This window comes from Streptomyces sp. ALB3 (assembly GCF_044385685.1).
Classification (GTDB): domain Bacteria; phylum Actinomycetota; class Actinomycetes; order Streptomycetales; family Streptomycetaceae; genus Streptomyces.
Genome location: NZ_JBISCE010000001.1, coordinates 111,091 through 166,457, shown reverse-complemented (window position 1 = coordinate 166,457; position 55,367 = coordinate 111,091). Strand labels below are relative to the sequence as shown.

Genomic DNA, 55,367 nt, shown 5'->3' with positions numbered 1-55,367 from the left:
CACATGGCCGGGGCGCAGCCGGTCAGTTTCTCCGCCGCCACCGGGTCACCGGAGGCGGTCGCGGTCAGGTTGGGCCCGCCGGCGACCGAACCCGGAGCCGGGTGCGGCAGGGTGGAGTCGTTCTGGTGCGCCCAGAAGCGGTGGTGCTGGTTCTGCGAGTCCCGCTCGCCGTAGCCGGTGACGTAGGACTGGTTGAGGGGGTTGCGGCCGAACAGGTAGTCGGCTCCCCGCAGCACGGCCTCCTCGTAGGCGGCCTCGCCCGTCAGGTCGTGGGCCGTCGCCAGGACCACCATGTTGTTGAGCACCTGGCTGTTGGAACCCCAGACGTAGTCCTCGCCGTTCGGCGCGTACGGCAGCCCGTACGCCTGCTCGCGGGACTGGGCCGCGTAGCGGTCGGCGCCCGTGGTCACCACGGTGCGCACCCCGGTCAGCTGTTCGGGGGTCAGGGAGTTGGGCACGGTGGCCAGGGTGAGCACACCGAGTCCGGCGGTCGAGCCCCAGGAGATACCGCCGCCCGCCGGGAAGACCTTGTCCGCGTCACCGTGCAGGTCCGAGGAGAGAACCGCCTGTCGGTAGGCGTCCTTGCCCGTCGTGGTGAAGAGCTCCGCCGCCGCCCAGTAGAACTCGTCCGAGACGTCGTTGTCGCTGTACGCGCCGCCGCCGGTCCCGTCGTTCGGGTCGGCGAGCACGTCCGGGTGCTGCTTCGCCGCGCCCCACGCGGTCTCGGCGGCCCGCAGGCAGCGGTCCGCGAAGGCCTTGTCGAAGGGGGCGTAGAGCCGGGCGCACTGGGCGGCCGAAGCGGCGAGGTTCAGCGTGGCGGCCGTCGACGGGGGGTGCAGTTCGCGCTGCTGGGGGTCGAGATGCGGCTTCATCGGCAGCCCGGTCCACGCGGCGTCGTGCATCTTGTGATGGGCCATCCCCGCCAGCGGCTCCCCGGCCGGGACCTGCATCTTGATCAGGAAGTCCATCTCCCAGCGCGCCTCGTCCAGGATGTCCGGCACTCCGTTGTCGCGTTCGGGCACGCGCAGCTCACCGTCGCCGAGCTCCGCCGACTCGGCGTCCGGGGCGGTCAGGGTGCGCTCGTACGTGGACATCAGCTGGGCCACCGAGATGCCACCGTTGACCACGTACTTGCCGTGGTCGCCCGCGTCGTACCAGCCGCCCGACACGTCCAGCCGGTAGTCGCAGACCCCCGCCTGGCAGGGGACGTCCGTGTCGCCCTTGTTGGGCGCGACACCGATGTGGCCGGCCGGGCGCGCGTACTCCTCACCGACGAGGTCCGCCTCGATCGGGGTGCCGCTGCGGTTGTGGTAGAAGTACGCCAGCGCGTCGGAGCGCAGCCCGTCGTACAGGTCACCACGGATCGAGAAGGGCTCGCTCACCTCGCCGTCGACCTCGACGGTGTACCCGTCGCCCACTGTGGTGAGGCCGCCGAAGTCGAAGGTGTGGACCCGCTGGCGCGAGCTGGGGTCCTCGCCCTGCGGCACGGTCGACCCGGTGGCCGCCGTCGAGCCGTCCCCGGCCTTCACCGTCCATGTCAGCGGCGCGTCGGCGTCGGTGACCACGGTGCCGCTCTTGGAACCCTTCGGGAGGTATCCGACCTGGTTGACGCGGACCGGTGAACCGGTGTCCGGCACGTACACGGGCGGCTCGGCACCGCCCCGCAGCGACACGTCGTCCAGGCAGAAGGTCGTCGCCCGCTCCCCGCCGCCGATCTGCAACTGCACCGACGCGGCCGGCTGGTCCACCGAAGCCGTGAACGTACGGGTCACGGGTGTGGCCTCCACCCCCACCGGGTCAGCGGTGGCGAGGACCGCGGTGTACGGGTCGACCGCCTCCTGGATCCGGGTCTGCACGGTCAGGGGCACCGTCGAACTGGCCGTGTAGGTCAGCTCGTAGCTCTCGCCGGCGACGATCGGGATGTCGTTCTGGCCCACGATGACGTCCCAGGCGTTCGACGTACCGGCGGGCACCTCGGCACACAGCCGGCCGTCCGACACGGCCGGCGACGTGTTCGCCGTCCACCACCAGGGGGCGGTACCGGCGGCGAAGTCGCCGTTGGTGATCTGCTCGGGGCCGGGTTCGGCGTCCTCGGCCAGAGCCGTGCCGGGAACCGCCAGCGCGGCCGCGCACAGTAAGGCGGCGGCTGACATCCCGAACGCGCGCCGCCCGAGCCGGGGGCGGACGCGCACGGGCCGTGCGGAGAGTGGTGAGGCATTCACCGGGAAGGCCTTTCGTCGACAGCTGCGGTGGGGAACGGGGGCCCTCCGGAAATGGGAGCGCTCCCATCGGCATTGTGGAGGGGGATCGCGCGTTCCGCCAGGGTCATGACAGAGAATCCGGTGAATGCCGGTGAATGGAGTGAATGTCCGGGAGGACCGTCATCCCGGCTCCCGCGAGGCCCCGGCCTCGGGCCGGAAGCGCTCTCGGCCGTGCGCACCCTGGCGTTACGCTGTAGACGACTCGGCGGGGCCCTCGGTCCGTGCCGTCGCCCAGCCACGAGGAGCGCCCGCCTTGCCCGAGCAGCACCCCGGGTCCCGGCCCACCCTCGAAGCCGTCGCGGCGCGGGCGGGCGTGTCACGGGCGACGGTGTCCCGGGTCGTCAACGGGGGTGACGGGGTCCGCAAGCCGCTGGTGGACAAGGTGCGCCAGGCGGTCGAAGAACTCCGGTACGTCCCGAACCAGGCGGCCAGGACGCTCGTCACCCGGCGGACCGGAGCGGTGGCCGTGGTCATCGCCGAGCCGGAGATCCGGATCTTCTCCGACCCGTTCTTCTCCCGGCAGCTCCGGGGCATCAGCAAGGAACTGGCCGCCCACGACACCCAGTTGGTGCTGCTGATCGTGGAGGGCCCGGCGGACTTCGACCGGATCGCGCGCTACCTGTCCGGCGGCCATGTGGACGGGGCCCTCGCCTTCTCCCTGCACACCGACGACCCACTGCCCGCGATCACCCGGCGGGCCGGGGTGCCGACCGTCTACGGAGGCCGGCCGAGCTGGACCGCCGGCCCCGGCGAACAGGCCGTGCAGTACGTCGACGCCGACAACCGGGGCGGGGCGCGGGCCGCCGTGCAGTACCTGCGCGGGCTCGGGCGGGAGCGGATCGCCTTCATCGGCGGTCCGCCGGACCAGACCTCGGCCCTGGACCGGCTCGACGGCTACCGGGACGTCCTGCCGGAGGCGGACCCGGCGCTCGTCGCCGAGGGCGCGTTCACCGTGGAGAGCGGGGCCCGGGCGATGGCGGAACTGCTGGAGCGGCGGCCGGACCTGGACGCGGTGTTCGTGGCCAGTGACCTGATGGCCTCGGGCGCCCTCCGGGTGCTGCGTGAGCGCGGCATCGCGGTGCCCGGGCAGGTCGCCCTGGTCGGATTCGACGACATGGACTCGGTGGCCGAGGCCACCGACCCGCCCCTGACCACCGTCCGGCAGGACATAGAGGGCCAGGGACGGCTGATGGCGCGGCTGCTGCTCCAGGGCCTGGACAGGACCCGTGCGGAAGCCGCCCGGCAGGACTCCGTGATCACCCCGACCACGCTCGTGCGGCGGGCCTCGGCCTGAAGGGCACGGGACCCGCCGCACACCGGGATGCCTAGACGAACGGGATCTTCACGACCGCCGCGTCCGTGCCGGTCTGCACCTGGGAGGTGCCGTTGCCCAGCGCGTTCCAGACCTCCAGCCGGACCGTGCCGCCCTTGAGGTTGCCCAGGCTGCCGGTCACCGCCGCCGTCCCCACGGCCTGGGTGTACTCCTCCCAGCCCGTGACCGGGTCGGTCGCGAAGTAGCGGAAGGTCTCGGTCCGGTCGAAGGAGCCGTCACCGGTGAGGTCGTAACTCACCCTCACCTGCGGGGCGAGACCCACCTTGGTACCGGCGTCGACCCGCAGGCGGAAGGCGGTGGACGCGCCCGCCGCGAGTGTTCCGTCGACCTTCCTGACCTCGTAGACCGTCGGCCTGTACGGCGTGCCGTCCCGGTTGACGCCGTCGGCCGAGGCCAGCGTGTCGGCTCCCGCCGCGCCGTCCGTGGCGGTGGTGAGGGTTCCGCCGGACTTCAGCCGGAAGGTGTTGCCGGTGGACGGGCCCGGCTCCTCGGGCTCCGGGTCGGGGTTCCCGCCGCCGGTACCGGTGCCCGTGGCGGAGGACCGGGCCGGCACCGAGAGGGTCGCGCCGTCGGAGAAGGTGACGGTGCGGGCGGTGGAACCGTGGTTGTGGGCGCTGTACGTACGGACGCCGTTCTTGGTGAAGACCGCCGACGTCGGGATGTTCCCGCTGACGGTCAGGTCGGGCGCGCCCACACTGTCGAGCGTGGTGATCCAGTGGTACGTGTGCGCCTTGGACTCACCCTGCTCCGGGCTGTAACCCGCGTTGCCCGCGTCCCACTTGGCCTTCGCCGCCGCCGGATCGGCCAGTGACTCGAACTCCCACAGGAGGTCGCGCCACTCGACGGCCGGTCCGCCGTTCTCCCGCTGCATCTCGGCGATGTTGCGCTTGATGGCCGCCTTCTCACGGGCCAGGTGCAGGGAGCCACCGGTGACGGGGAGGACGTTGATGCCGTGGATTTCCTCCGGGTTGGCGGTCCACCAGGTGGAGTACGCGCCGCCGCTGCCCCACACCATCCCGACCGTGTCGTGCCCGAAGGAGCCCGGGAAGACCTGCTGGTCGGCGTCGAACCAGTACTGCGTGATCGCTTCCGACTCGGTGGTCAGCAGATAGCTGCCCAGATCGCGCAGCCCGGTGTCACCCGTCGCCGCGCCCCACAGGACCAGCCCGGCGCTCAGGTTGATGGACTCCGACGAGGACTCCTGGTTGTTGCCCGCCGCGAATCCCTGGTGGCCGGAGGCCCAGCTGTGGCCCGCGTACACGTCGAAGCCGCGCAGGAACGGGTACGCGGCGTCCGTGCGGCTGGGGTTCGCGGCGTCCCGGACCAGGGTCTTGACCATGGTGCCCCAGGCGGAGTCGGCGGCCCACGCCTGGTCGTACTGGGCGACGATCGCCGCCGCGTAGACGTAGTAGCTGTAGTGGAAGTGGTGGTCGTTGAGCTCGGTGTCACTGCCGTACGAGGCCGGGTAGCCGGTCAGCGTCTTCCAGTTCTTGTCGTAGCTGAACTCGCTGGCCCCGCCCGCCGTGAACCACTCCTGGAGCCGGCCCTTCATCAGGCCGAGCATCTTGTCCCGGATGCCCGTCTGGCCGATCTGGTCGGCGACGGGCACCAGCTGCGCGAGGCGGCCGAGCGCCTTGCCGGTCCAGTACGTGTCAGCGGCCCCGGAGAACGGGTCGGAGGCGTTCGCCACCTCGTTCAGATATCCGGTCAGCCTGGCCTTGTCGACCCCGCTGGACGCGGGGAGGGCGGGGAGCACGCCCTGGTTCTTCTGGCTGGTGGTGAAGGAGGCGGACTCCCTGACCTTCATGGTGCCGCGCGGGGAGACGTACGTGTACGGCGTGAGCGCGTCGGTGGTGTGCAGCCACTGGTGGCGGTACAGCGCCTGGAGCGTGCCCCGTTCGGTGCCCTCCTTGGCCTCGGTGGTCAGGCTGTAGGTCGCCTTGACCGTGCCGCCGGCGGACTCCCAGGCGACCGTGGATCCGGTGACGAAGCTGAAGGCGTACTTCCGGTAGGTCGCGAGCGCGTCCGTGGACGGCAGCACGGCGAGCGAGAAGTAGTCCTTGCCGCCGAGCCCGGCGGTGATCGCCGTGCCGGAGACGTTCCAGTCGCTGCCGGTCGGGGCGAACAGGGCGTAGTGGTGTCCGGCGACGGTGATGCCGAGGACGTTGCCGTTGTCCGCGAAGACGGTGGGGGTGCCGGCCGTGGTGATGCGGGCGTCACCACCGGAGCCCTTGGCGTACACGAAGGGCATGCCGTGCCCGATGGTCGTACGCAGGGTGCGCGTGCCGTCCGACCAGTAAGGGGTCACCGTCCAGTCGGACCAGGCGTCGGCCTTCGTGTCCGGGGAGTTCAGACCGTTGAGGCCGACGGTGAGGTCGGCCTTGTGCGCGTACTCGTACTGGCGGCCGTCGCCGACGACCGCCGGCGTGGTCGGGTAGCCGACCTCCAGTCCGCCCGACGTGGCCTGGTAGGTGAGCGGGTGGCCGTACATCGGGGTCGAGTACGGATTGTCGCCGTACCGCTGGTAGGCGAGGGAGGACCACCAGTCGTTGGTGGGGACCGGCCGGTCCTTGGCCGCCGCCGTGAGCTTGGGCGTGACGGGGGCGCCGGTGTTGGTGGTGGGGCCGGAGGTACCGGCGGGCCGGCTGTCGGTGTAGCTGCCGGAACCTGCGGGGACGGTGGCGGCTGCCGCCGGGGACGCGGCAGGGCCCAGACCCACGGCGGCCAGAGCGATGGCCAGGACCGTCGCCGCTGCTGGTCTGGAGAGGGAGGCTTGCATGGGCAGCACCTCGTCATGGGGGGTCGGAACGCGGCTGAGAGCGCTCTCAAGTGTCAAGGAACGTAAAACTTCTGAAACCTCAGGTCAATAGAGCTGACACAGAAGGCAGTTGGGCTCACGCAAAGTCGCCATGCGTTCGAGTCTTGACGGGAGAGGGCGTGGGGGGCCGCTCCCCACCCTCACCTTCCGGGAGTGCTCCCGCTCGACGCCCGCCCCTGCCGCCCGGCCGGGGCGGGCACACCGGGGCCGGCACGCACGGGAACGACGCCGGCCCCCGGGAACGAGTCCCGGGGGCCGGCGTCGTACAGGTACTGCGGGTACCGCTGGAGCTGCTGATCCGAGGATCAGAAGTCCATGTCACCGCCCGGCATGCCGCCCGGAGCGGCCGCGGAGGCCTTCTCCGGCTTGTCGGCGATGACGGCCTCGGTGGTCAGGAAGAGCGCGGCGATGGACGCGGCGTTCTGCAGGGCGGAGCGCGTGACCTTCGCCGGGTCGATGATGCCCTCGGCGATCATGTCGACGTACTCGCCGGTCGCGGCGTTCAGGCCGTGACCGATCGGCAGGTTGCGCACCTTCTCGACGATGACGCCACCCTCGAGACCACCGTTGACGGCGATCTGCTTGAGCGGGGCCTCCAGCGCGAGCTTCACGGCGTTGGCGCCCGTGGCCTCGTCACCGGTCAGGTCGAGCTTCTCGAAGACGGCCGAGGCCTGGAGCAGGGCCACGCCACCACCGGCGACGATGCCCTCCTCGACGGCGGCCTTGGCGTTGCGCACCGCGTCCTCGATGCGGTGCTTGCGCTCCTTGAGCTCCACCTCGGTGGCGGCGCCGGCCTTGATGACGGCCACGCCGCCGGCCAGCTTCGCGAGGCGCTCCTGGAGCTTCTCGCGGTCGTAGTCCGAGTCGGAGTTCTCGATCTCGGCACGGATCTGCTTGACGCGACCCTGAACCTGGTCGCTTTCACCGCCACCGTCGACGATCGTCGTCTCGTCCTTGGTGATGACGACCTTGCGGGCGGTGCCGAGCAGGTCCAGGCCGGCGTTCTCCAGCTTGAGACCGACCTCCTCGGAGATGACGGTGCCACCGGTGAGGATGGCGATGTCGCCGAGCATGGCCTTGCGGCGGTCACCGAAGCCCGGAGCCTTGACGGCGACGGACTTGAAGGTGCCACGGATCTTGTTGACGACCAGGGTCGACAGGGCCTCGCCCTCGACGTCCTCCGCGATGATCAGCAGGGGCTTGCCCGACTGCATGACCTTCTCGAGCAGCGGAAGGAGGTCCTTCACGTTGCTGATCTTGGAGTTGACGATCAGGATGTACGGGTCGTCGAACGACGTCTCCATACGCTCCATGTCGGTGGCGAAGTACGCCGAGATGTAGCCCTTGTCGAAGCGCATACCCTCGGTGAGTTCCAGCTCCAGACCGAAGGTCTGGGACTCCTCGACGGTGATGACGCCTTCCTTGCCGACCTTGTCCATCGCCTCGGCGATCTTGGCGCCGATCTCGGTGTCGGCAGCGGAGATGGAGGCCGTCGAAGCGATCTGCTCCTTGGTCTCCACGTCCTTCGCCTGCTCCAGCAGAGCGGCGGAGACGGCCTCGACGGCCTTCTCGATGCCACGCTTCAGAGCCATCGGGTTGGCACCGGCGGCGACGTTGCGCAGGCCCTCGCGGACGAGCGCCTGAGCGAGAACGGTGGCGGTGGTCGTACCGTCGCCGGCGACGTCGTCCGTCTTCTTGGCGACCTCCTTGACCAGCTCCGCACCGATCTTCTCGTACGGGTCCTCGAGCTCGATCTCCTTGGCGATGGAAACACCATCGTTGGTGATCGTGGGCGCGCCCCACTTCTTCTCGAGGACGACGTTACGGCCCTTGGGGCCGAGGGTGACCTTGACGGCGTCGGCGAGCTGGTTCATCCCGCGCTCGAGACCGCGCCGTGCCTCCTCGTCGAACGCGATGATCTTGGCCATGTGAAGTGGTCCTCCCGGACAGGGGTGGATTTCTCCGGACCGAGTGGCGCCCGCGACGGACGGCCAGCGTGCTCAGTGGTTCCTTGCCCCACTGGGCCTGCGGGCCTCACCGGCCCGGTCCAAGTTCTGTCACTCTCACCTGGAGAGTGCTAACGCCAATGATTAGCACTCGACCCCTGAGAGTGCAAGCGCCTCCGGGGAAGGCTCGCCGGGTGCGACGGCCGGGCGACCGGCGGGCGCGGCCCCCACCGCCGGGTCCCGGAAGGCCTTCCGGGCGTCCGGCGCGGGCGGCGACGCACGTGAGGCCCGTACCCCGGCGGGGGTACGGGCCTCACGTGCGTGAGTAGTGTCGTTGGCCGACCGCGCCGAGCTCAGCCGACGGCGAGCTTGACCATGTCCGCCTGCGGCCCCTTCTGGCCCTGCGAGATCTCGAACTCAACTCGCTGACCCTCTTCGAGGGTGCGGTACCCGTCCATCTGGATCGCGCTGTAGTGGACGAAAACATCCGCACCACCGTCGACCGCGATGAAGCCGTACCCCTTCTCCGCGTTGAACCACTTGACGGTGCCCTGAGCCATGCCTAACTCCCCTATTACTGGCCCTTGCACGAGACCGCACTTCGCGGGCCCGGGTCAGAACTCACCCTCCGACAGGAGAGGGTGGCGTGCGCCGGAACGCGTCGACCGCGGCCGAATGTATCTGCCCAACTGCCCTCTGCAACAGGTCAATCGGACGAGAATTCTGGGCACACGTGACCGCACGCATAGGCTGGATTCATAGGATTCCAGGGCAAGTCGGGCCTGACAAAGGCCACTTATGCCTCAAGGAGTTCACGTACTTTGGCTGCTTCTTGTCGCGGCCGGGCGCATTCTCATATGCGGGCGGTGCGGGCAGCTGCGGGGACTTCCCCAACTCTACCGTGCTCAACCATGCAGAATGACCCCCTCCGTTTCTCGCTCGCGGAGGGGGTCATCCTGTGCACGCCCTGGTGGATCGGCGTGCGGCGTCAGCTGCGGTGCGCCGCACGGCGGAGGGACGCCCGCGTACCGGACATCCGGGCGTTCCGACAGCACGGCGAGGTGCCGTGACTGTCGTCGTGCGCCCGCCCGGGATGACGGGACAGTCCTCGCGTCCGGGCAGCCGGCCCGTGTCCGGTCAGCCTCCGGCGACGGCCGGGATGATCGAGACGCCCGCGCCGTCCGGGGTCACCGCGTCCAGACCGCCCTCGAAGCGCACGTCGTCGTCGTTGACGTACACGTTGACGAAGCGGCGCAGCTTGCCCTGGTCGTCCAGGACGCGGGCACCGATGCCCGGGTGGTTCTGCTCCAGAGACGCGATGACCTCGGAGAGGGTCGCACCCTCGGCCGGGACCTCGGCCTGACCGCCCGTGTAGGTGCGGAGGATGGTGGGGATACGGACCTTGACGCTCATGTGGGTGCCTTCCTTCGGTCTCGGGTGGTCAGTTGGCGGCGGCGAGGCCCGCGTCGCGGAACGCGTCCAGGCTGGGCCGGATCGTCGCCGACAGGCCGGTCGTGGGAGCGACCGCGTCGAGCGTCTTGAGCCCGTCGCCGGTGTTCAGGACGACGGTGGTCAGGGTCGGGTCGAGCAGCCCGGCGTCGATCAGCTTCTTCGTCACACCGACCGTCACCCCGCCCGCGGTCTCGGCGAAGATGCCCTCGGTGCGGGCCAGCAGCTTGATCGCGTCGACGACCTGCTCGTCGTTGACGTCCTCCACGGCACCACCGGTGCGGCGGGCGATGTCCAGGACGTACGGGCCGTCGGCCGGGTTGCCGATCGCCAGGGACTTGGCGATGGTGTTCGGCTTCTGCGGACGCACGACGTCGTGACCGGCCTTGAAGGCGGTGGAGACCGGCGAGCACCCCTCGGCCTGGGCGCCGAAGATCTTGTACGGCTTGTCCTCGACGAGCCCGAGCTTGATCAGCTCCTGCAGGCCCTTGTCGATCTTCGTGAGCTGCGATCCGGACGCGATCGGGATGACCAGCTGGTCGGGCAGCCGCCAGCCCAGCTGCTCGCAGATCTCGTAGGCCAGGGTCTTGGAGCCCTCGCCGTAGTACGGCCGCAGGTTGACGTTGACGAAGCCCCAGCCCTCGCCGAGCGGGTCACCGATGAGCTCCGAGCAGAAGCGGTTGACGTCGTCGTAGTTGCCCTCGATGCCGACCAGTTCGCCGCCGTAGACCGCGGCCATGACGACCTTGCCCTGCTCCAGGTCGTGCGGGATGAACACGCAGGAACGGAAGCCGGCGCGGGCCGCGGCGGCGCCCACCGCACCGGCGAGGTTGCCGGTGGAGGAGCAGGAGAGGGTGGTGAACCCGAACGCGCGGGCCGCCTCGACGGCGATGGCGACGACGCGGTCCTTGAAGGAGTGCGTCGGGTTGCCGGAGTCGTCCTTGACGTACAGGCCGCCGGTCACGCCCAGCTCGCGGGCGAGGTTGTCCGCCTTGACCAGCTTCGTGAAACCGGGGTTGATGTTGGGCTTGTCCGCGACATCCGAGGGGACGGGCAGCAGCGGCGCGTATCGCCAGATGTTGTCGGGGCCTTCGGCGATGCGCTTCTTCAGCTCTTCGGGTGAGCCGCTCGGCAGGTCGTAGGCCACTTCGAGCGGCCCGAAACAGGACGCACAGGCGAAAATGGGGCCGAGCTCGAAACGCTCGCCGCATTCGCGGCAGGAAAGCGCCGCGGCGGGACCGAGGTCCACGGCGGAAGAATTGGTGTTCGCTGCAACTGTCTGCACGGCCATGATGGCGGAGGCCCTTTCTCCTCATCTTCCTTGAGACGTATTTCGCCGCAAGACGGAATTGGCACCTTCCCCACCGTGACCTCGCGGTCGGCAGGAGGGTTGCCGGGACTTCAACGGGCCGTTCCCTCAGTCCCTCTGGATGAGCGCTATGGCACCGGACCAGGGATCCGGGCGTTTATCCGCAGGCGGACCCCGAGATGCGAGAGTCGTCCGCGTTGTTCAAGACTGTAACCGAAGCACCTGACGGTCGAGACAGTCGTCCGAACCGCGAGATGGATCACATACAGGGAGTACCGACCGTGCTGGAAGAGGTGGAATGCTGGCTGACCAGGCGTTCCTGGTCAGCTGCCGACCGCTCGCTCGACCGGCTCACGGCCGCTCGGGCCAGGGATCCGCACCGCTCACGCGTGAGCGTCGTCCTGCCCGCGCTGAACGAGGAGGCCACGGTCGGCGCGATCGTCGCGGAGATCCGTCGCGAGCTGATGGAGAAGGTCCCGCTCGTCGACGAGCTGGTGGTGATCGACTCGGGTTCGACCGACGGCACCGCCGGGGAGGCGCGGCGGGCAGGCGCCCGGGTCGTGCACCGGGACGCGATCCTCCCCAGGATCCCCACCGTGCCGGGCAAGGGCGAGGTCCTGTGGCGCTCGCTGCTCGTGACCAGCGGGGACATCGTCTGCTTCGTCGACGCGGACCTCAGGGAGTTCTCGGCGGACTTCGTCTCCGGGATCGTCGGACCGCTGCTGACCGACCCCTCGGTGCAGTTCGTGAAGGCCATGTACGACCGGCCGCTCGGCGAAGCGGCAGGCCAGGGCGGCCGGGTGACCGAGCTGGTGGCGCGCCCGCTGCTCAACCTCCACTGGCCGCTCCTGGCCGGCTTCGTCCAGCCGCTGGGCGGCGAGTACGCGGTCCGGCGCTCCCTGCTGGAGCAGCTCCCCTTCCCCGTCGGTTACGGCGTGGAGCTCGGCCTGCTCGTCGACGCGCTGCACACGGTCGGCCTGGACGCCCTGGCGCAGGTCGACGTGGGCGTACGCAAACACCGCCACCAGGACGGCCAGGCCCTCGGCCGGATGGCGGCCACGATCTACCGCACCGCGCAGCTGAGGCTCTCCCGGGGGCCGCTCGTGAGGCCCGAGATCACCCAGTTCGAGCGGGGTGACGGCGGCTTCGTCCCGCTCACCCACGCGGTGGACACCGACGAGAGGCCGCCGATGCGGGACATCGAGGAGTACGCCTCCCGCAGAGCGGCGTGACGGCTCCTCGTGCGGGGCTCCGGGCGCACCGCACGTTTGCAGGCTCCCCGAACGGGCTAGGTTCGAGTACATGGTCTCCGAGCACGCTGCCCAGGTCCTCGTCGCGTCCAACCGCGGTCCGGTGTCGTACGCACTGCGGGAGGACGGCACGCTCGACTCGAAACGGGGCGGAGGCGGGCTCGTCTCCGGCCTCAGCGCCGTCGACGACAAGCTGTGGGTGTGCGCCGCCCTCAGCGACGGCGACCGCGAGGCGGTCCGGCGCGGGGTGTCCGAGCCCGGCGTCCGGATGCTCGACATCGACGCCGGGGTCCACGCGGACGCGTACAACGGCATCGCGAACTCCGTGCTGTGGTTCGTCCACCACATGATCTACCAGACACCGCTGGAGCCCGTCTTCGACGCGGAGTTCCGCCGGCAGTGGGCCTCCTACGAGACCTACAACCGGGCCTTCGCGGAAGCACTCGCCCAGGAGGCGGCCGAGGGCGCCGCCGTCCTGGTGCAGGACTACCACCTCTCCCTGGTCCCCGGCATACTGCGCGAACTCCGTCCCGACCTGCGGATCGGGCACTTCTCGCACACCCCCTGGGCCCCCGTCGACTACTTCCGCCTCCTGCCCGACGACATCGGCGAGCAGTTGCTCAACGGCATCCTGGGCGCCGACCGCGCCGCGTTCCTGACCCGCCGCTGGGCGGACGCCTTCATCGGCTGCTGCACGGAGATCCTGGGCGGCACCGGCCGCACCCGGATCGGGGTGCACGGGCTGGGCGCCGACGCCGACTTCCTGCGCCGCCGCTCCCGCGAGGCGGACGTCGACGAGCGCATGGAGCTCCTGCGCGAGCAGGTGGGCGCGGACCGGCGCACCATCGTCCGGGTGGACCGCACGGAGCTCTCCAAGAACATCGTCCGCGGGCTGCACGCCTACCGCGCGCTGCTGGAGGAGCGCCCGGAATGGCGCGGGCGCGTGGTGCACATCGCGTTCGCCTACCCCTCGCGACAGGACCTCGCGGTCTACCGCGACTACACGGCGGAGGTCCAGCGGGTCGCCGACGCCGTCAACGCGGAGTACGGCACGGCCGACTGGACGCCGGTCCTGCTCCACGTCGACGACGACTTCGCCCGCTCCCTGGCGGCGTACCGGCTGGCGGACGTGGCCCTGGTCAACCCGATCCGGGACGGCATGAACCTGGTCGCCAAGGAGGTCCCGGTCGTCTCGGACCACGGCTGCGCGCTGGTGCTCTCCCGGGAGGCGGGAGCCTACGAGGAGCTGGGCGAGGACGCGGTCGTGGTCAACCCGTACGACGTCTCGGCCACGGCGACGGCCCTGCACGAGGCGCTCACGATGGACGCCGACGAGCGCGGCGCCCGCACGAAGCGCCTCGCCGCCGCGGCGACCGCCCTGCCGCCGCAGCAGTGGTTCCTCGACCAGCTGGACGCGCTGAAGGAGACGCCTAGCCCCGGCTGAGCCGCCGCGCCAGGGAGTGGAGCAGCTCCGCCACCGCCGCCGGGCCGGGCAGCACCAGGTCGGCCCGTTCCGCGAGTTCGGGGACCGCGGTGCCGCTGCACACCAGCAGGCCGGCGGTGCCGCTCTCGCGGAGCTTCTCCACGGCGGCGTACGCGGCGAGGTCGCCGAGGTCGTCGCCGGCGTACAGCACCGTGTCCGCGCCGGCCTCCTTCACGTACTCCTCCAGGGCCACGCCCTTGTCGACGCCGGGCGGACGCAGTTCCAGGACCATGCGGCCCGGTTCGACGATCAGGCCGTGGCGTGCCGCGAGACCGGCCAGCGGGGTCCGCAGCGCGTCGAAGGCGGCCTGCGGGTCGGCGGCCCTGCGGGTGTGGACGGCGACCGCGCGGCCCTTCTCCTCGATCCAGATGCCGCTGTCCGTACCGGTGCCGACGCCTTTCAGCACGGAGGGAAGCTCCGCCCCGGCGGCTTCCACTCCGGGGTCCGGCGCGGGGGCGTGCACGGTCCCGGTGGCGGCGTCCCAGCGTTCGGCGCCGTAGTGCCCGAGGACGACGAGGTGGCCCAGGCCCGGCGCTCCGGTGAAGCCGCCGTACCGCACGGCGGTCTCGGCGGGACGCCCGGTGATCACGGCGACGGCGGCGATCCGGGGCGCCAGCGCGGAGAGGGCCGGGACGACGGAGGGGTGGGCGCGGGACTGCTCCGGGTCCGGGACGATGTCCGCGAGCGTGCCGTCGAAGTCGAGCGCGACGACGGCGCGGGACGGGCGGGCGAGGAGTGCGGCGAGGCCTTCGCGGCCGGCCTGGGTGGACGGGGTCGGGAGGGGGTGTGCCGGATTTCCCATGGTCCGAGCCTATCGGTCACCGGGGCCCGTGGCGGGGCCGGGAACCGGCCCCGGGGCGCCGGCGGGCAGGACCGGCCCTCAGCGGCGTCCGCGCCTCGCTTCGCGGACCCGGCGCAGGCGGTTCACCGTGACCGGGTCCTCCTCCAGCGCGCGACGGTCGTCCAGGAGCGCGTTGAGCAGCTGGTAGTAGCGGACCGGCGAGATGCCGAGCTCCTCCCGCACCGCACGTTCCTTCGCGCCCGGTCCCGGCCAGGAGCGCCGCTCCATGGCCAGCACCGCGCGTTCCTGGCCGGTGAGGGGGGAAGCGGGATCGGCGGTCATACCGACCAACCTACCTACTCCGCGCTCTCCGCCTGCCGGGCCAGGGACGCGATCTCCACGAGGACGCCCTCCGGGCTGCCGCCGGGTTCGACGGCCGTGCCGATCTTCTTCTTGATCTCCTCGCTGGCCTGGGCCCACGAGGTCTTGCCGAACGGGTACAGCTGCGAGTTCGGCAGCGCCGTCAGGAACTCGTGCAGCGACTCGTGCTTGCTGTCGGCCGCCATCGCGTCGGACGCGCTCCTGGTCACGGGCAGCAGGTCGTACTGGTCGGCGAAGGCCAGCACGTTCTCGTCCTTGTAGGCGAAGTCGAGGAACTTGCCCGTCTCCACCCGGTGGCCGTTCTGCTTGAAGCCCATCATCCAGTCGGCCACGCCCATCGAGCCCTTGGTCGGCCCGTCGATCCCGGGCAGCGGCACCATGCCGACCTCGACGCCCTTCTTCTCGGCCTCCTGCATCAGCGTCGGGTGGCCGTTGAGCATGCCCACCTCGCCCTCGGTGAACGCGTCGAAGGCCTTCGCCCGGTCGAGCTTCCCGGGGGCGACGGGGCCGGTGAGGCCCTTGCCCACGAGGTTGTTCTTCAGCCACTGGAAGGTGGCTATGTTGGCCGGCGAGTCGATGTCGTAGTTGCCGAGCTCGTCCGTGTAGTTGCCGCCTCCGCTGAGCAGCCACATCAGGGTCTCGGCCTGCGACTCCTCCTGGCCGAGCGGCAGGGCGAAGGGGTAGGTCACCCCGCGCCGCTTGAGAGCGGTGGCGTCGCTGCGGATGTCGTCCCAGGTCTGCGGGGCACCGAGGCCCGCCTTGGCGAACAGGCCCTTGTTGTAGAAGAGGAGCCGGGTGCTCGCCACGAACGGGAGGCCGTACAGATCGCCGTCGACCTCGCCCGCGTCGGTGAGCGAGGGCAGGAAGTTGGATCCCGTGCGGATGGCGATCATCTCGTCGGCGGTGTAGAGCTTGCCCGCCTCCGCGTAGTCGGCGTACGCCCCGATCTGCGCGATGTCGGGGGCGTTGCCGGCCTTCACCATCTCGGCGACCTCGCGGTCGACGTCCTTCCAGGAGTAGACGCTGACCTCGACGTCGATGGAGGGGTTGGCCTTCTCGAACTTCTCGGCGACGTCGTCCCAGTACTTCTGGGAGCTGTTCTCCGGACCGGTCCCGTAGTCGGCCGCGACCAGCCGCAGGGTGACGTCGCCACCTCCGGTGTCCGAACCGCACCCCGACAACGTCACCGTCATACCGAGTGCGGCCACCACCGCGGTCAGACCCACAAAGCGCCGCTGCACAGCCCTGTCCATCCCTACATCGATCGGCGCGGGCGCCGTCGCTGCGGCGACGGACCCGCGTTACTGCCTCACGTCCACACGGAGGTCTACACCACCGGTGTATCGATTCGGCAATCTAGCAGGACCGTTTTGTATGGGTGGTCAACAAACCTCGATAGTGGACTAGACCTTTTAGGGGTCGTCGGGCGAAACTGTCTTCGTGAGACACGTCATCGCCCTCGATGTGGGCGGCACAGGAATGAAGGCCGCTCTGGTCGGGGCCGACGGCACCCTGCTCCACGAGGCGCGCCGGGCCACCGGCAGGGACCGCGGCGCCGAAGCCGTCGTGGAGACGATCCTGGGCTTCGCCGCGGATCTGCGCGCCTACGGCGAGGAGCACTTCGGCGAAGGCGCCGTCGCCGCCGGGGTGGCCGTCCCCGGCATCATCGACACGGAACGCGGGGTCGCTGTCTACGCCGCCAACCTCGGCTGGCGCGACGTGCCCCTGCGGAAGCTGCTCGGCGAGCGGCTCGGCGGCATACCGGTCGCGCTCGGCCACGACGTCAGGACCGGCGGACTCGCCGAAGGGCGGATCGGCGCCGGCAAGGGCGCGGACCGCTTCCTGTTCGTGCCGCTGGGCACGGGCATCGCGGGCGCCATCGGCATCGCGGGCACCATCGAGGCGGGCGCCCACGGCTACGCCGGCGAGATCGGCCACATCGTCGTCCGGCCCGACGGCCCGGACTGCGGCTGCGGGCAGCGCGGCTGCCTGGAGACCCTCGCCTCGGCCGCCGCCGTGTCCAGGGCCTGGGCCACCGCGTCCGGCGACCCCGGTGCGGACGCCGCGGACTGCGCGAAAGCCGTCGCCTCGGGCGACCGGGCGGCACTGCGCGTGTGGCAGGACGCCGTCGACGCGCTGGCCGCGGGCCTGGTCATCGCGCTCACTCTGCTGGACCCCCGCACGCTCATCATCGGTGGCGGTCTCGCCGAGGCGGGGGAAACCTTGTTCACACCACTGCGTGCGGCCGTCGAGGAACGGGTCACGTTCCAGAAGCTGCCCCACATCGTCCCGGCGGCCCTCGGGGACACCGCCGGATGCCTGGGCGCAGGGCTGCTCGCCTGGGATCTACTCTCCACGGAGGTATCCGCCTGATGGCCGGACGCGCAGACAGCACGGTTCTCGCAGGGGCCCGGGTGGTTCTTCCCACCGGCACCGTCGAGAACGGCCGGGTGATCGTCGAGGGCACCCGGATCGCCGGCAGCACGACGGACGGCGCCCGGACCGTCGACCTCTCGGGCCACTGGGTGGTCCCCGGATTCGTCGACATCCACAACCACGGCGGCGGCGGCGCCTCCTTCGCCACCGGCACCGCCGAGGACGTCCTGGCCGGGGCCCGGACACACCGCGAACACGGCACGACGACCGTCGTCGCCTCCACCGTCACCGGCGACATGGACTTCCTGGCCCGCCAGGCCGGGATGCTCTCCGAACTGGTCGAGCAGGGCGAACTCGCCGGGATCCACTTCGAGGGCCCCTTCATCTCCCCCTGCCGCAAGGGCGCCCACAGCGAGGAACTGCTCCGCGACCCCGACCCCGCCGAGGTCCGCAAGCTGCTCGACGCGGCCCGCGGCAGCGCCCGGATGGTCACCCTCGCCACCGAACTCCCGGGCGGCATCGAGTCCGTACGGCTGCTCGCCGAGCACGGGGTGATCGCCGCCGTCGGCCACACGGACGCGACGTACGAGCAGACCGTGGAGGCGATCGACGCGGGCGCCACCGTCGCCACGCACCTCTTCAACGCGATGCCCGCCATCGGCCACCGCGCCCCGGGCCCCGTCGCCGCCCTCCTGGAGGACGAGCGGGTCACCGTCGAGCTGATCAACGACGGCACGCACCTGCACCCCGCCGCCCTGGAGCTCGCCTACCACCACGCCGGCGCCGACCGGGTCGCCCTGATCACGGACGCCATGGACGCGGCCGGTTCGGGCGACGGCCACTACGAGCTCGGGCCGCTCGCCGTCGAGGTCAGGGACGGGGTCGCACGCCTCGTGGAGGGCGGCTCCATCGCCGGCTCCACCCTCACCCTGGACACCGCGTTCCGCCGGGCCGTGACGCTCGACAGGATCCCCGTCGAGGACGTCGTCAGGTCCATCTCCGCCAACCCGGCCAGACTCCTCGGCCTGTACGACAGGGTCGGCTCGCTGGACCCGGGCAAGGACGCCGACCTCGTGGTCCTGGACGCGGACTTCACGCTCAAGGGCGTCATGCGCCGGGGCGAGTGGATCGTCGAGCCCCGCCTCGGGTGACGGCGCGCCACTTGCCGGCGCCCTGTTGAACACGTAACGAAGAGACGGCGGTTGTCCCGGAGACCTGGGACGGCCGCCGCCTCTTTGGCATGATCACCAGGTCAGCGCCGCGAGGGAGACGGCGCGGGAACGGACGACCAAGGAACCGGGGGCCGGTGCAGGTGATACTGACCGTCACGCTGAACACGGCACTCGACCTGACGTACACCGTCCCCGCCCTCGTCCCACGGACCAGCCACCGCGTCCACGACGTGACCGAACGCCCGGGCGGCAAGGGTGTCAACGTGGCCCGGGTACTCTCCGCGCTCGGCCACGACACCGTCGTCACCGGCTTCGCGGGCGGCACCACCGGGGCCGTCCTGCGCGAACTCCTCGGCGCCCTCCCCCACCGCCCCGCCGACGCGCTCGTCACCGTCGCGGGGAACACCCGCCGCACCGTCGCCGTCGTCGACCGCTCCGGCGGTGACACCACCCAGCTGAACGAGCCGGGCCCGCAGATAGGCGCCGACGAGTGGGCGGCCTTCCTCCGGACGTTCCGTGACCTGCTCCCCGGAGCCGAGGCCGTCGCCCTCTGCGGCAGCCTCCCTCCCGGGATCCACGTCGGCGCGTACGCGGACCTCGTGCGGCTCACCCGAACGGCCGGCGTACCCGTCCTCCTGGACACCGACGGCGAACCCCTGCGCCGCGGGGTCGCCGCCCGGCCCGACCTCGTCAAACCGAACGCCGACGAGCTCGCCCGGCTCACCGGCGCCCGCGATCCGCTGCGCGCCACCCGGGACGCCCGCCGCCGCGGCGCACGCGGCGTCGTCGCGTCGCTGGGCGCGGACGGGCTCCTCGCCGTCACCCCCGAGGGGATCTGGCGGGCCGCACCGCCGTCCACCGTGCGGGGCAACCCGACGGGCGCGGGCGACTCCGCGGTCGCCGGACTGCTCTCCGCCCTCGCCGAAGGACTGGACTGGCCGGACCGGCTGGCACGCGCGGTCGCCCTGTCGACGGCGACCGTGATGGCCCCGGCGGCCGGCGAGTTCGACCGGGCCGCCTACGAGGACCTGCTGACCCGCGTCACCGTGGAACAGCAGGCCCCGGCCGCCTGAACCGGCCCCCGACCGGCGGGGCGCCCCCGGAAACCACCGCGTCCCGGCTCGCTGGGCGATGACCGGGACGACGGTGGTGCGGTGCGGTGCTCCCGCGACGGCGGGTCAGCTCTTGACGTGGCCCGACTTCAGCGACAGCTGGTCGAGGTTGGCGTCACACGAGTCGCCCTCGTTGCACGACAGCATCAGCTTGTTCGACCCCTTCTGGAGCTGGACGTACGCGTACGTCCTCGTCCAGCCCTTCTCCAGGTCGCCCTCCGCCGCCTTCGCGAAGTTCTTCATGTTGATGGAGCGGGGGTCCTCGTCGTTGACCGTGAGGGACGTCTTGGCGTCCTTCCCCGGCACGCCGTACGTCACGTACAGCGTGTACGCCCCGCTCTCCGGCACTTCGACCGTCCAGGTGGCCGAGCGGCCGACCTCGTTGAGGCTGATGTACTGGCCGTTCGCGCTCTTGGCGCCCTTGACCGTGTTGTCCAGGGAGGCCGTGCCCCCGAGCGTCAGCGTCGCCGCGTCCTGCTCGGGCAGCTCGACGGGCTCCTGGGACGGCTTCGTGGACTTCTCGGGCTTCGGGGACTCCTCGACCTCGCCGGCCGGACCCGCCGAGGCACCGGCCTCGTCCTTCTTGCCCTCGCCGTCGTCGCCCGTCATCAACGCGGCGCCGATACCGACGAGCACCACCGCGACCACGGCGACGGCCGCGATCAGCAGCGCCTTCGTGTTCGGACCGCCACGGCCGGGGCCGCCGTTCCTGCCGCCGCCGCTCGGCACCGACCCGTGCTGCGCGGTCACCGCGCCGCCGGGGTAGGTCTCCGGCGCCGCGTACTGCGGGTTCGGCTGGCCGTACTGGGGCTGCTGGCCGTACTGCGGCTGCTGGCCGTAGGCCTGCTGCGGCGGGACCTGCCCGTACTGGCGCTCACCGACCGTCCGCACCTGGTTGTACGACGTTCTGGGCACGCCGGGCTGCGCTGCCGGACCGGGGTAGCCGTAACCACCCTGCCCGGGCGGCTGTGCGCCTGCCGCCTGCCCGTCCGCGTACAGATAGCCGAACGGATCGTCGTCCTCGGGCTTGCTCGCGCCGTTGTTTCCGGCCGTCATCCCTGGGTCACTCCTCACCATGTCGCCAGCCGTCGCCGACCGGCCGAGCCTACCCCGAACGGAGCACGCGTCGAATTGCCCTCGGTCCCCCGGAAAACCGGGCGGGGTACGGGAACAGCCAGGGCGTGAACGTCAGCCGGCTCTGCGGTGAACCTTCGACCGGGACCGCTTTTCCACGTACATCCGCTGGTCGGCGGAGTGCAGGACCTCTTCGTCCGTCATGCCGCACTCGGCCCAGCCGATACCGAAACTCGCCCCGACCCTGACTGCCCGGCCGTCCACCCTGATGGGCGGAATGATGGCGTTACGCAAGCGTACGGCCAGATCCGCGGCATCTGCGGCCCCGAGGCCGTCCGCGAGGACGACGAATTCGTCACCCCCGAGCCGCGCGACGGTGTCACCGTCCCGTACGCAGGTCGTGAGCCGCCGGGCGACCTCGATGAGAACCGCGTCACCCGCGTGGTGCCCGAAGCGGTCGTTGATGGACTTGAAGCCGTCGAGGTCGCAGAAGAGGACGGCGAGCCCTTTGGTCCCGTCGTCGTGCTCCGGGTCGGGCGCCTCGATGTGCACGTGGTGGTCGTAGGGGCCGACGCCGGGCGCGACCTCCCCCTCGTACCCGTCCATCCGGTAGCCGTGCGCCGGGCCGTCGACATCGCCGTACGCCGCGTCCAGCGCCTCGATCGCGGTGGAGGTGAGCGAGTGAGGCCTCTCACACAGCCGCGCGCTGAGCCGGGAGCGCAGCTCGGCACTGTTGGGCAGGCCGGTCAGCGCGTCGTGGGAGGCACGGTGTGCGAGATTCAGCTCGTTGCGCTTGCGCTCCTCGATGTCCTCGACGTGGGTGAGCAGGAAACGCGGACCGTCGGTGGTGTCGGCGACGACGGAGTTCCGCAGGGAGACCCAGAGGTAGGTGCCGTCCCTGCGCCCCAGCCGCAGCTCCGCCCGCCCGCCCTCGGCGGACGTGCGGAGCAGGGTCCCGATGTCCTCGGGGTGCACCAGGTCGGCGAAGGAGTAGCGGCGCAGGACGGAGGCGGGGCGCCCCAGGAGCCGGCAGAGCGCGTCGTTGGTGCGCAGCAGCCTGCCGTGCTGGTCACCGCCCATCTCGGCGATGGCCATGCCGCTGGGGGCGTACTCGAACGCCTGGCGGAAGGATTCCTCACTGGCCCGCAGCGCCTGCTGTTCGCGCTCGAGCCTGACCAGGGCTCGCTGCATGTTTGCTCGGAGGCGAGCGTTACTGATCGCAATGGCTGCCTGGGAGGCGTACATCTGGAGGGCCTCACGGCCCCAGGCGCCGGGCCGGCGGCCGTTGCGCGGCCTGTCGACCGAGATGACGCCCAGGAGGTCCAGACCTCCGCCGGAGGCGTACATGGGGGCGTAGAGGCGGTCCAGGGGGTGCCACTCGTCCTCGAAGCGGGGCTCCGGCCCCTCGGTGTGCCACTGGGGGACGTCGTCGTCGAGGAGCACCCAGCCCTCGGTGTGGGGTATGAACCGGAGCTCGTCCCAAGCCTCACCCATCGACAGCCTGCGGTCCCAGGACACACGGGAGCCCACACGGCCGGTGATCAGGGCTTCGGCGGCGCTGTTGCCGGCGAACGCGGCGACCACGAGATCACCGTCGGGGCGGACGAGGTTCACGCAGCCCAGCTCGTAACCGAGGCCCGTGACGATGCCGTCGGCCACGGACTGCAGTGTGTCCGCCAGGCTCCGTGCCGTGTTGAGATCAGCGACGGCCTGGTGCAACTGCCGCATGGTCGCAAGACGGACGTACGGCTCCGACTCGGCCTCCATTGCTCGCACTCCCCGAGACCTCGACAGCAACTCCAGGTTTCATATCGACGTACTTGTTGCACTGTCACGGCCACTGAATCACAGTGAGCTGTGCACCCGGTACACAGGGTCAACAAATATTGCTCTCTGTGACTCAAGTCACAACAGGTGGTGACGTGTGCCCCCGGGCATCTTCCGGGGCACCTGGTGTTTTCCGTACGCAAATCGGCGCGTGTGGTTCCGGGGTCCTAGGACCCGGCTGGTCCTCTGGCCCGATGCGGCGCCTCGCCCGGCGGCACTACCGTGCCGGATGTGCCGCAGAAGACTCCCCACGCCCCGCGCCCCGAAGCCGTCCCCCATCCTGAGGGGGTGAGCAACGACGAATTCCGTGCCGCCCTGTCCCGCCTGGCCGCCGGCGTGGTGCTGATCACCGCCCAGGAGCCGCCGCTCGACGAGCACGGCCGGGGCGAGGACGTCGGGATGACGGCGACCGCCTTCATGTCGGTCTCCCTGGACCCGCCGCTGGTCATGGTGAGCCTGCGCAACGACTCCCGCATGGACGACCTGCTGGCCGAACAGCCGTTGTGGGCGGTGTCGGTCCTGACGCAGGACCAGCGGCAGATCGCCGGACGGTTCGCCATGAAGGGCCGCATCAGCGACCGGCTGCTGTTCGCGGACATCCCCCTCATACGGGGCGAGGTCACCGGGGCGCCCCTGGTGGGCGGCGCGCTGGCCACCCTGGAGTGCCGCACGGAACAGCGCGTCCAGGCCGGCGACCACACGCTGGTGATCGGACGGGTGCTGACCGCGTCGCTGCCGGACACCGACGGCGAGCCCCTGACCTACTTCAAGGGCCGCTACCGGCACCTGGGCTGACCGCGCGCCGGGCGGCCTACCAGTCGCGGCCGGAACGTCCGCGCTTCGTGTCGCCCCGCTGCTTCTTCTCGCGGAGCCGGCGTTCGTTGATGCCGCGCGGGATCTTCTTCTTGAGGCGCGGCTTCGGGGGCGGCGCCGTGGCCTCGGCCAGGAGCGCGGCGAGCCGCACGGCGGCCGTCTCGCGGTTGCGCCACTGGGAGCGGTGCTCCGAGGCCCGCACCGACACCACACCGCCGGCCAGCCGGCCCGACAGGCGGTCGAGCGCGCGGGCCTTCCACACCTCGGGCAGCGAGTCGGTCGCCGCCAGGTCGAAGCGGAGCTCCACCTGGGAGTCGCTCGTGTTGACGTGCTGCCCGCCGGGCCCCGAGGACCGCGAGAAACGCCACATGAGCTCGGCCTCCGGCAGGGAGACCGAACCGCGGATGACATAGGGCCCGGACATGACACCCATGTTCCCCGGCTCACGGCCGGTTCGTCACCTTGTTTTGCGAGCGTTCGGCCAGAAGTCCGGCAAAGAAAGTAAAGCGGGCAGGAACCTCGTGGTCTCTTGTCTGCGTTAGGACGGGTGACGGTAGCTTTCGTGATGGCACGAAGCCCGCACATGACGAGGAAAGGGACTTCCCATGGCTGTAAGCCTGTCCAAGGGCGGCAACGTCTCGCTCACCAAGGAGGCCCCGGGCCTGACCGCCGTCACGGTCGGCCTCGGCTGGGACGTCCGCACCACCACCGGCACCGACTTCGACCTCGACGCCTCGGCGATCGCGGTCAACAACGCCGGCAAGGTCTACTCCGACGGCCACTTCGTCTTCTTCAACAACAAGGCGACGCCCGACCAGACCATCGTCCACACCGGTGACAACGTCACGGGTCAGGGCGAGGGCGACGACGAGCAGATCAACGTCAACCTCGCGGGCCTCCCGGCGGACATCGACAAGATCGTCTTCCCGGTCTCCATCTACGACGCCGAGGCCCGCAGCCAGAACTTCGGCCAGGTGCGGAACGCCTTCATCCGCATCATCAACCAGGCCGGCGGCACCGAGATCGCCCGCTACGACCTGAGCGAGGACGCCGCCACCGAGACCGCCATGGTCTTCGGCGAGCTCTACCGCAACGGCGCCGAGTGGAAGTTCCGCGCGGTCGGCCAGGGTTACGCCTCGGGTCTGCGCGGCATCGCCCAGGACTTCGGCGTCAACCTCTGACCTGACGGTTCCTCACCGGGAGCCCCCGTCCGGCTTCGGCCGGCCGGGGGCTCCCGCGCGTTCGCGTCCCACCCTCGGCGCCTCCGCCGGCCACGGTGACCACCTCATCGGCGGGAGCCCCCGTCGCGACCGGGAAGTCCGCCACCGGCCTGTTCGTGGCCGGCAGCGCCGAACTCGCCGCCGTCCGGACCGCCTGGGCCGGCGTCCACGCCAAGTGACCCCGGAGGGCACGGGGAGCCGGTCAGCCGACGGGCGGCCGGCTCCCGCCGTCGAGCCACGTCTCCCACAGCTCCGTCAGATCGAGGCCCGACCTCCTCTCCGCGTACGCGGTGAAATCGGCCGTCGAGGCGTTGCCGTGCCGGTACTCCGCCGGCCAGCCCCTGAGGAGTCCGAAGAAGGCCTCGTCGTCGTCCATCTCCTGCCGGATCCGGTGGACGACCATCGCGCCCCGCCCGTACACCGGAGGCCGGGACAGGTCGGCGGCGCCCGGCGGACGGGACGCGGGGAAAGCCCAGTTCGCCTCGTCCGCGTAGGCCTTCCCGAAGCTCTCCGCCACGGGCGCGCCCCCGTGGTCCGCGTCCCACAGCCATTCCGCGTACGTCGCGAAGCCCTCGTTGAGCCACATGTCCCGCCAGCTCGCCGGCGTGACCGAGTCGCCGAACCACTGGTGGGCGAGCTCATGGACGAGCAGCCCCGTGTCCGGCGGGCCCGGGAAGAACGGTCTGGTCTGGGTCTCCAGCGCGTACCCCGCGTCACCGCGACGGCCCACGACCGCCCCGGCCGAGGAGAAGGGGTACGGGCCGAACCGCTCCTCCGCCCACGCGATGACCTCCGGGATCCGGGCCAGCACCCCGGCGCTCGCTCCGGCCACCTCCGGGGCGACGGCGGTGACCACCGGCAGACCGTCCCCGGTGACCGTCTCGCGCACCGTGTAGCGGCCGACCGCGACGGTCGCGAGATAGCTGGCCATGGGTGCGCGCGTACGCCAGTGGAACGCCGTGCGCCCGCCGCTCGTACGCCGTGACACCAGCTCACCGTTGGAGACGGCGCTCCGTCCTTCGGGGACGGTGACCCTGATGTCGTAGGAGGCCTTGTCGCCCGGATGGTGGTTCCCCGGGAACCACGCCGTCGAACCGGCCGGCTCGCCCAGCGCGACCGCCCCGTCGGCGGTCCGCAGCCAGCCCTCCTCGGAGCCGTCCGCGTCGGTCACGGTGCGGGGCGAGCCCGCGTACCGCACGACCGTGCGGAACGTGCCGCCCTCACGGAGACTCCCGGCGACCCCCCGGTCCGGCCGCAGGGTCAGCTCCGGACCCGCCCGGTTCACGGCGGCCGGCCGGCCCTCGACGGTCGCCGACCGGACCTCCAGCCCGGCGAGATCCAGGTTGAAGGCACTGAGGTCCTGGGTGGCCCGGGCGGTGATCACGGCCGTACCGCTCAGCCGCGACCCCGTGGAGTCGACGTCCAGGGCCAGGTCGTAGTGCGTGACGTCGTAGCCGCCGTTGCCGAGCCGGGGGAAGTACGGGTCGCGCACCCCGGCGGCGCCCGGTGTCCCCGCGCTCCCGCCCGGGTCCGCCGAGCAGCCCGCGACCAGGGTGAGCCCGGCCGCCACCAGCAGGGCGGCGCCGGGCACGGTGCGGCGTCCCGCTGCTGATGTCTGCTGGTCCACCCCGCCGATCCTAGGGAGGCGCGCCGGCCCCGGGGACGCGCGGTGGCGCTCCCGCGCGTCCGCCCACCCTGCTGCCCCTCTTCGCCGCGCCCTTTTGTCGCCGCCCTTCCCGGCCGCCCGGCGGGCGGCACCGGGCCGCTACCTGGAGACGGCCGCGACGCCCGCCGCGGCGAACTTCTCGTCGAGGGCGCCACTCGGCGCCCCCGCGACGCCGATCCCCGCCACCGGAGCACCCTTGGCCTGCACGGGCGAGCCGCCCGCCAGGAACAGCGTGCCGGGGATGTCCTTCAGGTTCGGGGCCTGCTCCAGACGCTTGACCAGCTCGGAGGTGGGCGTGTTCCAGGAGACGGCGGTGTACGCCTTCTTCACGGCCGACTCGGGGGACTGCGGGCCCGCCCCGTCACCGCGCAGGGTGACCAGGGTGTTCCCGTTGCGGTCCACGACGGCCACCGAGACGCGCTGGTTCTCCCTCTTCGCGGCGTCCAGGGCGGCCTGCGCGGCCTTGGTGGCGGCGGCGACGGTCAGATGGGTGGACTGCTGGAGATTCCGGTCGGAGGCGTCGGCCTTCACGGCGGCGGCGGGCGCGGCGGCCGGGGCGGACGCGTTCGCGGACATCGTGCCGAAGGTACCGGCGCCGAGCGCCGCGGCGGCGACGGCACCGGTCAGGACACGGGTGCGCAGCGACATCTTCTTCATGGGGTCTCCGTAAGGTGTGTGTCGGCTCGGCCTCGAACCGTTCGGCTTCCGGTACCGATCCTCCGGCCGGACCCGGGCCCGTGGCATCGGCGTACCGGCTTCGCGGCGCACCCGCGTCGGCTGACGGCCCCGTCAGCCGAACGGTTGATGCGCAGGTGGCCCCCGGGGGCGACCATGGGGTGTCCGCGCAGGTCAGCAGCCGCGCGGTGCTGCGGAAGCGCAGGCCTTGACCGAGAGAGCACGGGGTACGCAGTGCGGCGGGACGGAACCGAGCCGGACGGGGAGCGGACGACGCCGACGGGCCCGTCCCGGGCTCCGGTGAGCCCCGGGACACCGGGCGACCCGGCCCCGGCGGACCCGATGGACGCGATGGACCCGGCGGAAGGGCTCGGCGGCCCCGGCCGGGCGGACACGACCGGCGACCCGGACGCCCGGTGGCTGGCCTTCCTCATGCACGCCGCGTTCTTCCTGCTGCTCGGCGCCTCGCTCACGCGGTTCCTGATGCGCCACCCCGGCGAGAGCCGCACCCCCTGGATCATCGCGCTGTCGGCCCTGCTCGCCGTGCTGTACCTCCTCGGCCCCGTACTCGGCTCCCGGCCCACACCCCGCCGGCTGACCTGGCTCGGGGCCCTCGTCGCGGTGTGGATGGTCCTGGTCGTCCTCGCTCCGAGCTTCGCCTGGTGCGCCGTCCCCCTCTTCTACACGGGTCTGCGGATCCTGCCGCCGCGCGCAGCCCTGGCACTCGTCGCCCTGCTCACCCTGTTCGTCGTCGCCGCACAGCTGCGGCTCGCGACGGGCTTCGACCCCAACCTCGTCCTCGCCCCGCCCGCGGTAGCCGCCGTCGCCACCGCCGTCCTCGTGCACATGCAGCGCCAGGCCGCCCGCCAGCGCGACCTGGCGGCCCGCCGGCGCGGACTGATCGACGACCTCCTGCGCACCCGGCGGGAACTGGCCGCCACCGAACGCCGCGAAGGGACCCTCGCCGAACGCCAGCGGCTCTCCATGGAGATCCACGACACCCTGGCCCAGGGCCTCTCCAGCCAGCAGATGCTGCTCCAGGCAGCCGACCGCTCCTGGGACACCGACCCGGCCACCGCGCGGCAGCACGTCCTGACGGCGACCGGCATCGCGGAGCGCAGCCTCGCCGAGGCCCGCCGCTTCGTGCACGACCTCGCCCCGGCCGACCTGGCCGACGGCGGGGGACTGGAAGCGGCGCTGCGCACACTCGCGGCCCGGGAGACCGCCCAGGCAGGCGGCGCCCTCACCGTCCGCTGCCATGTGGAGGGCGTCCCGGCCGCCCCGCTCCCCGACCGGGTGCAGTCGGCGCTGCTGCGGATCGCGCAGGGCGCCCTCGCGAACGTCACCGAACACGCGCGGGCCACCGTCGCCGCCCTGTCCCTGACCCACCTCGACGACCGCGTCGTCCTCGACATCGCCGACAACGGCCACGGGTTCAGCCCCGGCCGGCCGGTACCCCGCCCGCCCGAGGGCGTACGCGGTCACGGACTGCCGGCGATGCGGGCCCGCGTCCAGCAGCTCGGCGGCACCCTGACCGTCGAGTCGGCCCCCGGCGAGGGCACGGTCCTGTCCGCCGCCGTGCCCCTGCCCCATCCCCCCGCACCGCCCACCCCGGAGGAACACGCATGACTCCGCCCGTACGGATCCTGCTCTGCGACGACCACGCCGTCGTACGGGCCGGCCTGCTCGCCCTCCTCGGCGGCGAACCCGACATCGAGGTGGTGGGCGAGGCGGGCAGCGGCGAGGAGGCCGTCGCCCTCGCCGCCAGGATCGGCCCCGACGTCGTCCTCATGGACCTCCAGCTGGGCCCCGGCATCGACGGCGTCGAAGCCACCCGCCGCATCGCGGCCGCCGGGACCGGCCACGTCCTCGTCCTCACCACCTACGACACCGACGCCGACATCACCCGCGCCATCGAGGCGGGAGCCACCGGCTACCTGCTGAAGGCCGAACGCCCGGAGGAGCTCTTCGGCGCCATCCGTGCCGCCGCGCAGGGCCGCACCACCCTCTCCCCACCGGTCGCCAGCCGGGTCATGGCCCGCATGCGCAGCCCCCGGCCCGCCCTGACCGGACGCGAACGCGACATCCTGGGCCAGCTGTCACAGGGCCTCGGCAACCGCGACATCGCCCGAGCCCTCTTCATCAGCGAAGCCACCGTCAAGACGCACCTGGGCCGGATCTACGAGAAGCTCGGCGTGGACACCCGGGCGGGCGCCGTCGCCGTCGCCAAGGAACAACGGCTTCTCCCCTGACCGGCCCCTCCGACCGACCGGACCCGCCACCGGACGAAGGCACACTCCCGCGACCGACCGACCGACCGACCGATCGCCCCGCCCCGCCCCGGGGCCCACGCCCCCGGCCCCCGCACGGCACGAGGCGCCCGCGCGGCATGACACCATCGAACCGTGCTCGACATCGGCTACTCCCTCTCCCGGCGCTTCCCGGACCCCCCGCAGACCGACTACCGCCGCGCGGACGTCCACGCCCTGCGGCACGACCTGTTCTCCGGGGACGTCTACCTCGCCGACACCAAGGCCGACCGCGAAGTGTCCACAGCCTGGGGATGGGTCCCCGTACTCGACTTCGCCTGGGCACTCTGCGACATCGTCGAGCAGATCGACCGGGACCCCCGGGGCAACCGTTCGCACCGCCGGCAGTACGCCGAACTCGACTTCACCGAGTCCTCCGACCGCATGCTCTTCGAACGACGCTTCGGCTGGGTAGACGTCGAGGCCGACTGGATGCCCGGCGACGAACCCCCGCTCACCTTCAACCACTCCCTGCTGCGCCGCGAAGCCCGCGACTTCCTGCACGACCTGATCGCCGACCTGGCCGACATGCACGAAGGCCTCGCCGACAACCCCGTCATCTGGGACCTCCAGGCCCGCTTCCCCCGGCTCTGACGCCACCTTCCGGCCCGGCACGCCCTACGCCTCCACCCGCACCCCGATCTGCGCCGCGAACGCCGGAGCCAGCTCCATCAGCTGGGAGGGGCTGATCACCGCCCCCGCCAGCCGCTCCACACCCCGCGCGATGTCCAGCTCGGCGACCGTCCGCAGATCGACGGACTCCATCCGCACGGAGCTGAAGTCCGCCCGCCTCAGCACACAGTCCCGGAACTCCACCCGCACCAGCTGTGCCTCCCCGAAGTCCGGCTCGGACAGCACGCACCCCTCGAAGACGACGTCCTTCAGCCGCGCCTTGCGAAGATTCAGATAGTCGATCTTCCCGCCCCGCACCAGCACCCGCTCCAGCACCGCGCCGTGCAACTGCGCCCCGCCCAGGCGCGCGTCCACGACCTCCACGTCCCGCAGCGACGCCCCCGCGAGATCGGTGCCCACACCCCGCACACCCGTCAGCACCGAGTCGATGAACCGGGCTCTCACCAGCTCCGCACGGTCCAGGGCGCAGCCGCGCAGCTCGCAGTCCATGAAACGCGCCCCCGGGCCCGACGCGTCCGCCAGATCCGTCCCCTCGAACAGCACGCCGTCGTAATCCCCGTCCGGCTCCAGCCCCTCACCGGCGTACCCCACGAGTGACGGCAGCCGGACCTCCGGCCGCCGCGCCTCCGCCACCCCTGACTTCCCGCCCGTGCCCTTGCCGCTCCAGTTGCCTGTACGTGCCATGCCCCCCATCGTGACGCACACCACTGACATCGCCCCGGCCCGGTGTCACAGAACCAGCCGGCCGAACCGTCCTCCATGCAGAAGCGCCCACCGCAAGGAGAACCAGCCATGCCGCGCATCCACGTCGTCGGCGGCGGCCTCGCCGGACTGACCGCCGCCATCACCGCCGCCGAGTCCCGGATCCCCGTCACCCTCCACGAGGCCCACCACACCCTCGGCGGACGGGCCAGGACCTCGGACGGTCCCTACCTCACCAACGAGGGACCGCACGCCCTCTACCGCCGCGGACCCCACTGGGCATGGCTCGCACGGCGCGGACTCCTCGGCCCGGTCGCCTCCGTGCCACCCCTCGAAGGGGCGCGCTTCCACTTCCGCCGCGGCGGGACCCTGCGGAGGACCCCGCCCCTCGCCCTGCTGCGGCTCGCCCGCCGCACCGCCCACCGGGCCCCCGTCGGCGCCGGCTTCCTGAGCTGGGCCACCGGCCAGGTGGGCGAGGAAGGGGCCCGCGCCGCAGCGCACTACATGGGCGTGGCCCTCTTCCACCACGACCCCGGGTCGCTCTCCGCCGCCTTCGTGCAGGAACGCCTGCGCCGCGCCACCGCACTGCCGCCGGAGGCCCGCTACCCCGTCGGCGGCTGGGCACAGCTCGTCGACCGGATGGCCTCCCGGGCCTGGAACCTCGGCGTACGCATCGAGACCGCCGTACGCATCGGCCCCGGGGACCTCTCCGGCCTGCGACGCGAAGGACCGGTGATCATCGCCACCCACCTCGACTCCGCACGGACCCTGCTGGAGGACCCCACCCTGACCTGGGAGAGCGGCCGGACCGCCCTGCTCGACCTCGCCCTGCGTACCCGCCGCGGCGACCCGTTCGTCATCTCCGACCTCGACGCCCCCGGCTGGATCGAACGGTTCACCGCCCAGGACCCCGGCCTCGCCCCCACCGGCGAACAACTCGTCCAGGCGCAGATCCCCCTCGTCCCCGGCACCCCCCGCGCCGACGCCGTGCGCCGCGCGGAGGACCTGCTCGACCTCGGGTTCCCCGGCTGGCGCAGCCGCACCACCTGGCGCCGCGAAGCACTCGCGTCCGGCCGCACCGGCGCCGTCGACCGACCGGGAACCACCTGGCGGGACCGGCCCGCCGTCGACCGCGGCGACGGAGTACTGCTCGCCGGGGACCAGGTGGCCGCCCCCGGGCTCCTCAGCGAAGTCGCCTTCAACAGCGGGATCGAGGCAGCGGTCCTCGCGGTACGGCTCCTCGGCGGAACCGCACCGCACACACCCCGCACCGCCGGAACTCCCTGACCCCCGGCGCTCCGGGGACCACTCAAGCCGCCCCGAGCTCCGCCAACGCCCCGTCCGTCAACCGGTACACCGTCCATCCGTCCTGCGGACGCGCGCCCAACGACTCGTAGAACGCGATGGACGGAGCGTTCCAGTCCAGCACCGACCACTCCAGGCGCCCGTACCCGCGCTCCACACAGATCCGCGCCAGCTCCGTCAGCAGGCCCTTCCCGTAACCACCGCCACGACGACCGGGGCGCACGTACAGATCCTCCAGATACACACCGTGCACCCCGCGCCACGTCGAGAAGTTGAGGAACCACAACGCGAAGCCGACCACCTCACCGTCGTCGTCCGACACCGCCACGTGCGCGTACGCGGCCGGCCGCTCGCCGAACAGGGCCTCGCGCAACTGCTCCTCGGTGGCCTTCGCCTCCTCCAGCGCCTTCTCGTACTCGGCGAGCTCACGGACCATGGCATGAATGGCGGGGACGTCCTCGCACGTGGCTGATCGAATCATGGAGGCAGCCTAGACAGACGGGTCCGCGGCGATCCCCTCAGTCCCGCCCCAGCAGCAGCCGGGCGATCTCCGCGTGGTCAGCGGGCAACCGCCGCGCCCCGCCCCTGATCCCCCACAAGCCGTTCTGCAGCACCCGCCCCAGCGTCCACGCCCGCGCCCGCTCCCGGTCCAGTTCCAGCACCCCGGACAGCAGGTCGAACCTCCACAGCACCTCGGACGCGTCGAACCTGTTGTGCAGCGCCGGGAACAGTTCGAACCCCGGATCGCCCCCCAGCGGCTTCGGGTCCAGCACCACCCACTCTCCCGCCCGGCCCTCCTCCCGGCACCCGGCCAGGACGTTGCCGAAGTGCAGGTCCCAGTGCAGCAACCGGTCCCCCGGCTCACCCGCCACCTCCCGCACCGCCGCCGCGCAGTCACGCAGCAGCCGCCGCTCGTCCGCGTCCGCCAGCCCTCCGGCCGTCCCGGGCGCCTCCGCCAGCATCCGGGCAGCGGCATCCCCCAGCCGCCGCATCCCCGGCGGAGCCGGCACCCCCACCAGCCGCGCCAACGACTCGGCGAGCACCCGCACCGCCACCCGCACATCCTCCACACCGGTCAACGGCCGCCGCTCGTCGAGCCGTTCCAGCAACATCACCCCGCTCGCGGCGTCATGCGCCAGCAGACCCACCACCCCCGCCCCCGCCGCACCCCAGACCCGCAGCGCGACCGGCTCCCCCACCGTCTCCTCGTCCACCATCTGCAGCTTCAGCGCGGCCCGCCGGCCGTCCGCCACCCGCACCACCGGAAGCACCAGCGCACACACACCGCTCATCGCGGCCCCGTCGAGCCGCAAGCCCCACTCCTCCAGGAACCTCCCGGCCAGCCCCGGCAATCCGGCGGCGAACACCCGCCCCGCCGCACCACCGTGAGCGCCCAGACTCACCACCAGGTCATCCGGCACCTCGATCATCCCGCGAGCGTAGAGGTAACGTCCCTCCAGCGACTGGGCCGCACACGGACAAACAGGGGACACATGAGCACCGTCAGCACCGTCAACGGCGGCATTTCCTTCTGGTACGCGAAGGAGGGCACCCCCGCCCCACGCGAACCCCTGGGCGGCGACACCAGCGCCGACGTCTGCATCGTCGGCGGCGGCTACACCGGGCTCTGGACGGCGTACTACCTCAAGAAGGCCGTCCCCTTCCTCAACATCACCGTCCTGGAAGCCAAGTTCTGCGGCTACGGCGCCTCCGGCCGCAACGGCGGCTGGCTCTACAACGGCATCGCCGGCCGCGACCGCTACGCCAGGCTCCACGGCCACGACGCGGCGGTCCGCCTCCAGCAGGCCATGAACGACACCGTCGGCGAGGTCATCCGCATCGCCGGCGAGGAGGACATCGACGCCGACATCCACCACGGCGGCGTCCTGGAGGTCGCCCACACCCCCTCCCAGCTCGCCCGCCTCAAGGACTTCCACTCCGTCGAGATCGCCTTCGGCGAGACCGGCCGCGTCCTGCGCGGCGCCCGGGAAACCGCCGAACGCGTCCGCGTATCCGGAGCCGTCGGCTCCAGCTGGACACCGCACGGCGCACGCCTGCACCCCGCCAAGCTGGTCAAGGGCCTCGCCGACGCCGTCGAAGCCCTCGGCGTCACCATCCACGAGTCGACCCCCGTCACCGAGATCAAACCCAAGCACGCCGTCACGCCGTACGGCACGGTCCGCGCCCCCTACGTGCTGCGCTGCACCGAGGGCTTCACCGCCGGCCTCAAGGGACAGCGACGCACCTGGCTCCCCATGAACTCCTCCATGATCGTCACGGAGCCCCTGCCCCGCGCCCTCTGGGACACCATCGGCTGGGACGGCCGCGAGACCCTCGGCGACATGGCCCACGCCTACATGTACGCCCAGCGCACCGCCGACGACCGCATCGCACTCGGCGGCCGCGGCGTCCCCTACCGCTACGGATCGGCCACCGACGACGACGGCCGCACCCGGCCCGCGACCGTCGAAGCCCTGCGCGACCTGCTCGTCCGCTTCTTCCCCACCACCGCGGGCACCCGCATCGACCACGCCTGGTCCGGCGTGCTCGGCGTCCCCCGCGACTGGTGCGCCACCGTCACCCTGGACCGCAGCACCGGCCTCGGCTGGGCCGGCGGCTACGTCGGCTCGGGGGTCGCCACCGCCAACCTCGCGGCCCGCACCCTGCGGGACCTGATCCAACAGGACTCCGGGCAGGCCGGCCCCACCGACCTGACGGCCCTCCCCTGGGTCAACCACCGCGTACGCCGCTGGGAACCCGAACCCTTCCGCTGGCTCGGCGTCCACACCCTCTACGCCGCCTACCGCACCGCCGACCGCCGCGAAGCCGCCTCACCGCGCCTCGGCACCGACCGCCTCGCGAAGGCCGCGGACCGCATCGCGGGCCGGCACTGACCGACCCACGACACGGCCCGCTCCCGGACTCAGGCGGCCGCCACCCCGGCCGGCCGCCTCCCGTCATGGTGGATCGGCGTCGCCGAACCCGTGAGCGGAACACCCGTCCCGCCCCGCCGGGCCGCGACGATCTCCGCCGCGATGGACAGCGCCGTCTCCTCCGGCGTACGCGCCCCCAGGTCGAGGCCGATCGGCGACCTGAGCCGCGCCAGCTCCCTCTCACCCAGACCCGCCTCCCGCAGCTTGCGGTCACGGTCCGCATGCGTCCGACGCGAACCCATCGCCCCGACGAACGCGACCGGCATCCGCAACGCCTGCCTCAGCAGCGGTACATCGAACTTGGCATCGTGCGTCAGCACACACAGGACCGTCCGCCCGTCGGTCGCGGTGCGCCGCAGATAGCGGTGAGGCCAGTCCACGACCAGATCGTCCGCCTCCGGGAAGCGGGCCCGGGTCGCGAAGACAGGGCGGGCATCGCACACCGTGACGTGATAGCCGAGGAACTTGCCCGCACGCACGAGCGCCGCCGCGAAATCGATCGCACCGAACACGATCATGCGAGGCGGCGGCACACTCGACTCCACCAGCAGCGTCAGGCCGCCCGGGCAGTGCGTTCCGTCCTCGGCCAGATCACGGGTACCGGTACGTCCGGCGTCCAGCATCGCCCGCGCCTCCGCCGCCGCCGTCCGGTCCAGCTCCGTGGAGCCACTGCCGTACGACCCCTCGTACGACCCGTCGGAGCGCACCAGCAACGCCCTGCCCAGGAGTCCGGCCGGACCACGGACGATCCGGGCCATGGCCGTCGGCTCACCCGAGGCGGCCGCCGACAGCGCCGACCGGACCACCTCCCGGGCGGACGACCGCGCGCCGAACGGGGTGACCATCACATCGATGACCCCACCGCAGGTCAGCCCGACCGCGAAGGCGTCCTCGTCGCTGTAGCCGAACCGTTCGACGACGGTCCCCCCGTCCTCCAGCGCCTGTACGCACAAGTCGTACACCGCCCCCTCCACGCACCCGCCGGAGACCGAACCCACGGCCGTGCCCTCACTGTCGACGGCGAGGGCCGCACCCGGACCACGCGGCGCGCTGCCGCCGACCGCCACGACGGTCGCGACGGCGAACTCCCTTCCCTCCTCGGCCCAACGGACCAGCTCACCGGCAATGTCAAACATGCGGGCCTGCCGTGAGAACACGGTCGGGCCTGATCGGCAGGGAGCGGTGGCGCACACCCGTCGCGTGCCAGACGGCGTTGGCGATCGCCGCCGCCGCACCCACGATCCCGATCTCACCGATGCCCTTGAACCCCACCGGGTCGTCCGGATCGGGGTCGTCCACCCAGTGCGCCTCCACGACCGGCACATCGGCGTTCGTCGAGACGTGGTAACCCGCCAGGTCCGCACCGTAGAGGGCACCCGTGTTCCCGTCCCTGACCGCCTCCTCGTGCAGAGCCATGGAGATGCCCCAGGTCATCCCGCCCACGAACTGTCCTCGCGCCGTGAGCGGGTTGACGATCCGCCCGGCGGCGAAGACACCGAGCATGCGGCGCACGCGCACCTCCCCCGTCGACACGTCCACCGCCACCTCGGCGAACTGCGCCCCGAACGAGTGCCGCTCCTTCTGCGCGAGGGCCCCGATCGCCTCGGTCGTGTCCGACCGCACCGTGATGCCCTCCGGCGGAACCACACCGCTCAGGGAGAGCCGCTCCCGCAGCTCCTCCACCGCCGCAGTGACAGCCCACGCCCACGACCGGGTGCCCATCGAGCCCCCGGCGATCATCGCCGGGCCGAAATCACTGTCACCGATCCGTACGCGAACCCGCTCGGTCGGCACCTCCAGGGCATCGGCCGCGACCAGGGTGAGCGCCGTCCGTGCCCCCGTGCCGATGTCCGCCGCGTTGACCCGCACGGTGAACGTGCCGTCGGCCTCCGCGGTCACGGCCGCCGTCGACGGCATCGCTCCCGCGCCGAAGGAGGCCGCCGCCGTCCCCGTACCGAGCAGCCAGCGCCCGTCCCGGCGCACACCCGGACGCGGGTCCCGGCCGGCCCAGCCGAACCTCCGGGCGCCCTCCCGGAAGCAGGCCGGCAGGTTACGCGTCGCGAACGGCAGCCCGGAGACCGGACCCACCTCGGGCTCGTTACGCGCCCGCAGCTCGATCGGGTCGATCCCGCACTTCTCCGCGAGCTCGTCGAGCGCCGACTCCAACGCGAACGACCCGGGCGCCTCACCGGGCGCCCGCATGAACGTCGGACTCGGCACGTCGAGCCGCACCAGCCGGTTCGCGGTGTGGTGGGCGGGGGCGTCGTACATCACCCTCGCCGGTGCGGCCCCCGACTCGACGAACTCGTACACCGTCGACGTGAGACTCACGCAGCGGTGCTCCAACGCACGCAGCCGCCCCTCCGCGTCGGCACCCAGCCGGACCCGCTGGGTCGTGGGACTCCGGTAACCCGCGAGCGAGAACGTCTGCCGTCGCGTCATCACCACCCGCACCGGCCGCGACAGAGCGGTCGCCGCCATCACCGCGGCCACCTGGTGCGCACGGACGCCCTTGCTCCCGAACCCGCCACCCACGTGCTCCGACCGCACGCGCACCGACGCGGGATCCAGCGAGAAGAGATTCGCGAGCTCACCCGCCACCCACATCGTGCCCTGGTTGGAGTCCACGACCTCGAGCCGGCCACCGTCCCACAGGGCGGTCGCCGCATGCGGCTCCATCGAGTTGTGGTGCTCCTCCGGCGTGGAGTACACGGCGTCCAGGACGACGTCGGACGCCGCCAGTTCGGCCTCCAGGTCCCCCTTCTCCTCCACTCCCGCACCACTGGGGCCGGCCATCGCGTACGCCTCAGGGTGCTCACCGGCGAAGGTGACGTCGTGCGGTTCCTCCTCGTACCGCACCACCAGCGCCTCGGCGGCCTCCCGCGCCTGCTCGGAGGTCTCGGCCACCACCAGCGCGACCGGCCAGCCCGCGTGCGGCACCCGGTCGTGCTGGAAGACGGCGACGGTCGGGTCCGGCGGCATGCCGAGCATGCCGGTGTAATCCGTGTCGACCCGCGGGGCGTTCCCGTGGTGCAGGACCATGAGGACGCCCGGCATCCCCAGGACCGCCTCCGTCTCCACCGAGCGGATACGGCCACGGGTGATCGTCGACAGCACCAGCCATCCGTGCACGAGCCCGGCGAAGGGGATCTCGCCCGCGTAACGCGCCGCTCCGGTGACCTTGTCGCGGCCCTCCACACGGGTGTGCGCGGTGCCGACGGCCTCGGCCGCCCTGGTCCCGGTCGTCGTGGTGGTCATCGGGCGGCCTCCTCGGTGAGTTCGCTGAGCACGGCGACCACGAGGTTGCGCATCAGCGTCACCTTGTACGCGTTGCCCGGCAGCGGCCGGGCGGCCGCCAGTTCGGCATCGGCCGCGGCGGCGAAAGCCGCGGCGGACGCCGGCCCGCCGGTCAGGGCCTCTTCGGCCGCGGCGGCCCGCCACGGCCGGGACGCGACGGCCCCGAAGGCCAGCCGCACCTCGTGCACCACACCGTCACGGACGTCGAGCGCGGCGGCGATCGAACCGATCGCGAAGGCGTACGAGGCGCGCTCACGCACCTTGCGGTAGCGGGAGTTGACGGCCATCGGGGCGGGCGGCAGGGTCACGCCGGTGATCAGCGCCCCCGCCGGAAGGGCGGTTTCCCGGTGCGGGGTGTCCCCCACCGGCAGGTAGAACTCGGCAAGCGGCACCCGGCCCGGCCCGTCGGCCGTCTCGTACTCGACCACGGCGTCGAAGGCCGTCAGCGCCACACCCAGGTCGGAGGGGCTGGTGGCCACGCAGTGGCCGGAGCCGCCCAGGATCGCGTGGTTGTGGTGCTCACCCTCGATCGCGGGGCAGCCACTGCCGGGGACACGCTTGTTGCACGGCTTGGACACGTCGGCGAAGTAGCCGCACCGGGTCCGCTGCAACAGGTTCCCGCCGACGGTCGCCATGTTGCGCAACTGCCCGGAGGCCCCGGCCAGCACCGCCTGCGCCAGTGCCGGGTAACCCCGGCGCACGTCGGGGTGGACCGCCAGGTCGCTGTTGGTGACGGTCGCACCGATGCGCAGCCCGCCGCCCTCGGTCACCTCGACGCGTCCGAGCGGCAGTTCGCGTACGTCGACGAGCCTGCCGGGCCGCTCGACACCGGTCTTCATCAGGTCGACGAGATTGGTCCCGCCGCCGAGGAACCGGGCCTCCGGGTCGGCGTCGAGCAGCGCCAGCGCGCCGGAGACGTCGACCGCGCGTTCATATCCGAACTCCCTCATGCCGGGACCCCCTCGCGCTCGCCGTCCTGCGTGCTCCCGTCGGCCCGGACGGCCTCCGCGTGGATCCCGGCCGCGCGCTCGACCGCCTGCACGATCGACACGTAGGCACCGCAGCGGCACAGGTTGCCGCTCATCCGCTCCCGTATCTCATCGGGGGTCAGCGGCGGCGGCCCCGCCTCGGGACTCAGATCACCGGTGACGGCACTCGGCCAGCCGGCGGCGTGTTCCTCGATCACCGCCACGGCCGAACAGATCTGGCCGGGCGTGCAGTAGCCGCACTGGAAGCCGTCGAGGTCGAGGAACGCCTGCTGCACGGGGTGCAGTTCCTCGCCCTCGGCGATGCCCTCGATGGTGGTGATGTCCCGGCCCTCGGCCGCCACCGCCAGCTGCAGGCAGGCGACGGCCCGGCGTTTGTCGAGCAGGACGGTGCACGCACCGCACTGCCCCTGGTCGCAGCCCTTCTTCGTACCGGTCATATCGAGACGCTCACGCAGGGCGTCGAGCAGGGTGGTGCGGTGGTCGACGGTCAGCGTGTGCTTCTCGCCGTTGATGTGCAGAGTGACGGCGCTGTGGGTCGATGAGGGCGTAGGGGCCATGATCAGCCTTCTTTCGCGTTCCCGGACCACATCACGAGGACGGTCCGGCAGGCAGGGGAGACGGAGGACGCAGAGACGCAGAGGGAGACCGGTGCGTGCCACCGGCTGTCCACCCGGGCCGTCCACCGCTAAGGTGTGCCTAAGTGGACAACTGTCCGTTCATTGGAAAAGTAGTGGACAGTTGTCCACTTAGCAAGGGCGGGATTCGGCCACGAACCCGCGAGGAGGACGAGTGCAGCAGAAGAAGGACGCACCTCTGCGCTCGGATGCGCAGAGGAACCGCGAGCGCATCCTGGAAGTGGCCCTGACGGAACTGACGCTCTGCGCGGACGTCCCGCTCAGCGTGATCGCCAGGAAGGCGGGCGTCGGACAGGGCACGTTCTACCGCAACTTCCCCAAACGCGAGTCGCTGGTCCTCGAGCTCTACCGCCACGAGATGCAGCAGGTCGCCGACGCCGCGACCGAACTGATCAGGACCCACGAGCCCGACCGCGCCCTGCGCGAGTGGATGGACCATCTCGCCCGGTTCGCCATGACCAAGGCCGGCCTGGCGGACGCGATCCGCCAGGCCACCAGCGCACCCGGCAGCCCCGAGAAGCCGGGCCACACCCCGGTGACATCAGCGGCCGAACTCCTCCTCCGCGCCAACGAGGAGGCCGGCACCATCCGCCCCGGAGTCACCGCGGACGACTTCGTCCTCGCCATCGCCGGCCTCTGGCAGCTCGACCCCCACGGCGACTGGCAACCCCGCGCCGCCCGCCTCCTGGACCTGGTCATGGACGGCCTGCGCGCGGGGGCCAGGAAGCGGTAGACAACGGAAAACCCCAGGTCAGACACCATCTGACCTGGGGTTTCTCGGAGCCCCCTGTCGGATTCGAACCGACGACCTACGCATTACAAGGGCCCGCAAGATCGTGCCGGGCGGTGCCGGACGATGCCATAGAATCCCGTTTCCCCAGGTCAGGGACACCTGACCTTGATCACTATGACGCTGGGTCCACCCTAGTACTACCCAGTCCGCTCACGCAGCGCTCACGCAAGCGAGACGTGCAGCGACCGAAAAACCGCAGGTCGCTGGCGTTCGAAAGGCGACCATCCGTACGGGCCCTCACTCCTGGCCCTGCGTGACTCGCCCCCGAGCCGGGGGCCTCAAACCTCACCCCTCGGCTGGAGCCCAGGGGCCCCGGCGCTTCCTTCCGATCATCGCGCTGACCGATGAAGATGGCGGCGAGGTGGTGGTGGCTTTGTCGCAGCGGGTGGCTGGCCCCATCGCCGCTTCAGGGTGAAGCAGTTGCACGCATGCGGTGAGGCAGGGCCCGTCCAGCGAGATCCGGAAGGGCCCTGTCTGGCCTTGCCGGGATCATCACCCCTTGCTGATCACAAGCCCTGCCATCGCGGCGCTCAACGTGAGACAGGCTCCGAACGCCGTGCCAGCCTTCAGCAGGACAGCCGGAAGAGGGTTGCCGCCGAGGTGGTGCAGTACGCCCGTGATCCCTCCGCAGATCACGGCCGTTTCCAGGGCTACCACCCCGCTCAACACCCAGATGACGATGTACTCGTATGACACCTGCAGGCCTCCTTCGTCGTTGTCCGGACCTACCTTCCACCCGCGATCGACACTTTTTGTTCACCATGCACAATGGTGCACAGAGGTGAACAAGGGGATCGGGGGAGGGTGCGTGACGAACGACCCGCTGGCTGAACTGGGCCAGCGCCTGACTGACTTGCGTGTGATGAGCGGCTGGAACGTCAATCAGCTCGTCGCTAGGTGCGGTTCTCTGGGACGGACAGTGATCAGCAACGCACTGAACGCCCGTAAGGGCCGGAAAATCCCATCTGCGGATACGGTCGTTAGGATCTGCCAGGCTCTCGGCGCGGACTCGACCCCGTTGCTTGAACTGCTCAGGCAAGCCAAGGAGGATCGGCGGACTCCGCCCCCCGGGCCGCGAGCAGAGGACCGGAGCCGGCAGTTCGCCCGAGAACCCAGCCCTGACGTAGACGATGCCGCCGACACTTCAGGTCGGTTCGACCCGCTACGACGCGAGAACCTGGAACGGTCAGTGCAATGGGCGCTGGAAAGTGCTCCACCCGTCCCGCTTGCCTCGTTCCCTGCGGCGCCGGTCGAGGGTCTGTACGCCTTGTACTACGTGGGGTCGCACTCGCTCTATCGCCCGGTGTCCTCATCGGCTTGCGTGGTTCCGATCTATGTCGGCAAGTCCCTGCCGAGTGGGAAGACTCGTAGCGGGATGGCCGTCCGGGGTTCCATGAATCGTCGGCTGCGCACTCATCTGAGATCGCTCGAGGGCGTACACGACCTTGATGCCCAGGACTTCCTGGTGCGGTATCTCCCAGTAGACGAAATCTGGACGATTGGCCCTGAGCGGCTCATGATCGGTGATCACCGACCGGTCTGGAATGTCGTCGTCCAAGGCTTCGGGGTCCACATGCAAGGGAGCTTTCGGGCGGCAACGACCCCTCGGACGTTCTGGGATGAGCTGCATCCGGGAAGGCCGCAGTCCGAGCGCCAGAGGGACGCCGAGTTGAGCCGCGCCGATCTGCAACGGGCGGTACGGCAACACTTCGCTCGCACGGCAAGTGACTAAAGCGCATGGCTTCGACCGACGGACCAAGGGCTGGGGCTCCCGGACGGACTACAGCATGCCCTTCTCCAACAGATCACGGATCGCGTCGTCTCGCCTGCGAACAACGATTCGCCCATCCCCGGCGCTATACACAACGACAGCGGCTCCTGGAGACAGCCCCGCCTCCACGAGTACCCCCAAGGGAATCTCAATGGCGCCCGCTTCGGAGATGGTGGCCTGGGCTGGTTCCCTGATCATTCCGCCAGTGTGCCACCGCCCACGGGTCGCCCTAGAGCGGGATCAGATCGCTCCGGGGGGCCGCCCGGCCGCGCTCGTCGGAGGCGTTGCGTGCAGCTTCAGGTGCTCGCGGACCGCTTCTCGGAGTGGCACGGGCCCCGATGGCTGGGGGCGCATCCCGTCGGCCCACGCCACACCGGTGTGGACCTCATGCCACTTTGGTCGCATCTGTTCGGCCTGACGGGGCCCTCCCTGGGGGTTCACGCCGAAGCCCTCAAGTATCACGTTCCAGACAGGCTGAAGGTCTTGGATCATCAAGCGCTCGGCCATCGGCGTGAAGAGGTCATCGGCGGGGAGGTAGCGGACGTAGAAGTCTTCCAGTTCGAAATCAGCGGCCGCTTTGAGCTTCCGCCGATGGGTCGAGAGTCGCTTCCAAAGCGGCGTTCCTGCCCACGCTTCGGCGACCTCAACGCCCTTGCGGCCGCCCTCAGGATCAGACTTGCCCACATAAATGGGCACCTCGAACGATCCGGAGATCGGCGCGTACAGCTCGTGGTCCCCCGCGTAGTAGATCGCGTAGATCCCGCAGCCGTTGAACGACCGGACCCTGTCCATCCGAATAGGCTCGCCGGACGTTAGCGCCCAGAGCACACTGCGCCCGAGGTTTTCCCGCCGAAGCGGGTCGTAGATGCTGTCGGCGCCAGCCTTTGGCGGCTCGTCCACGACGCCGCCGAAGGGAAGTTGGGCTGACACGGCGGCTTCTCCGTTCTTGTTCGGAATCGTTGGCTACTGGATGGGATGCTGGTCCGCGCGGGCTGGGTCAGCCCCCTGTTGTTGGCGGATCGACTTCGATGTCCCCTGCCGGCTCGGCCTCGGGCACGGCGTTGACGCGTTGGCCAGCGCGGTAGTACCGCCACGCGCTCTTGTAGTCATTGGGGCTGTCGTCGTACATGATCACGTAGCCCATGAGAGCGGCGACCTGCCATTTAGCCGGTATCTCCGCCGAGACCAGCTGGAAGACCTCGTCGGCGGTCATTGCGGCCGATGGCACGTGAACGCTTCGAGCCTTGAAGTCCGCCGACTTTCCGTACCTGAAGTTGTACGGGAGGCCAGCCTTGATCGTCTCCAGGAGTTCCTGCAGCGTCGTCTCGCCGGGCAACAACCCCCTGATCGGCCGGTCAAGATCGATGGGGAACACGACGTCGAAGTGGTTCTGCTTCAGGACGGTGCTGTCCCGCTGGCGGCCAGGATCCTTGTTGCCGAAGCCGTTGTTGTTCCAGGGGATGTCGCCCATGCCCTTGTGGTGGGTAATGAGCAGCTGTTCCGGGGCGAGGGCGGAGAAGTCCTCGGCTACGTACAGGCACGAGAAGGCCATCTCGTCCGGGGAGATGTTGCGGCGCCCCGAGATCTTGCCGAGGTGGTCGCGGAGACGGGCCGGCAGGGACTTGTCGGCCTTGCCGACGTAGACGAACTCGCCGTTCAGGTAGAGCTGGTAGACCCCGGGCTTCTCCTTGAGCCGCGCGATGTTCGGCTCCGTGAGTGGAGCCCTGTCGAGTCCATCGAGGGCGGCGGCCAGCTGGTCACCGAGCGCCTTGGTGATGCTCAACGTGAAGTCCTTGTGGTACTGCGTCCCGTCGTCGGAGCCCACCACCGGCGTCATCGGTCCCACTCCCTTGTCGGCATGATCGCGGGCAGCCTATCGGCGACCTGCACACACTGACGAACCTTCAGCTCAAAGCGGCTCGAAGATCTACAACTCCGCGGTATGCTTTTGAAATGGCTGAACTGCAAGAAGGATCAAAGAAGGACCGCACGGGTGTCGAGCTCTTCGCTGGCGCCGGCGGTCTGGCCATGGCCGTCCACCGTGCCGGATTCCGCCCCCTGCTCTTCAATGAGTTCGCCAAGCGGGCGTGCGAGACCCTGGAGGCCAACGGGGCCCAGCGGCTGCCGGACGGCCAGAAGCCGACGCGGGCTCCCGAACCCGGCGAGAAGGTGCCCCTCGTCGCGGGCGATGTACAAGAACTCGACATGGACTACCTGGCCGGCGAAGTGGACGTCCTCGCTGGCGGCCCTCCCTGCCAGCCGTTCAGCCTCGGCGGCGTCGCCAAGGGCGACGAGGACAAGCGGAACATGTTCCCCCAGATGTTCAAGGCCGTCCGACAGATCCAGCCGAAGGCCGTGATCTGCGAGAACGTCCGCGGTCTACTCAGGCCCTCATTCCGTCGCTACTTCGACTACATCCAGCGCGAGCTGGAGCTGCCTTTCGAGGAGCGAGTCGACGGCACCGACTGGGAGCAGCACTACGAGTACCTGCTGGAGCGCCGCGAGAAGGAGCTGGACGATCCCGGGAAGCGGTACGACACCGTCATGATGCCGGTGAACGCAGCCGACTACGGGGTCCCGCAGATTCGCAATCGCGTGATCATCGTCGCGTTTCGTCGCGACCTGAACGTCGACCTTGAGCTCTTCAAGGACCTCGTGAGGCCGACACACTCCGAGACTGCACTCTTCCGATCCATGGAGGACGGGAGCTACTGGGAGCGGCACGCGAATGTGCCCGCCCACGTGCGCGAATGGGTCATGGCCCGCCTCCCGAAGACCATGCCTATGGACGACGGCCTGCTTCCCTGGCACACCCTGCGTGACGCGATCGTCGGTATCGGTGACAACAAGCCACTGCCAGAGGTACCGGACGAGTGGCTGGACCGCACCGAGCACTTCCTCGGCGGGTTCACGGAACACGTCGGTTGGCCCGGTGCCCGCATCTACGACGGGCACACCCCCAACGAACTCGACCGCCCGGCGAAGACCGTTAAGGCCGGCGTGCACGGCGTGCCCGGCGGCGAGTCGGTCATGCTCCTGGACGAGCTGGTGGCCGACAAGGCCGCTCAAGGCGGCGTCCGGTACAAGTACCGGTACATGACGGTTCGCGAAACCGCTCGCGTCATGACCTTCCCCGACACGTGGGAGCTCAAGGGCCCGCGGGGGGAGAAGATGCGCCAGCTCGGCAACGCCGTACCAGTTGCCCTTGGCGAGGTCTTCGCGAAGGCGGTCGCCGCCGTTCTGGACAAGGCGGAGGAGCGCCAGAAGTGACGGCGCCCACCAGCAGAGCGCAGAGCGGCTGGAAGCACGACCCGCCGCCGGACCGGGCGTGGAAGGGGCGGCCCGGCAGGGCACGCTCCGCCATCGCCGCTGAGCAAGACCGGGCGGCCGGCGGTCGTCACAGACGATCTGTGGACCTCGGCGAGGGGCGCTTCGCCCGGGCCTCTGTGGAGCTGAAGGTTCTCCCCGACACACGACGCATTCGCGCGTACCTGCGCTGGTCCGACGGCGGCAAGTCCCCGGCCCGCTACCTCGGACAGGTCGAACACGAGACCCGGGCCGCGAACCTCGCCGAGGGTTGGAGGATGGCCTGGGAAAAGGGCCTTCTTACCGAGGAACCGCCGGCTGAGGGCTCCTGGGCTTCCTCGCCATCCGTGCGTGCGGTGATGCGGGGCAACAGGAACAAGGACACCCGGCCAGAGCTGCGACTCCGCTCCTTGCTGCACAAGCAGGGCCTCCGCTACCGCGTGGCGGCACGGCCACTTCCCGAACTGCGACGAACCGCCGACGTGTTGTTCTCCAAGCCAAAGGTTGCGGTCTTCGTTGACGGCTGCTACTGGCACGGATGCCCCGAGCATCTTCGGGAGTCACACAAGAACGCCGAGTTCTGGCGTAGCAAGATCGAGGGCAATCGCGCTCGCGATGCCGAGACCGACCGCCTGCTTGGTGAAGCGGGGTGGACCGTCGTCCGCGTCTGGGAGCACGAAGATCCTGTGGATGCCTGCGCTCGGATCGAGGGCATAGTGCGACAGGAATCAAGGGACTCGACCGGTTAAAGGCAGCATCCGGGAAGTGCGTTCGCGGCTACTCGCTTGACTCCACCATTGAGGCATGAGGCATGGCATGAACGATTCGATCGTTGAGTGGGCGGCACTGGTGGCGGAGGCAGAGCTCCGGAGTCCTCTTCCCCGCCGGTGGGCGCATACGCGAGGTGTGGCTAGTCGTGCGGCCAAGGTTGTGTCCGCTATAGCCAATGACGCCGCCCTACTCGTCGCCGTCGCCACGCTGCACGATGTCGGGTACGCGCCTCGGCTGGCTCTCACAGGGTTCCACCCGCTGGACGGTGCTCGGTTCCTCCGCGACGAGCACGGGGCCCACGAGCGGCTGGTGCGGCTGGTGGCCAACCACTCGTTCGCGCTCCTTGAGGCAGAGGAGCGCGGGTTGCGCGAGGAACTTACGACGGAGTTTCCCTTGCTGGAGCAGCCGCTGCTTGTGGACGCCCTCGTGTACTGCGACATGACCACGACGCCCGACGGGGACCGGACCACCGCGCAGGACCGGGTCGCGGAGATCCTCAGCCGCTACGGGGACGACAGTGTGGTCGGGCGGTTCATTCGCCGGGCGGCACCGGAGATCTGCGCCTCCGTGGAGCGAGTGGAATCCGCTGTTGCGGCTCAGCCTAGGTAGGGGCACGTGCCGTCGAGGTAGTCGCCGATCTGCTGGCGCATGCTGGGGTGGATGCCGTAGTCGTCCAGGTCGTTCGGCTGGACGTAGCGGACGCCGTCAGCTTCATCGTTGATGGTGGGCTCGCCGCCCACGGGGCGGCCGATGTAGGTGTTCTCGTACTGCTGGCGGATCTCGCCGTCCGTGTAAGCCACGATGTGGTTCGGGTTCGTGTAGACCCCCAGGAAGCCCGTGACCTCGGCGATGATTCCGGTCTCCTCCAGGCATTCGCGCACTGCGCACTCGGCCGCCGTCTCGCCGATGTCCTGCGCGCCGCCCGGCAGGGCCCACTGGCCGGTGTCCCTGCGGCGCTGGAGGAGTATGGCGCCGTTGTCGTCGACGACGAGGAGGTTGTTGGCAGGGATGAGCGTGTTCGCCTTGGGGGCCTTGAGGTCGTTGTCCTGCCCATGTGACGAGGGCCCCTCCTGGTCTGGTGTCCAGGGCCGTGCGGTGGCCCAGACAGCTTCGAAACTCTGAGCGTAGTTGTCGAACCATCCCGTGGTGGCGGCTCTGCGGAGATGCAGGATGGGGTTGGCGCTGGCCGGTTGGCCCCAGACGTGCGGGTTGACCGCCACGGCGCGGCGACCCTCATGCTCACCGCCGGTATCGACATCTAGATCGTGTCGGACACCCTCGGACACAGCGACACCCGGATCAGACGGGGCATCTACCACAGCGTCCTGCCCCACATCGGCAAGAGCGCGGCAGAAGCCACCGCCAAAGTGGTCCCACTTCAGCCGAAGACCGAGGCGGAGGAAGCCGTCTGCAAGGCGGAGAAGCTACAGAAGAAGGCCCATCGCGCCAAGAAGGCCGAGAGTGAGAAGAGGGTCCCGGCCTCAAAAAGTAAAAGCAAGGAGCATAAGGCGCGCCGGAAGAAGCGGGCCGAGTAGGTGCGTCCCGCCCCCTCCGCCCGCCCCTCCTTCGCCTGCACTCCCGGCGATGCCCACTCCCACGGCTCCCGCCCGCCGTTCTAAGGGCACTTCTCCTCGGTCTTCACGACATGCAGGGTGACGGCTGGGTCCTCTACTTCCTCGCCGATCTGGGAGATCACTTCCTCGATCAACTCTCCAGGGGCGGGCTCCTGCGAGCAGACCTTCCAGTCATGGGTCTGGAGCAGAGTGCTGCGCCCTTGCCCCGTTGCATCTGCGTTCTCGACGCCGTTGACCAGGACGAGCACTTCGTCCGCATCGAACAGGGTCATGCCCGTGAGGTCCGGCATCTCGTCACCGGGACGTACCTTGAATCCCGGAGTGCCGACGGGACACTGCTCTTCCGTTTTCACCACAGTGAAGGTCACGAGCTGCTCGGGATCCGCTTCCCCTGGCTCGGGGTCCTGATCGCAGACCACCCAGTTACGGTCCCAGACCTGCGCCCTGCCTTGTCCCAGCGCATCTTCCGATCCGAGGTTGCTGAAACCAGCCTCCTGAGCCTCGTCCTGGGCAGCCTGTAGTTCGCGTCCCGCCATATCGGGAAGCGTCGACGTGCATGCGGTGAGAGCGAGCATGGCAAGCGGCAAGAAGAGTACGAGGCGATGCTTACAGATCTTTGATAGACGTGACGGCACGTTCCCCCCTAGGACGCGTCAACGATGAAGTGATCATAGAGAGCCTCCACCTCGTCAGCCGCCGAGGGCGCAATGCGAGACCTCGCGATCCGCGCTGTTCACTCCACCCCGGGCTGCCAAGCGTTGCGCTGCCAACCCATTCCGCTCACGCAGGCCCGCCCGCCGCGCCGCGACCATCCGGCACGCCATCCCCGGAACGACAGAAACCCCAGGTCACGGGCTATGTGACCTGGGGTTTCTCGGAGCCCCCTGTCGGATTCGAACCGACGACCTACGCATTACAAGTGCGTTGCTCTGGCCGGACTGAGCTAAGGAGGCGTGCGGGAGCAGTGTAACCAACGCCGGCACCGGAACCTGCCCGATATTCGGGACCCAGGACTACTGACAGATCCGAAAACGCCAGGTAGCGTCACCTCAGGTTCACTCCAGTGGACCACACCACTCCCTACTCGGATCGTCCGGCACGTTCCTGCCGGTTGAGGAGAAGCATCGTCATGGCCAGTGTCACGTTCGACAAGGCGTCCCGCGTCTACCCCGGCTCCACGAAGCCGGCTGTGGACCAGCTCGAGATCGACATCGAGGACGGCGAGTTCCTCGTCCTCGTCGGTCCTTCCGGTTGTGGAAAGTCGACCTCCCTGCGCATGCTCGCGGGTCTCGAGGACGTCAACGGCGGTGCGATCCGCATCGGTGACCGCGATGTCACCCACCTGCCGCCGAAGGACCGGGACATCGCCATGGTGTTCCAGAACTACGCGCTCTACCCGCACATGTCCGTCGCGGACAACATGGGCTTCGCCCTCAAGATCGCCGGTGTGAACAAGACCGAGATCCGCGCGAAGGTCGAAGAGGCCGCCAAGATGCTGGACCTCACCGACTACCTCGACCGCAAGCCGAAGGCGCTCTCCGGTGGTCAGCGCCAGCGTGTGGCGATGGGCCGGGCCATCGTGCGTGAGCCGCAGGTCTTCCTCATGGACGAGCCGCTGTCGAACCTCGACGCCAAGCTCCGCGTGTCGACGCGTACGCAGATCGCGTCGCTGCAGCGCCGCCTCGGCATCACCACCGTGTACGTCACCCACGACCAGGTCGAGGCCCTCACCATGGGTGACCGTGTCGCGGTCCTCAAGGACGGTCTCCTCCAGCAGGTCGACTCGCCGCGCAACATGTACGACCGCCCGGCGAACCTCTTCGTGGCCGGCTTCATCGGCTCCCCGGCGATGAACCTGGTCGAGGTCCCGATCACCGACGGTGGCGTGAAGTTCGGCAACAGCGTCGTCCCGGTCTCCCGTGAGGCGCTCACGGCTGCCGCCAACCGCGGTGACACCACCGTCACGGTCGGCATCCGTCCCGAGCACTTCGACATCGTGGAGCACGGTGGCGCCGCCGCCACCGGCCTCTCCAAGGCGTCCTCCGACGCCCCGGCCGGCCTGGCCGTCTCCGTCAACGTCGTCGAGGAGCTGGGCGCCGACGGTTTCGTCTACGGTGCCGCTCAGGTCGGTGGCGAGCACAAGGACCTGGTGGTCCGCGTCGGCGGCCGCGCCGTCCCGGAGAAGGGCACGGAGCTGCACGTCGTGCCGCGTCCGGAGGAGCTGCACGTCTTCGCGACGTCGACCGGTGAGCGCCTGACCGCCTGATCCGTCCGATTCTGTCGCCACGGCCCCGCGTCCTCATGGACGCGGGGCCGTTCGCGTGTCGCCGACCGGATCGGGTTTCGGTTCCGCAGACTGTCAAATACCCTGGCACACCGGTCAATTCGCCTCGGTCCGTCAACGCGCGAATCGAAAGGACCTCTCGAACCATCCCCCGCAGGGGTGACGAATTGTCGCCGAGTCATCACTGCCCGCTACGCTCGCCTGCGTGACCCACACCGCGCGCCGAATCGGCCGAACCCTAGCTCTCGTACTGCCCGTCGTCATGGTCCTGTCCGGGACCCTCGCGGTCACCCGTGTGCAGTGGTCGGGGCAGGACACCGAGACCCAGTTGCTGACCGCCGCCTCGGAGACCGTAGCCAAGCAGGCGAAGGCCCGGGCCCCTCAGGACGTTCTGCGGGACAAGCTCCTCCTCGAGCTCCGTGAGGAGGACCCGGGGGCGGCGTTGACGAGTCTCCAGCGCACCGTCGAGGGGCGTCCCTCTCTTGCCAAGCACTGCATGTCGATCGCCAGGGCGCTGGGCAAGGCCGCTGTCGACCAGTACGGCCCGACGCGTGCCCACCGGTTCTCCCGTCCGGTGTGCGACACCTCGTTCGCCTCGGGCGTGGCACAGTTCAGCTGAGCCGGGCGTGTCCCGGCACGGCATATCGTGCCTGGCATGCATACGTATCCGACGCAGGCCGTGATCCTGGCGGGTGGTCAGGGCTCGCGGCTGCGCCCGTACACCGATGACCGCCCCAAGCCGATGGTCGAGATCCCGGGGACCGGGACCCCGATCATCGGCCATCAGCTTTCCTGGCTGGCCGCCGAGGGTGTCACCGATGCCGTGATCTCGTGCGGCCATCTAGCCGATGTGCTGGAGGAGTGGCTGGACTCGGCCGATCTTCCGTTGCGCGTCACGACCGTCGTCGAGACCGAGCCGTTGGGCCGGGGCGGCGGTCTCAAGCATGCGGCGGCGCGGCTGCCCGATCCCTCGGAGCCCTGGTACGCGACGAACGGCGACATCTGGACCCGGTTCTCGCTGCGGGAGATGGCGGCCTTCCACGCGGAGCGGGACGCTACCGCGACGCTCGCGCTCGCCCGGCCGCGGATCCCCTGGGGTGCCGTGGAGACGGACACGTTCGGGCACATCACCGACTTCATCGAGTCACCGCCGTCGCCGTATCTGATCAACGCGGGCGTGTACGTCTTCGCGCCCGCGTTCACCGCGCTGCTGCCGGATCGTGGCGATCACGAACGGACGACGTTTCCCCGGCTGGCCCGTGAGCGCCGGCTGGCCGGATTCCCGCTTCCCCACGGGGCGTACTGGCGGGCGATCGACACCGCGAAGGACCTCACGGAGGCGGCGAAGGAGCTGGGCGGCCACGCGGGCGGCTGACCCGCTCCTGTACGTGTGCGAGGGCGGTCACCGGATGTCCGGTGACCGCCCTCGTGCCGTGCGGGCGGTGCGGTGGCGGCCGGCCGGCCCCCTGGTGAGCGGGAGCCGTGTCGGCCGGCCGGCCCCCTGGTGACCGGGAGCGTGTCAGCCGAGCAGGCCGCCGATGGGGTTCTGGCCCGCGCCGCCGGAGGATCCGCCGTCGGAGCCGCCGCCGGTGGAGCCACCGTCGTCGGAGCCGCCGGTCGTGCCGCCGGAGGCGGCGGACCCGGACGAGCTGGGGCCCGTGTCACCGGCGGGGGGTTCCTGCGGGGAGGGCTCCTGCGGGGGTGCCTGGCCCGTTCCCTGGGTCTGGCTGGGCTGTCCCGTGCTCGCACCGGCTGTGGGGCCGGTCTCGGGTGCGGGGCCGGAGCCGGGGGCCGACTCCTCGGCGGACGGGGTGCCGGGGGCGCTGGAGGGGGACGTCTCGGGGGTGTGGTCGTCCGCGGTCCGGGAGGGCTTGCGCTTCTTGCCCGTGGACTCCTCGGGAAGGGGAGAGCCGGGCAGCTGGTTGGTCGGGTAGCTGTCGGGGCCCGGCACGGTGACGACCTCGGTGGACCTGACCGCTCCGCCGAGCATGGAGCCGACCAGCAGGGTCAGGCCCACGACGACGGTGGCGACCACGGTGCCACGGCGCAGCACCCGGCGGCGGAGGTCCCAGATCGCGGAGCGCGGGCCGAGTGTGCGCCAGGCCTCCCCCGCGAGACGCCCGTCGAGGGAGTAGACGGGGGCACCGGCGATGACGAGTGGGCTCCAGGCGGCCAGCAGGAGGATGTCGGGGGTGTTGTAGTCCGACGAGCCGCGCCAGCTGAAGGTGATCAGGATGGCCGCGGAGAGGAGGACGCCGAAGGCCGCTGCGACGCGCTGCCACAGTCCGAGGACGGTGAGGACGCCGACGACGACCTGGAGGAAGGCGACGGAGAGTCCGGCGGCGACGGGGTGGGTGAGGGCGAAGTCGCGCAGGGGTTCGGCCGTGGTCCAGGGGTGCAGCGAGGTGAGCCACTTGACCATGGACCCGCGGTCGCCACCGTCGAAGTAGGCGGGGTCGCAGAGTTTGCCCATGCCGGCGTAGATGGAGAGGAAACCGAGGATCACACGCAGGGGGAGCAGGACGACGCCGAGGTTCATGCGGCGGCCCGGGTAGTAGGCGTGCCGGACGGTGTCGTTGGCGTGGCGTCGTTCCCCGGTGGCGTTGTCGTCCTGGTCGTCGGGGTCGATGCCGTCGTCGTAGCTGTCACCGGGTGGTGTCCCGACGGTGTCGTAGGCGCCGACGGCCTGGCGCATGGGAGGCAGCAGCGGCCCGGTGCGGGGGCGTCCCGCCTGGTGGGGTGCGCGGAGCACGGGGTTGGGCTGGGTCTCGTCGAGGAGCGGGATGACCTGCGTTCCACCGCCCGTGTCGTCGTGACCCGCGCCGAAGTGCCCGCCGGGGCGGGCGTCGAGGTGGCCGGCGGTGGAATTGCGTACGGCCTGCAGGAGTCCGGTCGCTCCGGGGTCGCCCGGCTCCGACCTGCCGCTCCACACGACGGGGGCCCGCCTGCGGCCGCCCGCGCCGCTCATGGCGGGGATCCTGGCCGGTCCGGCGGAGCCCACGGGGCGCAGACGGGTGCGCTGGCCCGGGGCGAGCTGCACCCGGAAGCTGGCGTGGCTGACGATGACCTGCGCGGGGTCGCTGTCCACCTTCGTCATGCTCAGGGCGGGTTGGTCGTCGAACCGAGGCGTTCTGGTGTCCACACTCATCTAACCGAGTGATGTGTCATTAGGACACTGCCTTGACGCGTCCAGAGTGTCCGAGACCCGTCAACAGTTCCTCTCAGCAGGCGACACGGAGTATGCCAGGCATGCCGCAAGTGAGGGCAGTGTGCCTGCTCGGTCCGCCTCACGGAGGGTGGGAGCGGCGGCGTCCTTGTCCGACATCAGGAACGGGACATCTCTCGGCCAGTCGATTGCGAGCTGAGGGTCGAGCGGGTGAATACCGTGTTCGCGCTCCGGCTCGTAGCCCTCGGAGCAGAGGTACATGACCGTGGTGTGGTCCTCGAGCGCAAGGAAGGCATGCCCCAACCCCTCGGCGAGGTACAGGGTCCTCCGGTTGGTCGCGTCCAGTCGCACCGCTTCGCAGCGTCCGTACGAGGGTGATCCTGTGCGGAGGTCGACTGTCACGTCGAATACTGCACCTCGCAGACAGGCGACGTACTTGGCCTGGCCGGGCGGAACTTCAGCGTAGTGGATTCCGCGTAACACGCCACGCCGGGAGACGGACACATTGGCCTGTGCGAGTTCGAAGCGGTTCCCCGTGGCCCGTGAGAAGACCTCGGCCCGGTAGAGCTCGTGGAAGGTACCGCGCGGATCCGGATAGACAGCGGGCGTGTGGAGCCAGGCTCCGGGTATGGACAGTGGACGCATCAGGTGCCCCCTCAAGGCAGGGTCGGTTCCCACATCTTGTCGAAACGGCCCCGGCGCCGGACAGAGACGGATCAGTTGCTGAGACCGAGAGTGGGCCAGGCGTCGTCCAGCGCCTCAAGCCAGTGGCGCATCGGGGGGAGGCCGGCGGTACTCCAGCGCTCGTGGCCCAGTGTGGAGCGGTGAGGGCGACGTGCGGCCCGGGGCACATCGGCCGTGCGGGCCGGGTGAAGGCGGGCGGGGTCCGCTCCCAGACGGTCGAAGACCTCACGTGCCAGATCGAACCAGGTGGCTTCGCCCGAGTTGGTGGCGTGCAGGAGGCCGGGGCAGGGACGGACGACGAGTTCGGCGGCCCTGGCAGCGACGTCTCCGGTCCACGTGGGCTGGCCGTACTGGTCGGCGACGACGTGCACTTCGCGGCCCGGCTCCTTGGCGAGTCGGGCCATCGTGGCGGGGAAGTGGTGGCCGTACGCACCGTAGAGCCACGCTGTACGCAAGATCGTTCCGGTGGTGGGCAAGATGACCAGCACCGCCCGCTCACCACCGAGTTTGGTGCGTCCGTAAGCCGTACGGGGCCGGGTGCGGGCGTTTTCGGCGTACGGGCGGGACGCTTCTCCGTCGAACACGTAGTCGGTGGAGATGTGGATGAGGCGTGCCGGTGTCTGCGTCGGCCTGACACGAGCGACGGCTTCGGCGAGATGGCGGGGGCCAAGGGTGTTGATGCGCCAGGCCGCGATTTCGTCCTCCTCAGCGTCGTCGACCGCCGTGTAGGCGGCGCAGTTGACGACGGTGCGAGGGCGATGGCAGGCAAGTACGGAGGCGACCGCCTCTGATGAGGTGATGTCGAGCTCGTTCCGCCCCAGGAGGACGGTTCGGTGCCCGGCCCTGTGCAACGCGGTGGCCACCGCACGGCCGAGCATGCCTTGGGCACCGGTGACAAGGACCGTGTTCACAGGGGCAACCTTCCCGCCCGGTCATGGTCCCGCCCGAAGCGGTCGACGGCGTGGGCGGGTGCTACGGATGACGTATGGCCACGCGGTGACCACGTGCGCCGAGGCGGGCACTCGTGTACCGGTCGAACGGGTCGGCCTTGCCGGTTCCGCACACTTCTGTCCGGTTTTTGGCGGCCACGGCTCCTGCTGTGCGATGCAGGGACCCGGGCCGGACCCCTGCACCGGCGGGCCTCACGCCCTGCGGCGTGCCACCTCGTAGAGGACGATGCCCGCGGCGACACCGGCGTTCAGGGATTCGGCGCCGCCCGGCATGGAGATCCGGACCCGGTAGTCGCAGGTCTCGCCGACGAGGCGGCCC

Annotated in this window: 54 protein-coding genes, 1 tRNA gene, 1 pseudogene and 1 riboswitch (2 of these 57 only partly in view); of the genes and pseudogenes, 24 read left to right on the top strand and 32 right to left on the bottom strand. The window is 70.6% G+C overall.

Annotated elements, in window-relative coordinates; translation table 11 throughout:
* Positions 1-2,153, bottom strand: partial view of a glycoside hydrolase family 9 protein gene (locus tag ACHFIV_RS00870; protein WP_398962365.1) — the 5' portion only. It extends 439 nt beyond the left edge of the window; only the first 2,153 of its 2,592 coding nucleotides appear in the window; its start codon is at positions 2,151-2,153; its stop codon lies off the left edge, out of view.
* A 361-nt stretch (positions 2,154-2,514) separates the two neighbouring features.
* On the opposite strand from ACHFIV_RS00870, the gene ACHFIV_RS00865 reads away from it, so the two are divergent.
* The gene (locus tag ACHFIV_RS00865) at positions 2,515-3,555 is read left to right on the top strand and encodes a LacI family DNA-binding transcriptional regulator (protein WP_398962003.1); all 1,041 of its coding nucleotides are present in this window, start codon (positions 2,515-2,517) and stop codon (positions 3,553-3,555) included.
* A 31-nt stretch (positions 3,556-3,586) separates the two neighbouring features.
* Here the strand turns inward: ACHFIV_RS00865 and ACHFIV_RS00860 are convergent, their stop codons facing one another.
* From ACHFIV_RS00860 to ACHFIV_RS00850, 3 genes are all read right to left on the bottom strand, one after another.
* Complete coding sequence (locus ACHFIV_RS00860; RefSeq protein ID WP_398962000.1) at positions 3,587-6,373, bottom strand: glycosyl hydrolase; 2,787 nt, start codon at positions 6,371-6,373, stop codon at positions 3,587-3,589.
* Between the two features lie 344 nt (positions 6,374-6,717).
* Entirely contained in the window at positions 6,718-8,340 is a 1,623-nt protein-coding gene (groL, locus tag ACHFIV_RS00855) for a chaperonin GroEL (RefSeq protein WP_307125650.1), read from the bottom strand.
* Between the two features lie 371 nt (positions 8,341-8,711).
* Complete coding sequence (locus ACHFIV_RS00850; protein WP_003967346.1) at positions 8,712-8,918, bottom strand: cold-shock protein; 207 nt, start codon at positions 8,916-8,918, stop codon at positions 8,712-8,714.
* Positions 8,919-9,269: 351 nt separating this feature from the next.
* On the opposite strand from ACHFIV_RS00850, the gene ACHFIV_RS00845 reads away from it, so the two are divergent.
* A complete protein-coding gene (locus ACHFIV_RS00845) occupies positions 9,270-9,428 on the top strand; it encodes a hypothetical protein (RefSeq protein ID WP_398961997.1) in 159 nt (52 codons plus the stop codon).
* A 67-nt stretch (positions 9,429-9,495) separates the two neighbouring features.
* Here ACHFIV_RS00845 and ACHFIV_RS00840 read toward each other — a convergent pair whose 3' ends face one another.
* Both ACHFIV_RS00840 and thrC read right to left on the bottom strand, forming a co-directional pair.
* Positions 9,496-9,771: a MoaD/ThiS family protein gene (locus ACHFIV_RS00840; protein ID WP_099174090.1), complete on the bottom strand. Its 276-nt coding sequence runs from the start codon at positions 9,769-9,771 to the stop codon at positions 9,496-9,498.
* A 28-nt stretch (positions 9,772-9,799) separates the two neighbouring features.
* The gene (gene thrC, locus ACHFIV_RS00835) at positions 9,800-11,098 is read right to left on the bottom strand and encodes a threonine synthase (RefSeq protein ID WP_398961993.1); all 1,299 of its coding nucleotides are present in this window, start codon (positions 11,096-11,098) and stop codon (positions 9,800-9,802) included.
* Positions 11,099-11,116: 18 nt separating this feature from the next.
* Positions 11,117-11,244, bottom strand: a riboswitch (SAM riboswitch).
* Between the two features lie 153 nt (positions 11,245-11,397).
* On the opposite strand from thrC, the gene ACHFIV_RS00830 reads away from it, so the two are divergent.
* Together ACHFIV_RS00830 and ACHFIV_RS00825 are read left to right on the top strand one after the other, a co-directional pair.
* Entirely contained in the window at positions 11,398-12,348 is a 951-nt protein-coding gene (locus ACHFIV_RS00830) for a glucosyl-3-phosphoglycerate synthase (RefSeq protein WP_398961990.1), read from the top strand.
* A 70-nt stretch (positions 12,349-12,418) separates the two neighbouring features.
* Positions 12,419-13,810 (top strand): trehalose-6-phosphate synthase, encoded by a 1,392-nt coding sequence (locus tag ACHFIV_RS00825; protein ID WP_398961987.1) that lies wholly within the window; start codon positions 12,419-12,421, stop codon positions 13,808-13,810.
* On the opposite strand, the gene otsB is transcribed toward ACHFIV_RS00825, so the two are convergent.
* From otsB to ACHFIV_RS00810, 3 genes are all read right to left on the bottom strand, one after another.
* The gene (gene otsB, locus ACHFIV_RS00820) at positions 13,797-14,651 is read right to left on the bottom strand and encodes a trehalose-phosphatase (RefSeq protein ID WP_398961985.1); all 855 of its coding nucleotides are present in this window, start codon (positions 14,649-14,651) and stop codon (positions 13,797-13,799) included. The two genes, ACHFIV_RS00825 and otsB, sit on opposite strands and share 14 nt — an antisense overlap.
* Before the next feature lie 78 nt (positions 14,652-14,729).
* Positions 14,730-14,972: a DUF3263 domain-containing protein gene (locus ACHFIV_RS00815; RefSeq protein WP_398961982.1), complete on the bottom strand. Its 243-nt coding sequence runs from the start codon at positions 14,970-14,972 to the stop codon at positions 14,730-14,732.
* Between the two features lie 14 nt (positions 14,973-14,986).
* A complete protein-coding gene (locus ACHFIV_RS00810; RefSeq protein ID WP_398961979.1) occupies positions 14,987-16,264 on the bottom strand; it encodes an ABC transporter substrate-binding protein in 1,278 nt (425 codons plus the stop codon).
* 226 nt (positions 16,265-16,490) lie between these two features.
* On the opposite strand from ACHFIV_RS00810, the gene ACHFIV_RS00805 reads away from it, so the two are divergent.
* From ACHFIV_RS00805 to ACHFIV_RS00795, 3 genes are all read left to right on the top strand, one after another.
* On the top strand, positions 16,491-17,384 hold the full coding sequence (locus ACHFIV_RS00805; protein ID WP_398962362.1) for an ROK family protein: 894 nt from the start codon (positions 16,491-16,493) through the stop codon (positions 17,382-17,384).
* Complete coding sequence (gene nagA, locus ACHFIV_RS00800) at positions 17,384-18,538, top strand: N-acetylglucosamine-6-phosphate deacetylase (RefSeq protein WP_398961977.1); 1,155 nt, start codon at positions 17,384-17,386, stop codon at positions 18,536-18,538. The genes ACHFIV_RS00805 and nagA overlap by 1 nt, the downstream gene beginning before the upstream one ends.
* A 161-nt stretch (positions 18,539-18,699) precedes the next feature.
* Entirely contained in the window at positions 18,700-19,632 is a 933-nt protein-coding gene (locus tag ACHFIV_RS00795; RefSeq protein ID WP_398962359.1) for a 1-phosphofructokinase family hexose kinase, read from the top strand.
* Positions 19,633-19,737: 105 nt separating this feature from the next.
* Here ACHFIV_RS00795 and ACHFIV_RS00790 read toward each other — a convergent pair whose 3' ends face one another.
* Positions 19,738-20,727 carry a carbohydrate-binding protein gene (locus ACHFIV_RS00790; RefSeq protein ID WP_398961974.1) on the bottom strand — a complete coding sequence of 330 codons (990 nt, stop codon included), beginning with the start codon at positions 20,725-20,727 and terminating at the stop codon, positions 19,738-19,740.
* Positions 20,728-20,859: 132 nt separating this feature from the next.
* Positions 20,860-22,512: a diguanylate cyclase CdgB gene (gene cdgB, locus ACHFIV_RS00785; protein ID WP_398961971.1), complete on the bottom strand. Its 1,653-nt coding sequence runs from the start codon at positions 22,510-22,512 to the stop codon at positions 20,860-20,862.
* Positions 22,513-22,860: 348 nt separating this feature from the next.
* Here cdgB and ACHFIV_RS00780 point away from each other — a divergent pair, with 348 nt between their 5' ends.
* A complete protein-coding gene (locus tag ACHFIV_RS00780; RefSeq protein ID WP_398961968.1) occupies positions 22,861-23,367 on the top strand; it encodes a flavin reductase family protein in 507 nt (168 codons plus the stop codon).
* A gap of 16 nt (positions 23,368-23,383) precedes the next feature.
* Here the strand turns inward: ACHFIV_RS00780 and arfB are convergent, their stop codons facing one another.
* Positions 23,384-23,818 carry an alternative ribosome rescue aminoacyl-tRNA hydrolase ArfB gene (gene arfB / locus ACHFIV_RS00775; RefSeq protein ID WP_398961966.1) on the bottom strand — a complete coding sequence of 145 codons (435 nt, stop codon included), beginning with the start codon at positions 23,816-23,818 and terminating at the stop codon, positions 23,384-23,386.
* Positions 23,819-23,990: 172 nt separating this feature from the next.
* Here arfB and ACHFIV_RS00770 point away from each other — a divergent pair, with 172 nt between their 5' ends.
* Both ACHFIV_RS00770 and ACHFIV_RS00765 read left to right on the top strand, forming a co-directional pair.
* On the top strand, positions 23,991-24,566 hold the full coding sequence (locus tag ACHFIV_RS00770) for a TerD family protein (protein ID WP_103516378.1): 576 nt from the start codon (positions 23,991-23,993) through the stop codon (positions 24,564-24,566).
* A 95-nt stretch (positions 24,567-24,661) separates the two neighbouring features.
* Positions 24,662-24,784: a hypothetical protein gene (locus tag ACHFIV_RS00765; RefSeq protein WP_398961963.1), complete on the top strand. Its 123-nt coding sequence runs from the start codon at positions 24,662-24,664 to the stop codon at positions 24,782-24,784.
* A gap of 23 nt (positions 24,785-24,807) precedes the next feature.
* On the opposite strand, the gene ACHFIV_RS00760 is transcribed toward ACHFIV_RS00765, so the two are convergent.
* Positions 24,808-26,232: a M1 family metallopeptidase gene (locus ACHFIV_RS00760; protein ID WP_398961961.1), complete on the bottom strand. Its 1,425-nt coding sequence runs from the start codon at positions 26,230-26,232 to the stop codon at positions 24,808-24,810.
* A gap of 138 nt (positions 26,233-26,370) precedes the next feature.
* Positions 26,371-26,928, bottom strand: coding sequence for a heme-binding protein (locus tag ACHFIV_RS00755; protein ID WP_398961958.1), 558 nt, complete (start codon positions 26,926-26,928; stop codon positions 26,371-26,373).
* A 360-nt stretch (positions 26,929-27,288) separates the two neighbouring features.
* Here ACHFIV_RS00755 and ACHFIV_RS00750 point away from each other — a divergent pair, with 360 nt between their 5' ends.
* The 3 genes from ACHFIV_RS00750 (at position 27,289) to ACHFIV_RS00740 (ending at position 29,849) form a co-directional block, all read left to right on the top strand.
* The gene (locus ACHFIV_RS00750) at positions 27,289-28,575 is read left to right on the top strand and encodes a sensor histidine kinase (protein WP_398962356.1); all 1,287 of its coding nucleotides are present in this window, start codon (positions 27,289-27,291) and stop codon (positions 28,573-28,575) included.
* A complete protein-coding gene (locus ACHFIV_RS00745) occupies positions 28,572-29,198 on the top strand; it encodes a response regulator (RefSeq protein ID WP_398961955.1) in 627 nt (208 codons plus the stop codon). The genes ACHFIV_RS00750 and ACHFIV_RS00745 overlap by 4 nt, the downstream gene beginning before the upstream one ends.
* A gap of 153 nt (positions 29,199-29,351) precedes the next feature.
* Positions 29,352-29,849, top strand: coding sequence for a hypothetical protein (locus ACHFIV_RS00740; RefSeq protein WP_398961952.1), 498 nt, complete (start codon positions 29,352-29,354; stop codon positions 29,847-29,849).
* 24 nt (positions 29,850-29,873) lie between these two features.
* Here the strand turns inward: ACHFIV_RS00740 and ACHFIV_RS00735 are convergent, their stop codons facing one another.
* Entirely contained in the window at positions 29,874-30,581 is a 708-nt protein-coding gene (locus tag ACHFIV_RS00735) for a pentapeptide repeat-containing protein (protein WP_398961950.1), read from the bottom strand.
* Between the two features lie 99 nt (positions 30,582-30,680).
* Between ACHFIV_RS00735 and ACHFIV_RS00730 the strand changes: the two genes are divergently transcribed.
* A complete protein-coding gene (locus tag ACHFIV_RS00730; protein WP_398961948.1) occupies positions 30,681-31,877 on the top strand; it encodes an NAD(P)-binding protein in 1,197 nt (398 codons plus the stop codon).
* 22 nt (positions 31,878-31,899) lie between these two features.
* Here the strand turns inward: ACHFIV_RS00730 and ACHFIV_RS00725 are convergent, their stop codons facing one another.
* A complete protein-coding gene (locus tag ACHFIV_RS00725; protein ID WP_398961945.1) occupies positions 31,900-32,376 on the bottom strand; it encodes a GNAT family N-acetyltransferase in 477 nt (158 codons plus the stop codon).
* A 37-nt stretch (positions 32,377-32,413) separates the two neighbouring features.
* Positions 32,414-33,325, bottom strand: a complete 912-nt coding sequence (locus ACHFIV_RS00720; RefSeq protein WP_398961944.1) for an aminoglycoside phosphotransferase family protein — start codon at positions 33,323-33,325, stop codon at positions 32,414-32,416.
* A 63-nt stretch (positions 33,326-33,388) separates the two neighbouring features.
* Here ACHFIV_RS00720 and ACHFIV_RS00715 point away from each other — a divergent pair, with 63 nt between their 5' ends.
* A complete protein-coding gene (locus tag ACHFIV_RS00715; RefSeq protein WP_398961941.1) occupies positions 33,389-34,789 on the top strand; it encodes an NAD(P)/FAD-dependent oxidoreductase in 1,401 nt (466 codons plus the stop codon).
* Positions 34,790-34,818: 29 nt separating this feature from the next.
* On the opposite strand, the gene ACHFIV_RS00710 is transcribed toward ACHFIV_RS00715, so the two are convergent.
* Genes ACHFIV_RS00710 through ACHFIV_RS00695 form a run of 4 tightly spaced genes read right to left on the bottom strand, consistent with a single transcriptional unit; the run spans position 34,819 to position 39,671 of the window.
* Positions 34,819-35,964 (bottom strand): XdhC family protein, encoded by a 1,146-nt coding sequence (locus ACHFIV_RS00710; RefSeq protein WP_398961939.1) that lies wholly within the window; start codon positions 35,962-35,964, stop codon positions 34,819-34,821.
* Positions 35,957-38,086: a xanthine dehydrogenase family protein molybdopterin-binding subunit gene (locus tag ACHFIV_RS00705; RefSeq protein ID WP_398961936.1), complete on the bottom strand. Its 2,130-nt coding sequence runs from the start codon at positions 38,084-38,086 to the stop codon at positions 35,957-35,959. The genes ACHFIV_RS00710 and ACHFIV_RS00705 overlap by 8 nt, the downstream gene beginning before the upstream one ends.
* A complete protein-coding gene (locus ACHFIV_RS00700; RefSeq protein WP_398961934.1) occupies positions 38,083-39,075 on the bottom strand; it encodes an FAD binding domain-containing protein in 993 nt (330 codons plus the stop codon). Before ACHFIV_RS00700 ends, ACHFIV_RS00705 begins: the two co-directional genes overlap by 4 nt.
* Entirely contained in the window at positions 39,072-39,671 is a 600-nt protein-coding gene (locus tag ACHFIV_RS00695) for a (2Fe-2S)-binding protein (protein ID WP_398961932.1), read from the bottom strand. Before ACHFIV_RS00695 ends, ACHFIV_RS00700 begins: the two co-directional genes overlap by 4 nt.
* A gap of 232 nt (positions 39,672-39,903) precedes the next feature.
* On the opposite strand from ACHFIV_RS00695, the gene ACHFIV_RS00690 reads away from it, so the two are divergent.
* Positions 39,904-40,482, top strand: coding sequence for a TetR/AcrR family transcriptional regulator (locus ACHFIV_RS00690; RefSeq protein WP_398961930.1), 579 nt, complete (start codon positions 39,904-39,906; stop codon positions 40,480-40,482).
* A gap of 552 nt (positions 40,483-41,034) precedes the next feature.
* On the opposite strand, the gene ACHFIV_RS00685 is transcribed toward ACHFIV_RS00690, so the two are convergent.
* Positions 41,035-41,238, bottom strand: coding sequence for a hypothetical protein (locus tag ACHFIV_RS00685; protein ID WP_398962389.1), 204 nt, complete (start codon positions 41,236-41,238; stop codon positions 41,035-41,037).
* Here ACHFIV_RS00685 and ACHFIV_RS00680 point away from each other — a divergent pair.
* A complete protein-coding gene (locus tag ACHFIV_RS00680; protein ID WP_398962353.1) occupies positions 41,216-42,274 on the top strand; it encodes an Eco29kI family restriction endonuclease in 1,059 nt (352 codons plus the stop codon). The genes ACHFIV_RS00685 and ACHFIV_RS00680 overlap by 23 nt on opposite strands.
* Positions 42,275-42,553: 279 nt before the next feature.
* On the opposite strand, the gene ACHFIV_RS00675 is transcribed toward ACHFIV_RS00680, so the two are convergent.
* Both ACHFIV_RS00675 and ACHFIV_RS00670 read right to left on the bottom strand, forming a co-directional pair.
* Positions 42,554-43,243, bottom strand: coding sequence for an Eco29kI family restriction endonuclease (locus tag ACHFIV_RS00675; protein ID WP_398961927.1), 690 nt, complete (start codon positions 43,241-43,243; stop codon positions 42,554-42,556).
* Positions 43,244-43,310: 67 nt separating this feature from the next.
* Positions 43,311-44,150: a GIY-YIG nuclease family protein gene (locus ACHFIV_RS00670; protein ID WP_398961925.1), complete on the bottom strand. Its 840-nt coding sequence runs from the start codon at positions 44,148-44,150 to the stop codon at positions 43,311-43,313.
* 116 nt (positions 44,151-44,266) lie between these two features.
* Here ACHFIV_RS00670 and ACHFIV_RS00665 point away from each other — a divergent pair, with 116 nt between their 5' ends.
* The 3 genes from ACHFIV_RS00665 (at position 44,267) to ACHFIV_RS00655 (ending at position 46,999) form a co-directional block, all read left to right on the top strand.
* Positions 44,267-45,583: a DNA cytosine methyltransferase gene (locus ACHFIV_RS00665; RefSeq protein ID WP_398961922.1), complete on the top strand. Its 1,317-nt coding sequence runs from the start codon at positions 44,267-44,269 to the stop codon at positions 45,581-45,583.
* Between the two features lie 140 nt (positions 45,584-45,723).
* Entirely contained in the window at positions 45,724-46,368 is a 645-nt protein-coding gene (locus ACHFIV_RS00660) for a very short patch repair endonuclease (protein WP_398961919.1), read from the top strand.
* 67 nt (positions 46,369-46,435) lie between these two features.
* Positions 46,436-46,999, top strand: coding sequence for an HD domain-containing protein (locus tag ACHFIV_RS00655; RefSeq protein ID WP_398961917.1), 564 nt, complete (start codon positions 46,436-46,438; stop codon positions 46,997-46,999).
* Here ACHFIV_RS00655 and ACHFIV_RS00650 read toward each other — a convergent pair.
* The gene (locus tag ACHFIV_RS00650) at positions 46,987-47,400 is read right to left on the bottom strand and encodes an NUDIX hydrolase (RefSeq protein WP_398962350.1); all 414 of its coding nucleotides are present in this window, start codon (positions 47,398-47,400) and stop codon (positions 46,987-46,989) included. The genes ACHFIV_RS00655 and ACHFIV_RS00650 overlap by 13 nt on opposite strands.
* Positions 47,401-47,433: 33 nt before the next feature.
* Positions 47,434-47,604, bottom strand: a pseudogene (locus tag ACHFIV_RS00645) (XRE family transcriptional regulator); the annotation flags it as partial.
* A 51-nt stretch (positions 47,605-47,655) separates the two neighbouring features.
* On the opposite strand from ACHFIV_RS00645, the gene ACHFIV_RS00640 reads away from it, so the two are divergent.
* Positions 47,656-47,925 carry a hypothetical protein gene (locus ACHFIV_RS00640; protein WP_398961914.1) on the top strand — a complete coding sequence of 90 codons (270 nt, stop codon included), beginning with the start codon at positions 47,656-47,658 and terminating at the stop codon, positions 47,923-47,925.
* Between the two features lie 80 nt (positions 47,926-48,005).
* Here ACHFIV_RS00640 and ACHFIV_RS00635 read toward each other — a convergent pair whose 3' ends face one another.
* Together ACHFIV_RS00635 and ACHFIV_RS00630 are read right to left on the bottom strand one after the other, a co-directional pair.
* On the bottom strand, positions 48,006-48,539 hold the full coding sequence (locus tag ACHFIV_RS00635) for a hypothetical protein (protein ID WP_398961911.1): 534 nt from the start codon (positions 48,537-48,539) through the stop codon (positions 48,006-48,008).
* A 303-nt stretch (positions 48,540-48,842) separates the two neighbouring features.
* A tRNA-Thr gene (locus ACHFIV_RS00630) sits at positions 48,843-48,917 on the bottom strand.
* 176 nt (positions 48,918-49,093) lie between these two features.
* On the opposite strand from ACHFIV_RS00630, the gene ACHFIV_RS00625 reads away from it, so the two are divergent.
* The 3 genes from ACHFIV_RS00625 (at position 49,094) to ACHFIV_RS00615 (ending at position 51,623) form a co-directional block, all read left to right on the top strand.
* Entirely contained in the window at positions 49,094-50,230 is a 1,137-nt protein-coding gene (locus ACHFIV_RS00625) for an ABC transporter ATP-binding protein (RefSeq protein WP_398961909.1), read from the top strand.
* Between the two features lie 223 nt (positions 50,231-50,453).
* A complete protein-coding gene (locus tag ACHFIV_RS00620; protein WP_398961906.1) occupies positions 50,454-50,867 on the top strand; it encodes a hypothetical protein in 414 nt (137 codons plus the stop codon).
* A gap of 36 nt (positions 50,868-50,903) precedes the next feature.
* Positions 50,904-51,623, top strand: a complete 720-nt coding sequence (locus tag ACHFIV_RS00615) for an NDP-sugar synthase (protein ID WP_398961904.1) — start codon at positions 50,904-50,906, stop codon at positions 51,621-51,623.
* A 144-nt stretch (positions 51,624-51,767) separates the two neighbouring features.
* Here the strand turns inward: ACHFIV_RS00615 and ACHFIV_RS00610 are convergent, their stop codons facing one another.
* The 4 genes from ACHFIV_RS00610 to rlmB all read right to left on the bottom strand — a co-directional run.
* Positions 51,768-53,396 (bottom strand): DoxX family membrane protein, encoded by a 1,629-nt coding sequence (locus tag ACHFIV_RS00610; protein WP_398961901.1) that lies wholly within the window; start codon positions 53,394-53,396, stop codon positions 51,768-51,770.
* Between the two features lie 60 nt (positions 53,397-53,456).
* On the bottom strand, positions 53,457-54,059 hold the full coding sequence (gene rfbC, locus ACHFIV_RS00605; RefSeq protein ID WP_398961898.1) for a dTDP-4-dehydrorhamnose 3,5-epimerase: 603 nt from the start codon (positions 54,057-54,059) through the stop codon (positions 53,457-53,459).
* A 71-nt stretch (positions 54,060-54,130) separates the two neighbouring features.
* Entirely contained in the window at positions 54,131-55,009 is an 879-nt protein-coding gene (rfbD, locus tag ACHFIV_RS00600; protein WP_398961895.1) for a dTDP-4-dehydrorhamnose reductase, read from the bottom strand.
* A 231-nt stretch (positions 55,010-55,240) separates the two neighbouring features.
* Positions 55,241-55,367, bottom strand: partial view of a 23S rRNA (guanosine(2251)-2'-O)-methyltransferase RlmB gene (gene rlmB / locus ACHFIV_RS00595; protein WP_398961891.1) — the 3' end only. 830 nt of this gene lie beyond the right edge of the window; the window shows 127 of its 957 coding nt (coding positions 831-957); its start codon lies off the right edge, out of view; the stop codon is at positions 55,241-55,243.

Coding starts and splice junctions, on each gene's coding strand:
- ACHFIV_RS00745 (WP_398961955.1), top strand. CDS start 28,572: ATGACTCCGCCCGTACGGATCCTGCTCTGCGACGACCACGCCGTCGTA.
- ACHFIV_RS00770 (WP_103516378.1), top strand. CDS start 23,991: ATGGCTGTAAGCCTGTCCAAGGGCGGCAACGTCTCGCTCACCAAGGAG.
- rfbC (WP_398961898.1), bottom strand. CDS start 54,059: ATGCGTCCACTGTCCATACCCGGAGCCTGGCTCCACACGCCCGCTGTC.
- otsB (WP_398961985.1), bottom strand. CDS start 14,651: ATGGGAAATCCGGCACACCCCCTCCCGACCCCGTCCACCCAGGCCGGC.
- ACHFIV_RS00725 (WP_398961945.1), bottom strand. CDS start 32,376: ATGATTCGATCAGCCACGTGCGAGGACGTCCCCGCCATTCATGCCATG.
- ACHFIV_RS00755 (WP_398961958.1), bottom strand. CDS start 26,928: ATGAAGAAGATGTCGCTGCGCACCCGTGTCCTGACCGGTGCCGTCGCC.
- ACHFIV_RS00625 (WP_398961909.1), top strand. CDS start 49,094: ATGGCCAGTGTCACGTTCGACAAGGCGTCCCGCGTCTACCCCGGCTCC.
- ACHFIV_RS00705 (WP_398961936.1), bottom strand. CDS start 38,086: ATGACCACCACGACGACCGGGACCAGGGCGGCCGAGGCCGTCGGCACC.
- ACHFIV_RS00610 (WP_398961901.1), bottom strand. CDS start 53,396: ATGAGTGTGGACACCAGAACGCCTCGGTTCGACGACCAACCCGCCCTG.
- ACHFIV_RS00850 (WP_003967346.1), bottom strand. CDS start 8,918: ATGGCTCAGGGCACCGTCAAGTGGTTCAACGCGGAGAAGGGGTACGGC.
- ACHFIV_RS00615 (WP_398961904.1), top strand. CDS start 50,904: ATGCATACGTATCCGACGCAGGCCGTGATCCTGGCGGGTGGTCAGGGC.
- ACHFIV_RS00695 (WP_398961932.1), bottom strand. CDS start 39,671: ATGGCCCCTACGCCCTCATCGACCCACAGCGCCGTCACTCTGCACATC.
- ACHFIV_RS00860 (WP_398962000.1), bottom strand. CDS start 6,373: ATGCAAGCCTCCCTCTCCAGACCAGCAGCGGCGACGGTCCTGGCCATC.
- ACHFIV_RS00845 (WP_398961997.1), top strand. CDS start 9,270: ATGCAGAATGACCCCCTCCGTTTCTCGCTCGCGGAGGGGGTCATCCTG.
- ACHFIV_RS00710 (WP_398961939.1), bottom strand. CDS start 35,964: ATGTTTGACATTGCCGGTGAGCTGGTCCGTTGGGCCGAGGAGGGAAGG.
- ACHFIV_RS00825 (WP_398961987.1), top strand. CDS start 12,419: ATGGTCTCCGAGCACGCTGCCCAGGTCCTCGTCGCGTCCAACCGCGGT.
- cdgB (WP_398961971.1), bottom strand. CDS start 22,512: ATGGAGGCCGAGTCGGAGCCGTACGTCCGTCTTGCGACCATGCGGCAG.
- ACHFIV_RS00805 (WP_398962362.1), top strand. CDS start 16,491: ATGAAGGCCGCTCTGGTCGGGGCCGACGGCACCCTGCTCCACGAGGCG.
- ACHFIV_RS00680 (WP_398962353.1), top strand. CDS start 41,216: ATGACGATGTACTCGTATGACACCTGCAGGCCTCCTTCGTCGTTGTCC.
- ACHFIV_RS00750 (WP_398962356.1), top strand. CDS start 27,289: ATGGACGCGATGGACCCGGCGGAAGGGCTCGGCGGCCCCGGCCGGGCG.
- ACHFIV_RS00655 (WP_398961917.1), top strand. CDS start 46,436: ATGAACGATTCGATCGTTGAGTGGGCGGCACTGGTGGCGGAGGCAGAG.
- ACHFIV_RS00665 (WP_398961922.1), top strand. CDS start 44,267: ATGGCTGAACTGCAAGAAGGATCAAAGAAGGACCGCACGGGTGTCGAG.
- nagA (WP_398961977.1), top strand. CDS start 17,384: ATGGCCGGACGCGCAGACAGCACGGTTCTCGCAGGGGCCCGGGTGGTT.
- ACHFIV_RS00635 (WP_398961911.1), bottom strand. CDS start 48,539: ATGCTCGCTCTCACCGCATGCACGTCGACGCTTCCCGATATGGCGGGA.
- ACHFIV_RS00790 (WP_398961974.1), bottom strand. CDS start 20,727: ATGACGGCCGGAAACAACGGCGCGAGCAAGCCCGAGGACGACGATCCG.
- ACHFIV_RS00815 (WP_398961982.1), bottom strand. CDS start 14,972: ATGACCGCCGATCCCGCTTCCCCCCTCACCGGCCAGGAACGCGCGGTG.
- ACHFIV_RS00730 (WP_398961948.1), top strand. CDS start 30,681: ATGCCGCGCATCCACGTCGTCGGCGGCGGCCTCGCCGGACTGACCGCC.
- ACHFIV_RS00840 (WP_099174090.1), bottom strand. CDS start 9,771: ATGAGCGTCAAGGTCCGTATCCCCACCATCCTCCGCACCTACACGGGC.
- ACHFIV_RS00810 (WP_398961979.1), bottom strand. CDS start 16,264: ATGGACAGGGCTGTGCAGCGGCGCTTTGTGGGTCTGACCGCGGTGGTG.
- groL (WP_307125650.1), bottom strand. CDS start 8,340: ATGGCCAAGATCATCGCGTTCGACGAGGAGGCACGGCGCGGTCTCGAG.
- arfB (WP_398961966.1), bottom strand. CDS start 23,818: ATGGGTGTCATGTCCGGGCCCTATGTCATCCGCGGTTCGGTCTCCCTG.
- ACHFIV_RS00715 (WP_398961941.1), top strand. CDS start 33,389: ATGAGCACCGTCAGCACCGTCAACGGCGGCATTTCCTTCTGGTACGCG.
- ACHFIV_RS00670 (WP_398961925.1), bottom strand. CDS start 44,150: ATGACGCCGGTGGTGGGCTCCGACGACGGGACGCAGTACCACAAGGAC.
- ACHFIV_RS00735 (WP_398961950.1), bottom strand. CDS start 30,581: ATGGGGGGCATGGCACGTACAGGCAACTGGAGCGGCAAGGGCACGGGC.
- ACHFIV_RS00700 (WP_398961934.1), bottom strand. CDS start 39,075: ATGAGGGAGTTCGGATATGAACGCGCGGTCGACGTCTCCGGCGCGCTG.
- thrC (WP_398961993.1), bottom strand. CDS start 11,098: ATGGCCGTGCAGACAGTTGCAGCGAACACCAATTCTTCCGCCGTGGAC.
- ACHFIV_RS00720 (WP_398961944.1), bottom strand. CDS start 33,325: ATGATCGAGGTGCCGGATGACCTGGTGGTGAGTCTGGGCGCTCACGGT.